Source organism: Streptomyces sp. NPDC060035, assembly GCF_042736635.1.
Lineage (GTDB): Bacteria > Actinomycetota > Actinomycetes > Streptomycetales > Streptomycetaceae > Streptomyces.
The window spans coordinates 170,607-228,277 of record NZ_JBHWVO010000009.1 but is presented as its reverse complement, the minus strand read 5'-3'; the positions used below and the strand labels follow the sequence as shown (position 1 = coordinate 228,277).

The following is a 57,671-nucleotide window of genomic DNA, read 5'->3' as shown; positions in this document are numbered from 1 at the left end:
CTCGCCGAGCAGCTTCTCGCGGCCCAGGTCGACCTTGGGCGGCATGCCGCCGAGGTGCTGGTGGATGACCTCGGACCAGGCCGAGCCGCCGAACTCCTCGGTCGTGTCGCCCAGCAGATACAGCAGCTGGCCCTCTTCGGCGAAGGCGACCGGCGTGCGCCGGTTGACATCGTCGATCACACCGAGCACGGCCACGACCGGCGTCGGGTGGATCGCCGTCTCACCGGTCTGGTTGTACAGCGACACGTTGCCGCCGGTGACCGGGGTGCCGAGCTCCAGGCAGCCGTCCGCGAGACCACGGGTGGCCTCGGCGAACTGCCACATGACGTCCGGGTCCTCCGGGGAGCCGAAGTTCAGGCAGTCCGAGATGGCGAGCGGCTTGGCGCCGGACGCGGCGACGTTGCGGTACGACTCGGCCAGCGCGAGCTGTGCGCCCGTGTAGGGGTCGAGCTTCGCGTACCGGCCGTTGCCGTCGGTCGCCATGGCCACGCCCAGGTTCGACTCCTCGTCGATCCGGACCATGCCTGCGTCCTCGGGCATCGCGAGCACGGTGTTGCCCTGCACGAAGCGGTCGTACTGGTCGGTGATCCAGGACTTGGAGGCCTGGTTCGGGGAGCCGACCAGCTTGAGGACCTGCTCGCGCAGCTCCGCGCCGTTCGCCGGACGGGCCAGCTTGCCGGCGTCGTCGGCCTGCAGCGCGTCCTGCCAGGAGGGGCGGGCGAAGGGGCGGTGGTACGTCGGGCCCTCGTGGGCGACGGACCGCGGCGGTACGTCCACGATCTGCTCGCCGTGCCAGAAGATCTCCAGCTGCGAGCCCTCGGTCACCTCACCGATGACGGTGGCGATGACGTCCCACTTCTCGCAGATCTCCATGAAGCGGTCCACGTGCTGCGGCTCGACGATCGCGCACATGCGCTCCTGCGACTCGCTCATGAGGATTTCCTCGGGCGAGAGGGAGGAGTCGCGCAGCGGCACGGTGTCCAGCTCGACGCGCATACCGCCGGAGCCCGCGGAGGCCAGCTCGCTCGTGGCACAGGAGAGCCCGGCGCCGCCGAGGTCCTGGATGCCCGCGACGAGCTTCTCCTTGAAGATCTCCAGGGTGCACTCGATGAGGAGCTTCTCCTGGAACGGGTCGCCGACCTGGACGGCGGGGCGCTTGGTGGGCTTGGTGTCGTCGAAGGTCTCCGAGGCCAGCACGGAAACGCCGCCGATGCCGTCGCCGCCGGTGCGGGCGCCGTAAAGGATCACCTTGTTGCCGGGACCGGAGGCCTGGGCGAGGTGGATGTCCTCGTGCTTCATCACACCGATGCAGCCGGCGTTGACGAGCGGGTTGCCCTGGTAGCAGGCGTCGAAGACGACCTCGCCGCCGATGTTCGGCAGGCCGAGACAGTTCCCGTAGCCGCCGATGCCCGCGACGATGCCCGGCAGGACCCGCCGGGTGTCGGGGTGGTCGGCCGCACCGAAGCGCAGCGGGTCGACGACCGCGATCGGACGGGCACCCATGGCGAGGATGTCGCGGACGATGCCGCCGACGCCGGTGGCCGCACCCTGGTAGGGCTCGATGTACGAGGGGTGGTTGTGCGACTCGACCTTGAAGGTGACCGCGTAACCCTGACCGACGTCGACCACACCGGCGTTCTCGCCGATGCCGACGAGCATCGCGTCGTTGTCGGGGACCTTCTCGCCGAACTGCTTGAGGTGGACCTTGCTGCTCTTGTAGGAGCAGTGCTCGGACCACATCACGGAGTACATGGCGAGCTCGGCGCCGGTGGGACGGCGGTCCAGGATCTCGCGGATCCTGGCGTACTCGTCCTCCTTGAGGCCGAGCTCCTTCCAGGGCTGTTCGGCGTCCGGGGTTTCGGCCGCGTGCTTGACCGTGTCCAGGCTCATGCGTTGACCAGCTTCTTGATGATCGAGGTGAAGAAACCGAGGCCGTCGATGCCACCGGTGCCGATCAGAGGCTCCACGGCGTGCTCCGGATGCGGCATCAGACCGACGACATTGCCCGCGGCATTGGTGATGCCGGCGATGTCGCGCAGCGAGCCGTTCGGGTTCAGGTCGGCGTAGCGGAACGCGACGCGGCCCTCGGCCTCCAGCTCGTCGAGCGTGTGCTCGTCGGCGGTGTACCGGCCGTCCACGTTCTTCAGAGGTACGGAGATCTCCTGGCCCGCGGTGTAGTCCGAGGTCCAGGCGGTCTCCGCGTTCTCCACCCGCAGCTTCTGGTCGCGGCAGATGAAGTGGAGGTGGTTGTTGCGCAGCATCGCGCCGGGCAGCAGGTGCGCCTCGGTCAGGATCTGGAAGCCGTTGCAGATGCCGAGGACCGGCATACCGGCCTTCGCCTGCTCGATGACGGTCTCCATCACCGGCGAGAAACGCGAGATGGCGCCGGCCCGCAGATAGTCGCCGTAACTGAATCCGCCCGCCAGGATGACCGCGTCGACCTGGTGGAGGTCCTTGTCACGGTGCCAGAGCGAGACGGGTTCGGCGCCCGCGATCCGGACGGCCCGCAGGCTGTCCCGGTCATCGAGCGTGCCGGGGAAAGTGACGACTCCGATACGAGCAGTCACTTCGGCTCCTCGGCCTTCTCGTCCGCCTCGATCTTGACGGTGAAGTCCTCGATGACGGTGTTGGCGAGGAAGGTCTCGGCCATCTCGTTAATACGGGCGAGGGCGGCATCGTCGACCGGCCCCTCGACCTCGAGTTCGAAACGCTTTCCCTGACGTACGTCCGCGATTCCTTCGAAGCCGAGACGGGGCAGTGCGCGCTGCACAGCCTGTCCCTGCGGGTCGAGGATCTCCGGCTTGAGCATGACGTCGACTACGACGCGTGCCACTGGCACTCCCGGTGGTGTGGTGCGGCTGTGTCTCCGAGGGGTTCCCCAGATCCCCGCGGGTCCACTCAGCGTACCTGGCCAGAAATTCTACGCGGGTAGATATCGGGTGGACCGGATCACGCCGAGATATCGACCGCGACAACATGCAGGGAAAGTCCTGGAAAAAAATCTTCACCCGGATTGCACGCGGACACGCGGATGTAATTGCCTGGGCTTCACAATGCTGCTCCTGCCGCTGTACAAATGATTACCGGGGAAAGCACCATTGCCCCGGAACAGTCGACACCAGTCGATCCGCATCCGCCTAGCAGCCGGAAGGCCGGCATCAGCGCATGTCAGAAGCGACGATGCCGTAGGAAAGGACCGATATCCGTGGCTCAGCGTGTAGTAGTTACGCTCTCCGACGACATCGACGGGGGAGAAGCGGCGGAAACGGTCACCTTCGCCCTGGACGGGAAGTCGTACGAGATCGACCTCAATCCCGTCAACGCAAAGAAACTGCGCAAGGCTCTGGCCCCGTACGTGACGGCCGGCCGAAAGCAGACAAATGCCAGCAAGCACGGCAAGACCCCGGTGTCGTACCGCCATACGTCCCTCGCGCCCGACCCGGCGGCCGTGCGCGCCTGGGCCCGCTCGCACCGGATGGAGGTGCCGGCCCGCGGCCGGATCCCCAAGAAGGTCTACGAGGCGTTCCACGCCGCCAGTTGAGAGGTACTTCCGGAACGTCCCGTTCCGGAACGATCTCCCCGGCTCCCCGGAAGAACACCCCGGGGAGCCGACTTGCACAACACCCCTGCAGGTCGGCTAGAGTCTGGAGCACGCCGAAGGGCAGGGCCGAAAAGCCCGGCCCCACGCAGCGTGCGGGTGTAGTTCAGTAGTAGAACATCCCCCTTCCAGGGGGAAGGCGCAGTGTGCAATTCCTGTCACCCGCTCTTCACTGCCTTGCCGGACCACTCCGGTGGATCAGGTAGAGTAGTGAGCGCTCCACCGGTGAAAGCCGAGTGGCAGCAATGCGGACGTAGCTCAGTTGGTAGAGCGCAACCTTGCCAAGGTTGAGGTCGCCAGTTCGAACCTGGTCGTCCGCTCGTGTTCAAAGGCCCCGGTCGATATCGACCGGGGCCTTTGTCGTACCCCCTTATCGACTCATGACGTTTGTCATGAGCAGTGATGACAGCGCGCACTGCGCGTGGCCGTGATCCGGCGGAAGTCTTGGGTCATGACCAGCGACGACTTTCTCCTCCCCGGCGCGGCCATCGAAGCGAGCGAGGTCCGGCGGCGTTACGCGGGCGGCTTCGAGGCCGTGAGCGGGATCTCCTTCTCCGTGGCCCGTGGCGAGCTCTTCGCCCTGCTCGGGACGAACGGCGCAGGAAAGACCTCCACCGTCGAACTGCTGGAGGGACTGGCCCGCCCGGACGGCGGCACCGTGCGCGTACTCGGCCACGATCCGTACCGTGAGCGCGCTGCCGTCCGGCCCCGGACCGGAGTGATGCTCCAGGAGGGTGGCTTCCCGTCCGACCTGACGGTCACCGAGACCCTGCGGATGTGGGCAGGCTGCACCAGCGGCGCGAGGCCACCTCGCGAGGTACTCGATCCGGTGGGCCTCGGTGACCGCGCCGGCGTCCGGGTCAAGCAGCTCTCCGGCGGGGAGCGCCGCCGCCTCGATCTGGCGCTGGCGCTGCTCGGACGCCCGGAGGTCCTCTTCCTTGACGAGCCGACGACGGGACTCGATGCCGAGGGCCGGCGCGACACCTGGCGTCTGGTGCGGGAGCTGCGGGAGGGCGGCACGACCGTCCTGCTGACCACGCACCACCTGGAGGAGGCCGAGGCGCTCGCCGACCGACTGGCGATCATGCACCAGGGGCGGATCGTCACCGCGGGCACGATCGCCGACGTGACGGCCGGGCGTCCGGCCCGGATCCGCTTCGAGCTCCCCGAGGGGGTGACAGCGGCGCAGCTCCCGCTGTCGCTGCGGGCGGCGGCCGAGGGCCGACGCATCGACATCCGTACCCACGGCCTCCAGGAGTCCCTCCACGAACTGCTCTGCTGGGCCCGGGAGTCCGGCGTACAGCTGCACGGGATCGATGCACGTTCCGCCTCGCTCGAAGAGGCGTTCCTGGATATCGCCGGTACGCACGTGCAGGCGGAGAGGGTGGCAGCGGCATGACGAGCACCACGGTGACGGGGCGGCTGGGCGCCCTCGGGCGGGCCGAGCTGACCCTGCTCGTACGCAACAGGACGGCGGTGTTCGTCGCGCTGCTGATGCCCCTGCTGATGATCTTCGCCATGAAGTCCTCGCTCGATCGGATGGATCTCGGCGGGACCGGACTGACTGTCGCCGGAGCCGCCCTGACCGGGGGCCTCGGCATGGTGCTGCTCCAGGTCGTCTACATGAACCTGGTCGCCACCTACGTGGCCCGTCGTGAGGAACTCGTCCTGAAGCGGCTGCGCACGGGAGAAGTCTCCGACCGCGAGATCCTCATCGGTACGGCGCTCCCGGCGGTGTCGCTGGCCTTCGCCCAATGCGTCCTGATGATCGCTGTGGGAGGACTCGCCTTCGGCCTGGGCGCACCGCAGCGGCCCGGGCTGCTGGTGCTGGGGCTGCTCCTGGGGGTGCTGTTGCTGTCGGCGCTGGCGGCGGTCACGTCCGTACTGACGCGCACGGTGCAGACCGCCCAGCTCACCACGCTGCCGGTCTTCTTCGTCTCGATACTGGGCTCCGGACTCTTCGTGCCGCTGGAGATCCTCCCGGACCGTGCCGCGTCACTGTGCGAACTGCTGCCGGTGACAGGCGTGATGACGCTCGTACGGGCCGGCTGGCTGGGCGGCGGGGACGGTTACGACCTGCTCGGGGCGGGGCTGACCGCACTGGTCTGGACGGCGTGCGGGGTGTTTGCTGTGCAGCGCTGGTTCCGCTGGGATCCGCGACGATGAGCCGGGAACGCGGGACACGGGCGGCGACACACGGGGACGGGAACACCATGACCAGGGAGAAGGCCGGCGAGGGCGGCGGGGACCGGTTGTGGGCGCGGCTGGCCGGACGGCAGGCGCTGCGGTCCGCCAGGACCGACACCGCGAAGGTCGAGCTCTACACCCGCTTCACGTTCCACGCGACGGCCGGTCTCGAAGCCGGTGCGCTCGCCTTTCCGCAGCTGTTCGCCGAACGGCAGCCGGCGGGCGTGTGGCTGTTCCTGCTCCTCCTCGCGCATTCGGTGGTGTGCGCCGCCCTCTGCTCCAGGGCCCTGGACTGGCGGCTGGGCCGCCGGGAGCGTCCCGTATCGCTGATGGTGGCCACCGCCGCACTGTCCGGTGCGGGCATCTTCGTCATTCTGCTGCTGCTCGACACCGGAGCGATCGGCAAGGAGGACGACTTCGGGCTGCTGGTGATGGGGATACCCGCCTTCGGCGTGGCAACGCTGGTGCTCGGCCTGCGGACGACGGAACACCGCGTGTACGCGGTGCTCGGCGCCCCGGCCGCGACAGCTGTCGCCACGGCTGCGCTGGGTCTGGGCCCGCAGCAGACGTGGCTGAACTTCGTCGGGGTCACCGCGGCCGGCTCGCTGCTCGCCCTCGCCTACGTCTTCTCGGCCTGGCTCGTCGGCGTCGTCCGCGAACTGGACGCCTCGCACGAACTGCGGACCCGTCTCGCGGTCGCGGAGGAACGGCTTCGGTTCGGGCGTGACATGCACGATGTGATGGGGCGCAATCTCGCGGTGATGGCGCTGAAGAGCGAGCTGGCTGTCCAACTGGCCGAGCGGGGAAGGCCGGAGGCCGTGTCGCAGATGGCTGAGGTTCAGCGGATCGCCCAGGAGTCGCAGCGCGAGGTCCGGGACGTCGTACGCGGCTACCGGGAAGCGGACCTGCGCATCGAGCTGGAGGGAGCACTGGGCGTGCTGAAGGCCGCGGGAATCGACTGCGTCATCCATGGGCTCGACGACGGGCCGATGACCCTCCCGCCGGACGTCCAGTCCGCGCTGGGGTGGGTGGTACGGGAGGCGACGACGAACGTGCTGCGGCACGGCGATCCACGGCAGTGCACGATCAGTCTCACCACGACGGAGCCGTCCGGGGGGAAGAGAGCGCCCGGAGGCCCGCGACACGGAGAGGTGATCCTGACGGTGCAGAACGACGGCTTGGCCGAGCCGGCCGGCGGCCCGCACGAGGGTGCGGACGAGGACGGTGCGGGCACCGGCTCCCGGCCGGCGCCGCCCCGGACCGCGGCCGGTTCGCCGGTGGGCTCCGGCCTGGTCGGCCTGCAGGAGCGGCTCGCCGCCCACGGCGGCACGCTGGAAGCGGGCCCGACGCGGAGCGACGGCTGCTTCCGGCTCACCGCACGGGTGCCCCTGCCCGCTCCGGGCACGGACCACGACCGCGACTCCTCCCCCCCTTCCTTCACCCCCTCCACGTCGGACGAGGTGGCCGCGTGATGCCCGGACAACGACCGGCTCCCATTCGGGTCCTGCTGGCCGAGGACGAGCACCTGATCCGCGGTGCGCTCGCCGCGCTGCTCGCCCTGGAGGACGACATCGTCCTGGTCGCCGAGGCGGCGACCGGCCCCGAGGCCCTCGCGATGGCCATGGCGCACCGGCCCGATGTCGCGGTCCTGGACCTGGAGATGCCGGGCGCCGACGGTGTGAAGGTCGCCACATCTCTGCGCACCGGACTGCCCGGCTGCCGGACCATGATCGTGACGAGCCACGGCAGACCCGGGCACCTGAAGCGGGCACTGGCGGCGGGCGTCCGGGCCTTCGTGCCGAAGACGGTCAGCGCGCGTCGGCTGGCCGAGATCATTCGTACCGTGCACGCGGGAAACCGCTACGTGGACCCCGAGTTGGCCGCCGACGCAATTTCCGCGGGGGACTCTCCGCTGACCGCGCGTGAGGCCGAGGTGCTGGAACTCGCGGCGGACGGGGCGCCGGTCGCGGAGATCGCGGAGCGGGCGTCGCTGTCCCACGGGACCGTGCGCAACTACCTGTCGTCGGCCGCTTCCAAACTCGGCGCGGAGAACCGTCATACGGCAGTGCGTCTCGCACGGGAGCGGGGTTGGGTATAGTTAGCAGCGCGCTTCGGCGCATGCGAACGTAGCTCAGCTGGTAGAGCGCAACCTTGCCAAGGTTGAGGTCGCGAGTTCGAACCTCGTCGTTCGCTCCATGCAAGAAGGCCCCGGTCCTCGTGACCGGGGCCTTCTGCTGTTACGACCAGCGGGTGCCGGTCAGGAGCTCGTACGCGTCCAGGTACTTCGCCCGGGTCGCGTCGACGATCCCCTGCGGCAGTGCCGGGGGCGGCTGCTCGCTGTGCCGGTCCCAGCCGGAAGCCGCCGACGTCAGCCAGTCACGTACGAACTGCTTGTCGTACGAGGGCTGCGCCTTGCCCGGCTTCCAGGTCGCGGCGGGCCAGAACCGCGAGGAGTCCGGGGTCAGCACCTCGTCCGCGATGATCAGTTCCTCGCCGCCGTCCGCGGTCGGTGCGAAGCCGAATTCGAACTTCGTGTCGGCGAGGATGATCCCGCGCTCGCGCGCGATGTCCCGGGCGCGCCCGTATACGGCGAGTGTCGTCTGCCGCAGTGCGGCAGCCGTCTCGGCGCCGACCTCGCGGGCGACCTCCTCGTACGACACGTTCTCGTCGTGGTCCCCGACCGCGGCCTTGGTGGCGGGCGTGAAGATCGGCGCCGGGAGCTCGGAGCCGTCGACGAGCCCCTCGGGAAGCGCGAGGCCGCAGACCGTACGCGTCGCGTTGTACTCGACCAGACCGGATCCGGTCAGATAGCCCCGGGCGACGCACTCGACCGGGACCATCCGCAGCGACCTGCAGATCAGCGTGCGGCCCGCCCAGTCGGCGGGGGCTCCGGCGGGGAGCTCCGCGGACAGGACGTGATTGGGCACGAGGTCGGCGAACTGGTCGAACCACCACAGCGACAGCTGGGTGAGTACCCGCCCCTTGTCCGGGATCTCGGTGGGCAGGACCCAGTCGTACGCGGACATACGGTCGCTGGCGACCATGACGAGGTCGCCCGCCTCGTTCCGGTACAGGTCGCGCACCTTGCCCGTATGCAGGTGGGTGAGCCCCGGTACCTGCACGGGCTCGGGCTTTTCTACGAAACCGGACACGCTGCCTCCGCGTAGGTTGATCCAGGAGTCGCTCCGATTGTCCCGCATGCGAACGGGCTACGACGCCACGGGTCCGCCACGGACCCGACCCGGGGCATGGCGCGGGTCCGCCACGGGCCCGTCCCGGGCCATGGCGAGGGCGGGGAGGTCACTCAGTCGCGCTTGCAGATCCGGTCGAGCAGGTTGGCCGTGGCCCGCTGGATGCGGGTGTCCACATGGCCCGGGCGGTCCAGCGCCGGTGACCAGGCGAAGGTGCCCGACGCGAAGACGAGCGCGCCGGACGGGGCCCGGTACAGCGAGGTCTCCTGATGCCGGGTGGCCCCGTCGCCGTCCCGGTAGGGGGAGTGCGCGAGCAGCATGCGGTTCTCGTGCTCGGGCAGCGACGTACGCGGGAAGTAGCGGTCGGCCTCGCCGGCGACCAGCCCGTCGATCTCGTCGCCCTCGGCCGCTCCGGTGGCCTCCCAGAGCCAGTGCTCGGCGTTGCGGACGACCAGGGGGTGGGCTTCGGGGACCCGGCCCGCGTACTGGATGCCGAGCAGCTGCTGTTCGGCACGGTCGACCTCGCGCCACAGCGCGGACTTGCCCGGGCCGCTGCGCTTGCGGCAGGTCAGGAGGCGGTCGGGGACGCCCGAGGGGGACGGGGAGAGGCCGACCTGCCAGTACATGGTGTTGGCGGAGAGAAAGACGAGGGAGGTGCCGGTGTCGCGGGCGCGCTCGGCGGTACGGCGCATGGGCACCGACCAGTACTCGTCGTGTCCTGGGAAGACGAGGCCCCGGTAGCGGCTGGGGTCGACGCGCCCGGCATGCAGATCGCGGGCGTCGGCGTACGCGAGGTCGTAGCCGTAGCGCTCGGCCCAGCGGATGAAGTCGTAGGCGTGGCCGACGTGCAGGGGGAGGCCCGCGCCCGCGTAGGGGCGGTCGAAGGAGATGGTGACAGCGGCGTCCTCCTCGCCCAGCAGCCTGCCCTGTTCGTCCCAGGCGTGATAGAGGCTGGCCCCCGTACGGCCGTCCTCCGGGTAGAGGTTGTACGCCTGCCAGGTGATGTCCGGGAGCAGGAGCAGCAGATCCGCGGGATGGTCGTCGCGGACCGTGAAAGGGATGTGGGAGCGGTAGCCGTCGGCGGTGGTGAGGACCGCGACGTACGCACCGACCGACCAGTAGCCGGGGATCTGCAGACGCCAGGACAGCCACCAGTGATGGCAGGAGACCGTGCGGTCGGCGGCGAGCGGGGGCGGCTGGACGATGCCGGACAGCCGGGGACTCGTGGTGATCTTGGCGGCGCCGTCCCCCGCGTAGTGGCCGATGCGGTAGATGTCGACGGAGAACTGCTGGGGCGGGTCCACCGTGATGTGGAAATCGATCGCCTCGCCGGGTGCCGCGGCGCCCGGTGACACGAAGCCCTTGATCTGGCGGTGCACATCGTCGGCCGTACGCGTGCCGCCACCGGCCCCGCCGCGGCCCAGGTCGGGGTCGGCGTACCAGGGGACGACCTGACCGGTGTCGTCGAAGTAGTTCTCGCTGCCTCGCAGCCACGGCAGCGGGCCCTGCCCGAAGGGGTCGCTCACCGCGTGCGCGAGGGCACCCGATTCCCATCGCCGGATCTGCTCGGCCCCCATACCGCTCCCCTGCCTCATCCCCCGGACAACACTGGTGCGCCGGATGTCAGCGCCGGTCCCCAGCACATCACATAACGCATGCACTCCGTCACCGTTCGTCGCGAATTGACGTGAACGGAACGCAATCTTCCGGATGTTGGAGGCGTGGGGGACGCAAGGGGCACAGGGTGTACGGGAATCCAGGGCGTACGGGGCCGTCCCACCACCCGGATCTCCGGCCGCCCCTCACACCAGCCGTACGGGCTTGTCGGTGCGGACGCCCACCCCGGAGAGCCAGGAACGCAGGGGCTCCGCATCGCCGTCCTCGACGAGGCTGAGGACGGGAGCACCCAGGTCCGACCTGCGTCCGCCGTCGACCAGCAGCGCCGGTCCGTCGAGCCAGTCGAGGCCGGGCGCCGCCCCCGCCGTGTCCACGGCGGCGCAGCAGACCATCGCCACGACATGATCGGCCAGCAGCTCGGTGCCCGTACGCGGCGGCTGGAGCGGGAAGAGCGGCAGGGGCACGGGGCCCCAGAGGTCGAGGGGGTCCTGATCCGCTCCGGGCTGCGCACCGTCCGCCGGGCCGCCGCCCCGGGCCGGCGCCGCCGCCCCGTCGCGGGCCACGGCGGCACTTATCCCGGCGGCGAGCTCCTCGGCATTTCCGCCAGGTGCTGCCAGATGGTCGATGACACGGGCCAGGGTGGGCACCGCGGTGCCGGCCGGCTCGGCGGCCGAGGCACGGTGCACCCCCACGGACACGCTCGTGGACACGCCCAAGGAGTCGAGCACACGGTGGAGCCGGGCCGCCTCGGTACGCCACTTCCGGTCGACGACCTCTTCCGGATACTGCTGCCAGTCGACCGGGGACCAGTCGGGGCCACTCTCTGCGGGGCCACCGTGGAAGAGCCGCGCGGCCAGCAGGGAAGCGGCTTCGTCGGCCACGCCCGGCTCCTCCAGGAGATCGCACGCAGGGCGCTCCCCGAGCCGGGAGGTGAAGCCCTCCGCCAGCCGGTCGCGCCGGGAGAGCTCGGTGAGCGCGGAGACGACACCGGCGTCGAGCCGGGAGGGCCAGCGGCCCATCCGCCAGGCGGGCAGAGCGACCCGGGTCAGCAGGCGGTCCCAGCCCGCGTAGGCGAGGCCGACCTGCTCCTGGGCGACGATCCGCAGTCCGTAGTCCACCCCCTGGGCGCGCACCGACGCGGCGACGGCGACGCAGCGCTCCATCTCGGCCGCATGACCGCGACAACCGCGCAACAGCATCCTGGCGATCCAGCCGACGAAGACGGCCGGCACCCTGCTCACGACCGCCTGGCCGGGTGCGGAGGCGTCGGCAACCGCGGCGTCCAGTCCGCGTACGAAACGGCGGGCAGCGGCTATGTCGGGGTGCGCGGACGGTCCGGTCCCCGCGACGACCGGCGCAAGCACCGCCCGCAGCTCGGCGACCCGCATCCACCACAGGAAGGGCGAACCGATCACCAGCACGGGCGCGGCAGGCACCCGCCGGCCGCGCCGGTCGGCCGACAGCCCCTTGGCCAGATCCGTCGCCCTCGGCTGGGCGGCGGGGTGCGTACGGTCCTCCAGCCAGCTGTCGCAGTCCGGCGTCAGCGCTATCGCGGAGGGCGCCGGGACGTCGAGCCGGTCGGCCAGGTCGCGGACCAGCCGGTAGAGATCGGGAGCCGCCTCCTCGGCGAGAGGAACCGTCGGGCTGACCGCGGGCCGCGCCCGCGCCACCGCGGCGGCAACCGCGACGGCGAGCAGCAGCACGACGACGGCGCAGGCCGTCACCCCCCAGCGCACCGTGTCCCACGCACCGCCGCTGATGCGGCCCTGGGCGCCCGCGACGAGCAGCACGACTGCCGCGGCCGCAGGCAGGATGGCCACGGCCACGGCTCTGCTGCGGATCCGCAGCAGAGCCAGGGCACGGGCACGCGCTGAGTGCGCACCCAGCTCCTCAACCGAACCGGTACCGGACACAGCCTTGCGTCACCCCCTCTGCCCCCGCGACGGTGTTGGTCACTCCCCCACTGTGGCACCCACCACTGACATCGCAATGCCGGTGGGCCAAGTGCCGGAACGCTTGCGCCGCACCCTAGTTGGGGCCCCGGCGGGCGTCATCCGGATGGCCCAGTCGTCACCCGATGGAATGGCTTTGGGCAAAGCTGCTGACGCGCCGGTGCACATGGGTCCGCTGTTACCGGTGGCGCGCTGCCGGACCGGTTTCGGCGCTCTGCCGGACCCGTCGAGCGCTCTTCGTGCCGGCGCCCGGCGCTCCGCAGGCGTGGCCGGACATGTCCGTGCCCGGCCACTCCGGGAAGTGGCCGGGCACGGACGGCGGCACGGAAGCACGTGGGACATGGGGAGCACGTGGAGACGGAGACTCCCGAAGCCGAAGGGCCTCAGGCCTCCTCGGCAGCCTTGCGGGCGATGTCCGTGCGGTGCTGGGAGCCGTCGAGCCGGATCCGGCCGAGGGCCGTGTAGGCGCGCTCACGGGCCAGCGAGAGGTCCGAGCCGGTCGCCGTGACGGAGAGCACGCGCCCCCCGGCGCTGACGACCGCGTCGCCGTCCTGCCGGGTACCGGCGTGCAGGACGAACGCGTGCGGTGCATCCTTCGCCGCCACATCCGCGAGACCCTCGATCGGGTCACCCGTGCGGGGTGTGCCCGGATAGTTGTGCGAGGCGATGACCACGGTGACGGCCGCGTCGTCGCGCCAGTTCAGCGGGGGTACGAGGTCCAGGGTGCCGTTCGCCGAACCGAGCAGGACACCTGCGAGCGGCGTCTTCAGCCGGGCCAGGACCACCTGGGTCTCCGGGTCCCCGAAGCGGGCGTTGAACTCGATGACCCGTACCCCGCGGGAGGTGATCGCGAGGCCCGCGTACAGCAGCCCGGAGAAGGGCGTACCGCGGCGGCGGAGCTCGTCGACGGTCGGCTGGAGGACGGTCTCCATGACCTCGTCGACCAGCTTCGGGTCGGCCCACGGAAGCGGGGAGTACGCGCCCATGCCACCGGTGTTCGGGCCCTCGTCGCCGTCCAGGGCGCGCTTGAAGTCCTGGGCGGGCTGCAGCGGCACAACCGTGGTGCCGTCGGTGATCGCGAAGAGGCTCACCTCGGGACCGTCGAGGAACTCCTCGATGACCACACGGTCGCAGGCGAGCGCGTGGGCGCGGGCCGCTTCGACGTCGTCGGTGACGACGACGCCCTTGCCGGCCGCGAGACCGTCGTCCTTGACGACGTACGGGGCTCCGAAGGCGTCGAGGGCCTCGTCGATCTCGGCAGACGTCGTGCAGACGTAGCTGAGGGCGGTCGGGACGTTGGCGCCGGCCATGACGTCCTTGGCGAACGCCTTGGAACCCTCCAGTCGGGCCGCCTCGCGCGAGGGGCCGAAGCAGGGGATGCCGGCCGCGCGCACTGCGTCGGCGACCCCGGCGACAAGCGGTGCCTCCGGGCCGACGACCACCAGCTCGGCGCCCAGCTCGGTGGCGAGGCGCGCGACGGCTTCGCCGTCGAGTGCGTCGACCGGGTGCAGTTCGGCCACCTCTGCGATTCCGGCGTTGCCGGGGGCGCAGTACAGAGCGGTGACATCGGGGTCGAGGGAGAGAGAGCGGCACAGGGCGTGTTCGCGGGCGCCGCCGCCGATGACGAGGACCTTCACGGGTGCAGCCTAACCGCCGGGGGCCGGACGCCATGACGGGCGCCGCTCCGTGGACACGGTCCGCGGCGCGGGCCCCTACTCGTTGGTGAACTCCTCGACGACCGTCGCTCCCAGCTCGCGGACGATCAGATCGTGCCCGGAGAGCGCGGAGTCGACCAGATCCGGATCGTCGGCCTCCGGGGTGTCGTCCTCGGGGGCGACCGAACGCGGCGGCTCGGGAGCGGCCCTGGAGTACGCCTGCTCGGGAGCTGGCCCTGAGTACGCCTGCTCGGACTGCCCGGACTGCTGAGACGGGGACGAGGGCTGCTGGGCGGGCGGCGGAGGCTGCTGGGCCGGGGCCGGCTCGTACGACTGCGTCTGCGGGGCGGCCGGGGGCTGGTAGGGAGCAGCCGGGGGGCGGCCACCGCCGCCACCGGTCTGCGGGGGCATGCCTCCGCCACCTCCGCCACCCGACGGGTCGACGACCGCCTCGACCCGCCACTGGGCGTTGAACCGCTCGGCAAGAGCCTGCTTCAGCACCTCTTCGCTGCCGCTGCTCGCGAAGTTGTCCCGGGCACCCGCGCTGAGGAAGCCGATCTGCAGCGTGGTGCCGTCGAAGCCGGTGACCTGGGCGTTCTGGCTGAGCAGGATCCAGGTGAACCGGCGGCGGTTCTTCACGGCCTCCAGGATGTCCGGCCACATGTTCCGTACCTGGCCTGCACCCTGCACCATGTCCTGCCCACCCGCCGCCGGCGCGGCGGAGGCAGCGGGGACGGGGGCGGCGGCGGAGGCCGGGGGGGCTGCCTGTGGAGGCGGTGTCTGACCGGGCGCGGACGCGGTCGGCCAGCCCCCGGGACGACGCGCCGCCTCCGCTCCGGCACCACCAGCTGTTCCCGCTCCTGCGGCGGCGGGCCAGGCCCCAGGCCGCTGACCGGCGGCCGGCGCTTCTGCGGGGGGTGCTTCCGCGGGGGCCTGCTGGACCTGCGGCGCGGCAGGCGAAGCCTCCGGGACGACGGGGGCGGCGACGGGGGCGGCTGCAGGGCCGCCGTCGGGCGCCTCGCCACGTACCGCCGCACGAGCTGGGGCGGGGCCGCCGGGCAGTCCGCCACCGGCCGGCGCATGCGCCTCCGGCCCGGGTACGTACCCCACGGCGGGGCCCGCGCCGGCCGTAGCAAAGGACACGCCGCGCTCCAACCGGTCCAGCCGGGCCTGGAGCGAGCGCTCGTCGTCGAAGGCTGCGGGCAGCAGCACCCGGGCGCAGATCAGCTCCACCTGAAGCCGCGGCGAGGTCGCCCCGCGCATTTCCGTGAGCCCCTCGTTGACCAGATCGGCGGCGCGGCTCAGCTCTGCGGCACCGAAGACGGACGCCTGGGCCTGCATCCGCTCGACCACGTCGGCAGGCGCGTCGATGAGCCCCTTGTCGCCCGCGTCCGGCACGGCGGCCAGGATCACCAGGTCGCGCAGCCGCTCCAGCAGATCGGCGACGAAGCGCCGCGGGTCGTTGCCGCCCTCGATCACCCGGTCCACGACCTCGAAGGCCGCCGCCCCGTCGCCCGCGGCGAAAGCGTCGACGACGGAGTCCAGCAGGGACCCGTCCGTGTAGCCGAGCAGCGAGGTCGCCATGGCGTATGTCACACCGTCATCGCCCGCGCCGGCCAGCAACTGGTCCATGACGGACATCGAGTCACGCACGGATCCCGCACCCGCACGCACGACGAGGGGCAGCACACCGTCCTCGACGAAGCTGTTCTCCTTGCCGCACACCTCGGCGAGATAGCCGCGCAGCGTCCCGGGCGGAACCAGCCGGAACGGGTAGTGGTGGGTACGCGACCGGATGGTGCCGATGACCTTCTCGGGCTCAGTGGTCGCAAAGATGAACTTGAGATGCTCCGGAGGCTCCTCGACCACCTTCAGCAGGGCGTTGAACCCTGCCGGGGTGACCATGTGCGCCTCGTCGATGATGTAGATCTTGTACCGGCTCGACGCGGGCCCGAAGAACGCCTTTTCTCGCAGGTCACGGGCGTCGTCCACGCCACCGTGGGAGGCGGCGTCGATCTCGATCACATCGATCGAACCCGGTCCGTTGCGCGCCAGGTCCTGGCAGGACTGGCACTCCCCGCACGGCGTCGGCGTCGGCCCCTGCTCGCAGTTCAGACAGCGGGCAAGGATGCGCGCACTCGTCGTCTTTCCACAGCCGCGCGGCCCGCTGAACAGGTACGCGTGATTGACCCGGTTGTTCCGCAGGGCCTGCTGCAGCGGGTCAGTGACATGCTCCTGACCGATGACCTCGGCGAAGGACTCGGGGCGATAGCGGCGGTACAGCGCAAGGGACGACACACATACGAGGTTATCGGGGCGGACTGACAACCGGCCCCGCTCCGGGCGCACGACCGGCGGGACACCACACCCCCGGACACGCAAGGGCCCCCCACGCACCCGCCAGAGCCAACCTACCCTTGCTGCCTTCCGGCCCTGGGGGAGTTCAGTCAGATAGCGCCACGTGAGGGGCTGACGCCCACCTTAACCGATCCCCGCCCCCCGAAGTCCACCCACCCGGCTCCCCAGGTCCGCTCCGGGAGCACTCGGAACGATCTCCGGGGGAACGTGTTCGCGAGCACTCCCCAACGTCTTGTATTGTTTGCGGCGGAGGATTCGCCTAGTGGCCTAGGGCGCACGCTTGGAAAGCGTGTTGGGGGCAACCCCTCACGAGTTCGAATCTCGTATCCTCCGCCATTGCTCTCACCGGGCAATACGTCGAAGGGCCCCATCGTTCGCGATGGGGCCCTTCGGCGTTGCCCGTCTCAGTTTCCGTCTCACTTCGGTTCTGCGGAGCTCGCTAGCTGCTCGGGCTCGACCACCCCGCTCCCCTGCTCCGAGTCGCCCCAGAGCGCGTCACCGACCTGCTCCGCGACGTTCTTCAGCATCGGACCGGTCACGTGCACGTACCGAGCGCGCATCCGAGCCGAACCGCCCGGCTCCCATCCCATGATGGCGTCCACGACCACATCGGGGCCCCCGAGCAGGAGCAGCACCGTCCCGGCGGTGTGCCGAGCGTCATGCAGCCGCCCGTCCCGTACACCGGCGTCCCCGAGTAGCTGCTTCCACCGGTGGTAGTTGGTGTGGGGATGAGCGGCCCACCGGTCGGCTGCGCGAAGACGTAGCCCTTCTCCTCCCACAGGTCTCCTGATCAGCGGCACCGGGAGCCCGATCGTCCGGCGGCGGCACGAGACTTGGTCTTCTTGAACTCCCGCCCGGTCTGCTTTCGCTTCGGGCAGCAACCGGGCTTCCGCTCGCATGTCTCGCCACACCCGTGAGCGCTGTTCCGGAGCTTCGACGCTTCCAGGAGGAGAATCTCCTCCGTCGTGTACGGCTCGATCTCCTCCTCATCGAGGCTCGGCGCCTTGGCGATCTCGGCGACGTTCTTCGTGATGCGCCCCCGACGTACCGCCTCGCTCAGTGCGACCCGGATCGTCCGGTGCGCGTGATGCGCAATACCGGCAGCTCTGCCGTTCTTCTCCACGCGCTCGTAGAAGTCTTCGTGGTGTTCCGGCTCCAGACGCTCCAGCTTGTGGGCACCGAGTCCGGGGCACGAGGTAGACCCTGATGTCCACCTCGTATCCGTCGAAGCTTTCCTCACGGAGTACTTCCTCGGGATCCTCTCTTGCCGCACTGCAGCGGGGCTGGCCTCGCTGCTCAGGCGGTACAGAGCCCTGAAGCGGTAGATGCCTCGCGTCCTGAGGCGTTCCCCGACGGTGCCAGAACGAGAGGGGAACAGGGGCAGCCGTCGTCATGGCAGCGCCTCTCCGCCGCACCGTAGGCTTCAGCGTCATCCTGCGGCGGGAAGGCGCCTTGGCAAGCTCGTAGGCGCCACGCTCAAAGCCGCCCTCTTGGAGTTGAGAGGGGTGCGGTCTTTACAGCCGGACGAAGACGACTTCCGTGTCCACCGGGGTTGCGAGGGTGAACCCAAGGGGTTCACCTGGCAGGACTATGCGACCTCATCGTGCGGACACAACCAGCTCGAAGCCCCCTCGCCCTGGTCTGGGACAACCCGCGTTCCCGCCTCATGCCGCAGGCGAAGGAGTTCATCGCCGCGAACGAGAGCTGGCTGACCGTCTTCCAATTCCCCGCCTGCGCACCCGACCTCACCCCGCGAGAGGGCATCTGGTCCCTGGTTCCGTCGGCACTGTGAGCCGTCGGTTCCGAAGGGCTGGTGTTCGGCCTTTCTGCCCCGGCACGGACCGGATCAGTCGACGCTCCGTAGGTGGGAAAATGCCGGGCCTGCACGGTGGCCCGGGTAGCATTCCATGCCATTGCGGTATGGACTGGAGTTCTGGCTGTTTGCTCGCCAATCGGATTGGATCACCGTACAAAGAGCTCCTCACCACAACCCCACAAGGAAAGCGAGCCCAGATGGAAAGTCAGCCGATTCTATTGTTTGACGGAGACTGCGGTTTTTGTGGCAGAACAATCGAGATGGCTAGACGTGTAATCCAACCGCGCGTCCAATTCGCCCCCTGGCAGTATGCCGACCTCGCCGCCCTGGGTGTCACCGAAGATAGAGCCGACCGCGAGGTCCTTTGGATCAGCCCGATCGGCGGCAAAGTGTACGGCGGACCGCGCGCCCTGTCCGCCATGCTGATGTCTGGACGAAAGCGCTGGAGGTGGCTCGGGATTGTTCTCAGGATGCCGCCCGTCAACTGGATGGCAGGTGGCGTCTACCGGGTTGTCGCAATGAACCGCCATCGCCTTCCGGGCGGCACAATCACCTGCTCCCTCCCGGCCCGTATGCGTCACGAGCCGGACAGACACATTTGATCGGCTGGCGAGCCCATCAAAGAGATGCGCCCTGTCAGGGGTCGCTGGTGGTCGTAGCGATCCCTGACACCAAACCCGGCCAGGAGGCTGGGCTTCAGTACTCCAGCTGCAGACCGTGATCTTCAAGTTGAGGATGCGGCTGTCGCCGGTAACGACTGGTCTGTGATCGTGCCTGATGGCGACGTCGCCAGTGGGACCAGCCGAGTCGGCTGGCCAGGCCGTGGAGAGGCTGGTCCGCGAGGATCGCCCCCACCCCGGAGCACAGTTGCGGTTCACCGACGCCGACGGGCTGAGGCTCACCGCGTTCGCCACCAGCACCATCGACCTTCCGATCGCCGCACTCGAACTGCGACACCGCCAACGCGCACGCGTCGAGGACCGCATCCGAAACGCCCGCGCCACCGGCCTGCGCAACCTGCCCCTGCACGAGACGGCGCAGAACCAGATCTGGCTGGAGATCGTGCAGATCGCTCTCGACCTGCTGGCCTGGATGCCCATGCTCGCCTTGTCCGGCGAAACCCGCAGGTGGGAACCTCGCCGACTGAGGCTTCGCCTCTTCTCCGCCGCCGCCCAGCTCGTCACGACCGCCCGCCGCCGGCACCTGAGATTCACCCGACACTGGCCCTGGACCGACGTGATCACCCACGCCCTGGCACGACTCGAAGCACTCCCCGCCCCCGGCTGACCAGCCAATCTCCGCCCCGGCGAACAGCACCACCCCGACCGGATCCGTGGAACCCGGCGCCCACCCGACGCGACAGCCGGACCGTCGGTCTGCCCACCACCGGGCCGAACAACCGAAACGGCCCGCCATAGAAACCGACGGGCCGTCACGAAAGATCGAGGCTGGAGATCATTTTCTCCTGATACTCGACACCTCATCAGTCACGAAGGGCAGTTTCTGACCCTCTTGTTTCTCATTGGGCCCTTACGTGGGTGCCGCTTCGGCGTGCGAGCGGGCTTGTTGGGATGAGACAGGAGCAAAGATGGTGAGCACGAAATTTCATCGCTTACTGCTGCCCCACGCGCCAAACATGCATCTTGCGCACCAGGCTCCACAGTTCGGCAGCGACCATCACAGGATGAAACCTGCTAAGGAGAAAAGCGACCTTTTAGTGAGCGCTTCCGTTCATCGCGGGGCCATGAGGAGCGACGGGCTCGGCCTGCGGGTTTGTTTCGCCGGCCGGACCGGGCTGGGACGGTACTGCGGCGGGCACTGTCCCTGGCGGGGCTCCCGCTCCCGTGGCACTGGTGCGCTTGACGGCGCGCCACCCCACCCGTCCCACGGCGCGGTAGAAGCGGTCCGGCAGGAACACGGCATCAGCGACGATCATCGCGCCACTGAAGAGCGGCAGTCCCATGAGCACCGCGATATTCACGTGCATGCCCAGCAGCAAGACTAGGACCGGGTATTTGAGCCTGCCGAACAGGACGAACGGAAAGGCAACCTGAACCAGCACCGTCAGATAGCCGACGACGGCAAGCAGCACCTGATGACCGTCGATCATCTGCGACAACTCAGGCCATGGCCGGAACAGGTCGATGTTCAGGATGTAGTGGAGGGCAGTGCCGTCGCCCCACTTGAGGCCCTGCACCTTGTACAGGCCTGCGCATCCGTAGAGGAAACAGACCTGGGCTGCGATGACGAACATGCCGCAGTTGTGCAGCACGGTGATCACGGTGGTGCGGGCGTTGCCGAGTTGGTGTCGGAGACCGCCGCCGTGCGGGCCTGCCATCTTGCCCACTGAAGCCTGGAGCCGGGTCCTGCGCGCGTCAAGGGACCAGCGTCGGCCGCACGCGGTGAAGATGAGGTAGACGGCCATGAGGACCATGAGATTGTCCCCGCCGTCCGCCATGAAGATCGCCTTGGCGTGGAACGACACCACCACGACCGCGAACAGCACGGACACCGCCCGAGTCCGCCAGCCCAGCACGAACAGCGCACACGTGACGAGAGCCACGGTGTAGCACGCCTCGAAGTACACCCGACTGTCGGACAGGGTGAGGACGCTGGCCCACCCACTCTGATCGAACATCTGTCTGGCTAGCTCGGGTGTCCACGGTGAACCGGGGCCCCACATCTCGTCGCGGTGTGGGTACTCGCGAAGCAGGAAGACGAGATAGAGCAGCCCGTACCCAATGCGCAGCATCGCCGCCGCGTAGAGGGAGACCGGCCGCTCGGTCAGGAGGACGAGGAACGCATGGATCCGGTCGAAGACGCGCTGCGGCACACGTACACCCGCCCGCTCGGTGGTGTTTCGGGACGCTGAGGGCGCCACGACCGACGCCTGCTCAGTCCGTTCCACGCGAGGCCACCTTCCACCAGGGCAGATACCGAGTTTGGCCCCGCTCCGGTGCCGCTGCGGCACGGAATCCGCCCGCTTCGCGTGGCGCCGCGATAGGCAGCGTGATCACCCGTAGCTGGATGGAGTCGAAGGTGCCGCCACGTTGGGCGGCGACGCGGTCCGCTGCGATGTTGCGCAGATACTTCTGAATCATCAAAGCCCGCTCCGTGCGCGGCTGGTCGTCGCTGCCGTGCGTTTTGAGGTAAGAATTCCAAGCTTGGCGCAGGATGTTCTGTGCTGTATGGCTCGGGAAGACGTTGTGCTTGACGGCGGAATCGTCTATGGCACTCAGACTGACCCAGTCGCTCACCTGTGTGGTGCCGTCAGGTGCTGTCTGCCTGGCCCTCGCCGAGATCTGCCGGTTGACCGACTGCGGATTCGGGGCGAAGAGCCGCCAGTTTTGCTCGAAGACGGGCCGGACCCACGCGTTGGTCTGTTGGCTGTACGCCTTCGAGATGGCGTTCGGGGGCGCCACGTACAGAAACACCAGAAGCACATGGACCAGGGTCGCTGCCAGACACAAGGCCACCGCGGCTCCCGTCACCGCGGTCAGCAGGCGCGGTGGCCCTGAAATGCCACGAGCCCCGCGTGACCCTCCGCCCCCGGCCTTCGCGGCCGGCTCAAGCCCGGTCCGTTGCGATTCCTTCATCTTCGTCGACTCAGCGCCGCCCAGCACGGCCCCACCCAGTCCTTCCCATCCCGACTGCTCGCACCTGCTTCTCCTGCTTCCGCGGGTGACGCGCGACGGCATCGACGACGATCCACCGCGCGCCACCCGTATTACTCGCGTGTCGGAGCGCACCCACCCATGCGCGCGCTCCGACTAAGGGACCTACGCGCGACTCACTGCTCCCAGCGAACCGCGAGGGAGGAATTCACTCTTAGGCAAAGTGGGGCAGCTTGGACTGCCACTTGTCGTTGCCCGGCAGCTCCCACTCGTCGTGGTGGCCGTCCTTCCCCTGCTTGCCGTGGTGGCCGTCCTTCCCCTGCTTGTCGTGGTGGCCGTTCCCCGGCTTGCCCGGCTTCCCCGGCTTGCCGTGGCAGTCGCAGTCTCCGTGTCCGCCCGTGGCATCGCCCGTCGCAGCATCGCCCGTCGCAGCATCGCCCGTCGCAGCATCGCCCGTCGCAGCATCGCCCGTCGCAGCATCGCCCGTCGCAGCATCGCCCGTCGCAGCGTCACCCGTCGTGGTGGTGTCGTCGTCACATGTCGGCCTGGTAATCACGTTGTCGTCCAGTGTCACGGCCCCGTTGCGGGCCAACGCTCGGCCCTGGATGGTCGCCCCATTGGTGACACTGATCGAAGTGAGCGCCATGAGGGTACCCACGAAGTTGGAGTCGGTTCCGAGGGTCGCTGATTCATCGGTCACCCAGAACACGTTGCACGCCTGGGCGAGGTTCTGAAGGACCACGCTGCTGGCGGATGCCGTCGTCAGGCCGGCAGGAACCTTGAACACCCACACGGCATCGGGATTGTTTTGTCCGTCCAGGGTCCAGGTCCCGTTGAGCAGGAGCCCGGACGTGACGGCGTAAGTGCCGGGACCTAGCGTAGGACTCACTGGCGCCGCGGAAAGGTTGAATTCCGTAGGCTGTCCGAAGGCGTTGTCATACGCAGTGGCCAGGTCGGCTTTCGCCTGCATCGCCACACCGTCCGCCACGTGGATTGTCCCGCCCGTCACCGTCCCGGGCGGGAATCCCGTAACGGCCGACCCAGGATGTACTCCGAGGTCTCCCGTGACTACGGAGGGGCCCTCGTTGGTGACCGTCGAACCGGCCAGCACCGCGAAGCTTTCTGCAGTACCCAGGGGTACAGCTGTTGCCGCAAGTGCCCGAATAGGCGTCACTGCCACAACGGCAACGGCGACCAGCAGGGTGAGTACCCCCGCGATCCAGGCGGTCATCGTGCGCCGATGCGGCGCATCGGGCATGTTCAGTGTCATCGAGAATCCAACTCCAGTGGGGGGTGGTGACGTCCGGCGTTCCGCGTAAAACGGAATCGCCTCTCCTGTCGGCGGGATATTACACAGATAACCCTTCATAGCTACGATTCACCGGCCGATGTCGCGGAATCCATCCATGTGCATCACGAAAATGTATGACGACCGTTGAGCCGACTGGCTGTCCCTCATCCGTGCGGCGATCCATCGGCGACGCAGTCCACTGACAGTCAATGGAAAAAAGGAGGAGCCGTAGCGCGCACCAGTAATGTTCCTCATCCGGATCGCGCCTAGCACGGAATTGGACGAGTAAGAAGCGAATATCCCCTGGATGGCGCAAGTCGAGAAGCGTCCGCCGAGCCGGGGCCGGATTCCGCTAATCACACATCCCTATCGCCGGGCCCGTTAGCGGGTACTGCGGTTTGCCAAGGTGCCGGGCGAGTGGCGGCCTATCCAGAACACCTTTGGAGGCGTGATTCCATGAGGAACGTGGGCCATGTGTGGGCCAGAGAGGAGATTGGCTACTGCGAGCGGCGCCTCTCTGCCCAGGTCGGAGCGCCACAGAGGCTTGAGACGCTGCGCTCTTGAAAACCGCCTCGTGCCCGTTCGCGCCTGCGGCGCGTCTCGACGGACGCGGGTCGCTCCCCCTGTGCAGCTCCGGATTGGCCTTCGGCCGGCCGCACACGTTCTCTCGATGCGCTGATCAGGGTGAACCGCTGCGGCTGGGACCGTCCGCTGCACGGCTCGGTGGCGCATACGCCAGGGCGCGCCATGCAAGGAGTATCTCCATGAGTTTGACGCCTCTGCAGCACCCTCTGTCAAGCACCCTGAAGGGGCCATGGACAGCGGTTGTGGTCATCGTGCTTGTCGTCTGGCGCGTACCGCCCGAGCTGGTTGTGACGGTGCTGCCGTTGCTGGCTGGGGTGGCAGCCCTGCTGTTGGGTCACGCCTCTGGCCGGGCGTTCAGTGGCGCGCGAGGTGCAACAACCTGAGCGGTGTGTCATTGAAGTGGTAGAGCTAGGAAGGACGGCCCGCAGCGGGCGCTGTCTGGGGAACCTTGTTCTCGAGCGGCACCCGCTGATCACGGGGATGCGCCATCCTTGAACCCGGCGCAGGACCGGCTCCGGCCCCGCTGCGGCGTTCCCTGGGCTGACGAGGTGCACCCCACATGAAGTCCCGATCAACGCTGGCGACCTGGCTAGGCAGCCTCGACAGCTCTCGACTGGCACGCGTGCTCGTGACACGGAAGGACATCGTGTCCCCTCCGGAGCCGCGCTCGATGGGGGAGTTGGCGGACCGTCTTCAGCGCCCGGGATCGGTGGCGCTGGCCCTGCCGCTGCTCGCGCTCCCCTACTTGCAGGCGGCCGAGGCGCTGGCGGCGCTCGGGGCACCCGCGTCCCGCGATGCCCTGGCGAAGCTGCTGGGAGCCACGGACGGCGTAGCCACTCGCGAGGTGAACGCTGCGCTGGAGGTGCTGGCCGATCATGCTCTGGTCTGGCCGGATGGCGCGGGGAAGCTCCACATGGCCGCTCCGCTGCAGCAGGCATGGGGCATGCCCCTGGGGCTCGACTCTCCGCTGGAAGAGCTGCTGGCGGGCATGACCTCCGACGAACTGCGCGGCATGCTTGCGGCACTGGGCATCAAGCCGCCCACCACCAAGCCGCAGCGACTGGCCTTCCTGATGGAACACCACAGCGATCCGGAGCTGATCACCGCAGTAGTCGCGAAGGCCCCTGCTGCTGCCCGGAAGCTACTCGAACGCCGAGCGGAGGCTGCGCCGGGCCAGCCGCAGTTGCCCGTGTTCGGCACTACTGGCCTGGGCCTCGAACCGGGTGCGCGATGGGCGCTGGACCGGGGTTTCCTGGTCCAGGACCGTCGCCGCTACGGCCCAGCCCGTATGCCTGCCGAGGTGACGCTCGCATTGCGCGGGCCCGGATGGCACGCCCCGTTCGAGCCCGTCCCGCCATTCGCGCGACTGGTGTCCGTCACCCCGGCGGAGGTGGATCGAGAAGCCTCAGCTGCGGCCACGACCTTCGCGGCCCGTGCCGTCTCGGTTCTTTCAGCCTGCTCGGCGACTGCGCCAACCCGGCTGAAGTCCGGCGGGATCGGGGCGCGTGAACTGGCCCGGATCGGAAAGGCCGCCCAGGCCGACGACGCGGTCGTACGCCTGACCCTGGAGACCTCGTACGCTGCCGGGCTGCTGGGCCGGGATGGCGATCGTGTAGCACCCACCGAGGCATACGACGCCTGGGCGGAACAGGAACCTTCGGAGCAGTTCGCTGTACTGCTCCAGGCATGGCGCAACCTGCCGCGCACCCCCACCCAGGCACGCGACGAGGACAACAAGGCGCTCCCCTCCCTTGCGGGAGCACCTCCTTGCAACGGCTGCGTGCAGGCCCGCCACGGGCTGCTGGCCGCAGCCGGACAGCTCCCGGCGGGGCAAGGCGTGACGGTCGCCTCGGATCTGGGACCCCTGATCGGCTGGCACCGCCCACTCGCCGATTGGTCGCCCCAGGACGGTGCACCATTCACCGCCGTGCTCCATGAGGCCGAACTCCTCGGCGTACTCTCTCGTGGCGTCCTGTCCCCCCTCGGCACCCAGCTGCTGACCGACGACACACAAGAGCTGAGCCCCATCTGCCGACGGCTGCTGCCTCCGGCCAGCGGAACAGCACGGATCGGCGCCGACCTCACCGCCGTCGTCACCGGGACACCGTCTGTGCGAATCGCAGCGCTCCTGGACTGCGTCGCCGACCGGGAAACCAGCGGCACGGCGTCGGTGTGGCGGTTCAGCGCCAGCAGCATCCGCCGGGCCCTGGACGCCGGCCGCGTCCCCGACGGCATCACCGCCGACCTGTCAGCTGCCGTCACCGGACCCCTGCCGCAGCCGCTGTCGTACCTGATCGCCGACACCGCGCGCAGCCACGGCCGTGTGCGCATCGCCCCTGCCGCCTGCGTCATCCACGGCGACGAGCCCGCGCTCCTGGCCGAGCTCGCCGCCCACCGCAAGCTCGCCAAGCTCGGACTACGACAGCTGGCGCCGACGGTGCTGGTCGGCCGCAGCCCGATCGACACGACTCTCGCCGCGCTCCGAGCCGAGGGATATGCCCCTGTCGCCGAGACGGTCGAGGGCACGGTACGCATCGACAGAACGCGGCCTCGGCGGGCCACCACTCCCGTTCCGGCCCCGCGCGGCACCGGCGGAAAGGACAGCCGCCGGATGGCCCTCGCAGCGAAGGCACCGGCCGCCGTCGACCCGAACACTTTGGCGACCCGACTACTGGCCGCCCCGCCGGGTCCCCCCGAACCCATGCCGTTCGACGGAGGACCCTTCGGCACGGACACCGAGGAGATCGTCGCAGGGTGGGCGAAACGACTGCCCTACAGCGATGTCCGCCAGCTCGCCCACGCCATCGACACCGGCCAGGCCATCACCGTCGAGTACGTCGCCACTGCGGGCAACCGGACCGTGCGCACCCTCAGCCGCCTCGCACTCGACCCGCCCTACGTCGAAGCCTGGTGCCACCTGCGGGACGCTGAACGCATCTTCACCCTCTCCCGCATTTACAGTGTCATGCTCGAACAAGAAGGAAGATGGTAGCGATGACGATAGTATCCCTTTCGATACTGTCGATCACAGGAGTATCCCATGCGTCGTTTCATCGGGCGAGACCGGGAACTGAACCTGCTCCGCAACACCTTCCAAGCGGTTCACGATGCCGCCGGGTCGGCGAAACCAGGCCAATGCATCCTCATGCGGGGTAGGCGCCGGGTCGGTAAGTCCAGCCTCGTCGAGGAGTTCCTCCAGCGCACCGAGACGCCCTACCTCTTCTTCACTGCGGCGGGTGGCACAGCAGAGGACGAACTGACAGAGCTGCTCGACGCCGTCGCAAGATCTACCCTGCCGGGGCGCGAACTGTTCTCGGAGGAGACCCCGGCGCAGTGGAATGCCGCGTTCAGGCTGCTTGCGGAGATCCTGCCGGACGACAGCCCGAGCGTGGTCGTCATCGATGAGGTTCCGTATCTCATGGACCGCATCGACGCATTCGAGGGCATGCTGCAGCGGGCATGGGACCGCCTGCTCAGCCGCAAGCCCGTACTCCTCCTCCTGGTCGGATCCGACCTGTCGATGATGGAGGCGCTGAACAGCTACGACCGCCCCTTCCATCAGCGGGGCCGGGAAATGGTCGTTGGGCCACTGAACCCGGCCGACATCGGCGAGATGCTCGACCTGTCGCCGGCCGCCGCCTTCGACGCAGCCCTGATCACGGGCGGTCTCCCGCTGATCTGTGCGGAGTGGCGGCCCGGAGCGAATGTCTGGGAGTTCCTCCACGACTCACTGGACAACCCGATCTCGGCACTGCTGGTCTCCGCCGAGCGCTCACTGGCCGCGGAGTTTCCGCCGCAGGCAATGAGCAGGGAAGTCCTGCGGGCCATCGGATCCGGAGAACGCACTTTCACCAACATCGCGCGCGCCGCCGGCGGCATCGCCCACACCACGCTCACCCGGGCCACGGACGTCCTGACCGAGAAGCGGGTCGTGGCAGCCGAACTGCCCCTCTCCCTGCGACCGTCGAAGGAACGCCGCTACCGAGTGGCCGACCCCTACCTGCGGTTCTGGCTCGCATTTCTGGATCCGCACATGGCGGAGATCGAGCGGATGCGAGGAGATCTCACTCTGAGCCGGATCAAGGAGCAGTGGACGAGCTGGCGGGGCCGCGCGATCGAGCCCCTGGTCCGGGAATCCCTCGCCCGACTCCTGCCGGACGGGCTTCTGCCCGCCACCCCGGCGATCGGCGGGTACTGGACCCGAAGCAACGATGTCGAGATCGACTTGGTGGGCGCCGACCGGCAACCGGTGGCACAGCAGTTGCTCTTCCTCGGCTCGGTCAAGTGGCTGGAGAACTCCACATTCAACAACCACGACCTGGCCGCGCTGCAGAAGCACCGGGCGGCCATCACCGACGAGCCGCTACCGCTCGTGGCGGTCTCCCGCAACGGGACCAGTTGTTCCGGGCTCCGGGCGGCGTACGGCCCCGAGGAACTGCTCAGCGCCTGGCGCCTGGCGTGAACAGGCACGAAGCCTGAGCGGTAGGCATCGCGGAGATTGCCGACGACGGTCCTGAACCAATCGATCAGCCGACGCCGTCGACTCCTGGCCGCAACCGGGAGCTGCGCCCTCGGAGGAACCCTGCTGACGACTGAGCCTCCTCCGCGCTCTGCCCCACGCACCTCGACGACTCCTGGGCCGTCAAGCCATGCCGAAGTGACGGGAGACTTCTTCGATCGTGAATCGGGCGCGGAGCTTGCAGGCGGAGTTCTGATTGGCGAAGAAGCCGGGTCGCCACAACGCCCTCTCGCGCGGCACAGCCTGCTCCCAGTCGACCGGGACGACCCACTCGCGACGATCCTCCCCGCCCTCTTCGTCCGCTGCACCACCGTGCGGTCGGTAGGAGCCTTTGAGCCCGAGGTCAGCCATCCGCCGGCTCTCGCCGGCAACGGTGAGAACGGCATCCTCGAAGGGCTGCGGCTCGCCTGACACCGTGCCCACGCCTACGTACCCCGCCTTGGGAATGTGGGTGAACACCCGCGCCCCCGGCGGTAGGGAACGGAGAGTGCGCGAGAACCAGTCCCCGCCACCGGCCGACACAAAGCCATGGTTCCGCGCGTCCTCCCAGCTCCGGCCGCCTGGCTCGTCACCGAAGGAGACATACCAGTCCGTGCCGTTCCACGGCTCCTGTTTCCCCCGCCCCTTCGTTCCCGATGGCGGCACCACATCCTCGGCTTCGTCCAGAAGCCAGGTGCGCGCCAGATAGGAGCGCCCATCGTCCTCGAAATAGCGGAAGAACATCACGTTGACGGGGACCCCGTAACCGGATGCCAGGTAGGTGACGATCCGCTCGGTTGCGGCGTCGATCTCGCCCGCGACGACGGTGAGGGTGTGGGTACTGTTCAGCACCTCCGGAGCGCTACCGCCGAAACGCAACGCGAACGCCTCGTCCAGTTCCGTCACCAGACCCTGGCCTCGGGCGTACGTCGCGTAGATCTCCCGCACTTGCTCGTTTCTCAGTTCCTGGACCCATGAGCCGTAGTCGAGGAGCTGCGCCACGACCTCCCGGGGAGTGCGGTCCCGCTTGAGCTCCAGGACATGCAGGCAGCCCTCGGCGTCCATGCCGAGCAAGTCGACGAACTTGCCGTGGTCCGTCTGCACCTGTCGGCCGATCAGCAGGATCGGCCTACCCAGGATTTCAGGATCGGCCTCTATGAGCTTTTCCAACCTCGACTCCAGAGGCATCGGCCGCGTAACCACTCGCACCGGCTTGTCGTCCACCCGCCACAGCCCGAACTCCAGAGGCACCCGGTGCTCCCCACTCGATCCGACAAACGGCATACCTGGACCAGTCAAGCATTCCCTCGAAGACAAGGAGGCCCTGATTGTCAGTACGAAAGGGGAAGGCAGCGGCAAGCGGACAGGACCGTCGGTGCAGTTCTGGTTGCATCCACCCACGTACAGCACCGTTCGGAACCGGGCCATACGTCGACGCCCGAAGTCTCCTTGGGGCTCTTCGGGGCGACTCGGCGGCGACCGCCCGAACCGGTACCGGCTCGACCGGCTTCATCAGGTCGACCAGCACCGGGCCGGGGAGAACGGGCGGGGCATCGGCCGGTGCGACCTCGGCAGGGGGTGGACTCGCGCAGGTCAGGGGTAGACCGATGCACGTTCGTCTCTGCGTTCCTTGATCGGCAATGGCCGTCGGTGTTCCTCGACCACCATCCGCACGACCCGAGACGCGTCACCCTGGTTTCGAGTCTCGCGCTGCCCCCGCCCCGATCAGGGACAGCGAGCCGATCAGTGCCGCTGCCATCACGACGGCGGTGCGTTTGTGGATGCGCAAGTGAACAAACCTCCTCGAACCGGGCGGCCGTTTTCGACCTCCCGGTAAAGGAGCGCTGAGCGGTGGACATGTGTCACTGGGAGGTCGCCGATGCTCCCGGTGTGACATCCGAGCCGGGCCGGGAAGGGGGCCACGGGGAACAGCAGTAGCCGGCAGTGGACACAGACCGCGTCCGTCCATGTCGTCCCGCCGCCGGTCGGAGCCCGACCCGCCCCACCTCGCCCCTGAAGCGGGTGTCGGCCTGCCTGGCTCGCCTCCAAGAGCGTTGCCCACAACTGGGCGTGGGCCATGTGTGGGGCCCCCGAGGCGTCATCGGAGGTCAGTCGCGGCGGATGTGCAGATCAGAGGATGGGACGTTCGCGGATGCAGGCGGTCTTGAAAGCCGTTCCTGTGGCGCCGGCGACCTCGCCCCTTGCCGTGTGCCCAGACTGATGTGTCCCCGTAGTACTGGTCAGCGGTGCATCACGGTGCTGTAGACGTACAGGGCGATCACACCGGCGACACAGGCGAGGATCACCCATGAACCGAAACTGGTGTGTTTCCCACTGGCTTTGGGCCGTGCGGCCTTCCCGGACCGATGGGACCGCCGCGACGCTGCCCGTCCCGGAGCGACCGGCGCCACATCGGCCGCCGCCTCGGCGAGCAGGCGCCGGCAGGTCGCGGCGAGCAAGCCTGTACCGGCGGAGAGGGGCACCACGGCCTCCGAACGCGCCGGAGCGGTGGTGCCGCCGTCCAGGATGCGCCCCGCGCGTACGAGGACCTCGTCCCGGCCGCCCGCCGGAGCGAGGCTGATCCAGCGCCGTACATGCTCACCCCGGATGACCACACCGCCGGACCGCTCCCGGTACACAGTGTGTTCCCGCCACAATATTTCCGCCAACTCCACGGCGGTGCTGCTCAGTTGTGCGCCCACAGCCCCTCCCCCTCCGCCTCGCGGCGAATCGAACAAGCATCGCACTCTAGTGGCAGGCGCAGAGCGGGGGGCCAGCAGCCCCCACCGAGACGGCCCCCTGCGCCGGCCAGGACCGCGCAGGTCCCGGCCCCACCCGGATCGCGACCGTACCGGGCCCGACCAGAACCATCCGGGAGCGCACATGCACCATGTCTCGACGTGAACCAGCTGCGGGTCCACGGCTGTCGGCCGAACGTGCCGGCAGTCTCATTCACCGCCGTTCGCGGCCGTTCAGTCGAAGGGCCCCATCGTTCGCGATGGGGCCCTTCGACGTTGTCCATCTCAGCCCACGGCCTGCCCTTCCGCTGCCGCCGTGACGGGTTCTTCCGGTGCCGATGGCAGGCCACGGAGTCGGCTCACGGGGGACAGGGCGAGCGCGATCAGCACGGCGGCGGATCCGATCGCCGCCACCGTCAACGCGTCCTGGGCGCCGATCCGGCCGGAGAGCAGGCCCGCGGACAGGCCGCCGAGTGCGCCGCCGCCGAACAGCAGGGTGCGGAAGACCGCCGTCATCCGGCCCATCATCGACTGCGGGGTACTGGCCTGACGCAGGCTGACGATGACGACGCCGGCGACGCCGAGCCCGAGGTAGGTGGTGAAGAAGGAGAGGACGAACATCCCCACCATCACCGGCCGGGGGCCGGCGGCCAGGGCGATGAGCGTCGGGCCGATGAGAAGGGCCGACTGGGCGACCAGGTAGACGAGACCGAGCCGGAAGCGCCGGATGACCTTCCGGGAGATCGCCGCGCCGATCAGTCCGCCCACGGAGGCAGTGGCGAAGATGCCGCCGAGGGTCGTCGAGTCCAGGTGCAGGTCGCGCGTTCCGTGCAGCAGGAACATGGTCCATACGGTGACCATGGAGAAGTTGCAGCAGAACCCGATGACCGCAAGGGACCGCAGGACCGGGTTCTTCAGCACCCAGTGCAGGCCGTCCCGGAGTTCGGTGGGCCAGTGCCGTCGTACGGCCGGAGGCTCGGGACGGGGCTCGGGGGTGCGGATGAGCAGCAGCGAGACCAGGGACACCAGATAGGAGAACGCGTCGGCGATCAGCGCCACGGGCGCGGTCAGTGCGCCGACCAGGACACCTGCGAGCCCGGGCCCTGCCACATCGGCCGCCGATGAGCTCACCCCCATCTTGGCGCCGGCTTCGACATAGTGCTCGGGGTCGCGTACGAGAGTGGGTACGTACGACATCCAGCTCACGTCGAACAGCACCGAGGCGACGCCGACGACGCAGGCGATCACCAGCAGCGAGACCATGCTGAGCGCGTCCGTCCAGTACAGGACGGGTACGAGCGCCAGCAGGATCATCCGGACGAGGTTGGCACCGAGCATGATCCGACGCCGCCGGGCCCGGTCCACCCACACCCCGAAGACCAGGGCGAGACCGAGGTACGGGACGAGTTGCAGGAAGCGCAGGACACCGACCTGTTCGTCGGTGGCGTTGAAGGCGGTGATCGCGGTCAGCGGCAGGGCGAGGTTCGTGACCTGGGTGCCGAGGAGCGAGAGCGTCTCCCCGAGCCAGAACCTGAGGAAGTCGCCGTTGTGCCAGAGGCTTTCCTCGGACGGTTCCACGGTGCGTGTCGGCGCGGCGGTCATCGCCGTCCCTGGCCGGCGAGGTCCGCGACCACGTCGGCGACGTGGTCGACCTCCTCCTCGGTGTTGTAGTAGTGCGGCGACAGACGCAGGCACCATTCGACGCCCTTGTTCCCGAAGTCGAACTGCGCGAACTCGCGGTAGCTGAGTGCCGAGTTGATGCCGCGGGCGTCCAGGGCCGCCTTGAACGGCTCCGGCTGCCGGCCCTCCACGCCGAAGGTGACGAGCGCGGCAAGACGCGGGCCGCGGTCGAGCAGGCGCACCCCGGGTATGGGTTCGAGCCGGTCGCGCAACCGGGCCGCGAGCGCCGGTGTGCGCCGCTCGATGGCCTCGATGCCGATCTTGCGCGCGTAGCGCGTCGCGGCGGCGCTGCCGAGGACCGTGGCGTAGGGGAACTCCCACTCCTCGAACCGGGCCGCAGTCCCTACGGGCTCGTAGCCGCCCGGCTCGGTCCAGCGGGCACCGTGCATGTCGATGAACAGCGGCTCGTAGCCCGCACGCAGGACGCGGTCGGAGACGTACAGGAATCCGGAGCCGCGCGGGCCGCGGAGGAATTTGCGGCAGGTGGCGGTGAGGAGGTCGCAGCCGATCTCTTCCACGTCGATGACGAACTGGCCCACCGACTGGCAGGCGTCGACCAGGTAGAGCAGGTCCAACTCCCGGCAGTGGCGGCCGATTTCGGCGACCGGCGAGACCAGACCCGAGTTGGTGGGGACATGGGTGGCGGACACCAGGCGCGGGCGGTGGGTACGCATCAGCGCGGCCATCGCCTCCACGTCGACCCCGCCCTCGGGCGTGTCCGGCGCGTGGACGATGCGTACGCCGAATCGCTTGCGCAAGGACAGGAAGGCAATCTGGTTGGAGACGAAGTCGTCGCGGGTGGTGAGGATGACGTCGTCGGCCTCGAACGGGATCGACGACAGGGCGTTGGCATAGGCGTGGGTGGCGCTGCCCGCGAAGGCGATGTTGTCGGGCGTGGTGTTGATGAGGGTCGCGATCTCCGTGTAGAACTCGCGGACTTCGGCGGCTCGGGCGGCCGACGCCTCGTAACCACCGATCCGCGCCTCGAGATGCAGATGGCCGACCATCGCGTCGAGGACCGGGGCTGCCAGCAGGCCACAGCCCGCGTTGTTGAAGTGGATGACCTGTCGGCACCCCGGGGTGTCGGCCCGTAGAGCGGCGACGTCCAGCTGAAGTGCTTCCCGACCGGAACCAGAAGCGCTACTGTTGTCTCTCATGAATGACGGTAGCACTTCTGGTGAGTTGGCCGACAGCCTTCGTACGCTGCTCTCCCGGCTTTCGCCCGGCGACCGGCTGCCGAGCAGCCGGGAGCTGATCAAGGAGTACCGGGTCGGCCCCGCGACCGTGGCGCGGGCCATCGCCGCGCTGGCCGCCGAGGGCGCGGTGGTGACCCGCCCGGGCAGCGGGACGTACGTGGCGCAGCGCACCCGGCTCCACGACGAAGCCTCTGCCACTGCCGCCGACATGGCCTGGCAGACGGTCGCCCTCACCGACCGCGCCGTCGACACCCACGTGATCACCGACCCGCTCGGACCGCCACCGGCCGGAACGATCACCATGGACGGCGGCTATGTGCACCGCTCGCTCCAGCCCACCCGGGCCCTGAGCGCGGCGCTGGCGCGGGCGGCACGCCGTCCGGACGCATGGGACCGCGCCCCGGCCGGCGGCCTGATGGCGCTGCGCACCGTGTTCGGCCGCATCATCGGCGGCAGTGTGGCACCGGAGGACGTGCTCGTCACCGCGGGCGGGCAGAGCGCGCTGTCGATCGCGTTCCGGGCCATCGCCGGGCCCGGCAGCCCGGTCCTGGTGGAGTCACCCACCTATCCCCGGGCTCTGGCCGCGGCCCGCGCCGCGGGGCTGCGGCCGGTGCCCGTGCCGCTCGACGCCGACGGGGTGCGGCCCGACCTGCTGGCCGACGCGTTCGCGATGACCGGCGCACGGCTGCTGTACTGCCAGCCGACCTACCAGAATCCGACCGGCACCGTGCTGGCCCCCGAACGACGCCGCCAGGTCCTCGATGTGGCGCGCGCTTCGGGCGCGTTCGTGATCGAGGACGATTTCGCGCGGCACCTGGGACACGGCGGCCCGGTGCCGCGGCCGCTGGTGGCCGACGACCGCGACGGCACGGTCGTGCACGTCACCTCACTCACCAAGCCCGCGGCACCGAGCCTGCGGATCGGGGCGCTGGTGGCCCGCGGTCCGGTGATGGAGCGCATGCGGGCGGTGCGCCTGGTCGACGACTTCTTCGTCACCCGCCCGCTCCAGGAGGCCGCGCTGGAGGTGCTCAGCTCCCCGTCCTGGGACCGGCACGTCCGGTCTCTCGGCGCGGCGCTCAGGGAACGGTGCGCCGTGCTGGCCACCGCGGTCGCCCAGGAGATCCCCGGCGCGACCTCGGCCGGGCTGCCAACGGGCGGACTGCACCTGTGGGTTCGCCTGCCGTCCGGCGTGGACGACGCCGCACTGACGAGCGCCGCCCGGCAACGCGGCGTCGCCGTGAGCGCGGGCAGCCGCTACTTCGCCACCGAGCCACCGGCGGCTCACCTGCGGATCGGGTTCGCCGCCACAGCCGACCTCGCCGAGCTGACCGAGGGGGTACGTCGGCTGGGAGCCGCGCTTGCGGATCTCGGCGTCAGGCAGGAGTGAGCCCGTGCAGTGCTGGGGCTGGCCATGTCCATGAGAACCGTCAACCCTGCAGAGCCGGCCCGACGGCCCGATGAGTCACGTCAGCAGTGGCAGTGGACCCGGACGAGGATCGCATCGCCGGGAAGGCCCGCGAGGTACGCCTCGCTGCCCGGCCATACGGCGGGCAGCGGAGGGTCGTGCAGGCACAGCTCAGGCTCGCAGAAGGCGTGGACGGCCTCCATGCCGTGCTCGTACACCTCCAGCCACCAGCCATCCAGAGTGAGTACATCCGTCTTCGCCGGTTCGGTCCACGTGTGATCTCGGATGTACGCGGCACGGGTTCCCTCGTAGCCGATGACGGGGTGCTCCGAAGGATCGCTGTCGCCCAGGAAACCCAGGTAGCCCAGGTCGAGGCTGAAGGGGTGGTCGAGGTACGCCCCGATCAGCGGCTGGGCCCGGTAGGCGAAGAACATCGCGTCTGCCCACCGGTCACCGGGGAATGCGGCGGGATCGTTTCGCCAGCGGTCCACGAAGTCCGCGAGGGGAACGGCCGCAGGGTGTACCGCGGACAGGCTGTGCCACAGATCCCACGAGGCGGCGGCAGCACGCTCGGAAGCAAGCTGCGGCTGGGAGAAATCGAGCAGTGCGCGCGGTCCTCCGGCGCAGACGCCCGGGGCACTGGGGCGGGGTGTGCCGTCGTATGCAGGGTCGTCATGGACGAGCCGGGGATCGTCTGCGTGTCCGGGGGCGACGGCGAAACCCCTGCCGTTGCTGCCGCCGCGGATGCGGCGGGAGTCCCACATGCCACGCTTGACAGGGTTGTCTCCCGAGTCGGAGTCGAAGGGCGCGAGGGCCTTCGCGAGCGCCCCTTCCACATCGTCCGCGGCCTCGGCCGGCAGACAGACCGTCACCGTTACGCCGGCCATCACCCCTCCTTGCCGTGTCGGCGAACAGCATGATCGCACGCGTTCTGATCGCGACACGGGCCAGGTCGACGGCTGCAAGCCGGCTGGGTACAGGGCCGGCGTCGCGGGCTCGCGAGGTACAACGTTCCCTACGTCATCAAGGCGGCTCGCTCCCGCTCGCCGCGCGCTCTCCGGCTCACCGCCGGGGGCGACGCTCCGTCTGCGCCCCGCTCCGCCGGTCGCGCGGCCAGTGCCTCTCCCGGCCCTCCGGGAGGGGCTCATTCGATGATGGCGTCACGTCACCACTCCCACCACCAGGGGACGGTGGAGCGCATTCGGGCGAGCTGGGCCGAGGGCAGGAGGCGGCCGGCCAGGAGCGCGCTGAAGAATGTGACGGGGCGGGGCCTTGCCCGGTCGAGGGCCGGACGGCCTGTACGCCGCGGCCGGCGGCCTGGCGATTACGGCCGTCCTCGTCGGGTCCGGTGACTGCACAAGCTGCGGTCTCAGGCTTCGGGGGGAGCACGGCGAGATCCCGCGTCCTGGTGCGCGGCCGCCTCGGCGAGCTGCACGCACAGGCGCTGAATCTCTTCGTGGGTGCGGTTCCGTTCGGAAACGACCGCTGTGAGGAGCAGGGCGGTGAGGGAGACGGTGCCGTTGAACGCCTGGAGGGTGACCATGTTGGTGAGGAGGTCGTGGTGGGCGAAGGGGCCGGTCATCCGACCGGAGGCGCGGATCGCGAGCGTGGAGACGGCCAGGGCGCATGGTGCGGCGCCTGCACGTTCGAAGCGGAACGAGGCCCAGATCAGAAAAGGGAAAACGAGGAAGAGCAGGGAAGAGCTGCCGGCGTTGGTCGCGAGGTAGGTCACGGTCAGGGTGCACGCCGTCAGTGCTGCCGCCTCGGCCCAGACCAGGAGGCCGACGGCGTGTGGCCACCGGGCCCACCGGGCCACGAGCAGGAAGGGGGTGACGATCAGCACGCCCATGGCGTCGCCCGTCCACCACACCGACCAGGTGGGCCAGAAGCCGCTGGCCGGGAGTGCCCCTGACAGGAAGAGGGTGCTGCTGCCGATGGTCGCACTGATCAGCATGGGACCCAGGGCGCCGAGGAAGACCAGGGCGAGTGCATCTTGCAAGCGGTCGAGGTCGTTGCGGAAACCGGCACGGCTCAGCAGCAGGTAGGAGCAGATCGGGGCGAGCGTGTTGCCGACGACGATCGCCAGCACGGACAGGGCCGTGGGGCCGATGGAGCTGTTGACTGCGAGGGCGCCGACGGCGATGCCGGGCCAGACCCGCACTGAGAACAGGAGCAGGGAGGCGACCGCAATACCGGTGGGAGGCCACAGGGGTGTGACTTGGCCGCGCACCAGTTGCTGGAGCAGCCCCAGGCGGGCGGTCGCGTAGTAGAGGGCGGCGACCGCCAGAATCGTCAAGGCAGTGGTTCTGTACCGCCTGAGTTGTGAGCTGTCCACCACATCAGCATCAGACACCACACCGAGCGGTCCGGGCCGGACGGACGCGCCGACACCACCGCACCGCCGACGGGCCGTACGTCGCTACCGGGCGTCCGGAGAACCGTCGTGGCGGACTACGAGAACGGCGGCATCGTCATTGTGTCCGGTGCGGTCCGCGACCCGGATCACCCGCGACGCCAGGACGTCGGGGCCGACACCACGTCCGGCGCCCACCAGCCTGGCCACCTCCGCCAGACCCTCCTCGATCGGGTAGGCCGGTCCCTCCACCACACCGTCGGTCAGCAGGACGAGGTAACCGGGCTGCGTCAGGCGTCGATGAACCACCGGGTAGCTCTGGTCGGGCAGAATCCCCAGAGGAACCCCGCCGGCGTCCAGGGACACACCCGAATCGCCCGTGTCGGTGCCCCACACCATCGGGACGTGACCGGCCCTGGCGATACCGAGATCGCCGCTCTGCGGTACGAAGCTCAGCAGGCAGCAGGTGGTGAAGAGGTCGCAGCCGAGCGAGATCAGCAAGTCGTTGGCGCAGGCCAGCACCTCCCCGGGGTCGACCGTGACACTGGCGAGGGCCCGCAGACTTGCACGAGCTTCTCCCATGAAGGCAGCGGCCTCCACTCCGTGACCCTGCACATCACCGATGGCCATCCCCGCCACCCCGTCCCTCATCGGGAAGGCGTCGTAGAAGTCACCGCCGACGGCCAGACCGTCCTGCGAGGGCGAGTACCGGGCTGCCAGTCGGACGCCCGGAAAATCGGGCAGTTCGGAAGGGAGCATGTGCCGTTGCAGCGCCATGCCGAGCTCCGCCCGGGCACGCTGGAGCCTGATGTTCTCCAATGCCTGATCGACAAGACGCCCAAGGGTGAGGAGGAGTTCCTGGGTGCTGTCCGGCGCTTTGCGGTGTCGGTACATGACATTCCTGCGGCTTCCGATTCGCCCCTGGTCAAACCCTAGCCCGGTCGCCGCCACCCGGCGCGGACGGCCGACACCCGCCCGGCCGCAGCGGGAGTGCGATCCACTCCGCCGTCATGGGCCTGCGCACCTGACCGGCCACCGCAGGCGCTGCGAAGGCGGAGACACCTGCCACCCCACCGTCACCAGGGGCGGCCAGGCAGCACCGGAGCGTGGCCCACGCCCCCAGCCATCATCACCAACTGCCCCACCATTGTTCGCCACGACCATCCTCACAGGGTGAGGGAAAGCCCTCTGGTCACCCGCTCCGCCGACGCCAGCAGCCTCTCCCGTACCTGGCTGGTCCGGTACATCCGGTCCGACCGGAAGGAGATTCCGAGCGAGCCGAGCTTGTCCCCGTTGTACACGGGCACCGCGATGCAGAGCGTGCCGAGGGAGTACTCCTCCCGGTCCATGACGACGGGAGCGGGCAGCGAGGATTCGAGCTGCCGCACGAGGTCCTCCCGTCGAGTGATCGTGCGGGGCGTGAGATCGGCCAGGTCGTGCCTGGAGAGATAGTCGCCGCGCGCCTCGTCGTCCAGTTCGCGCAATACACACTTTCCCAGCGCCGTGGCGTGTCCGGCGTCCTTGAATCCCACCCAGAGGTCGACCCGCGGTGCCGCCGGCCCGTCGACGATCTCCGCGATACGGATCTCGCCGTCCTCGTAGAAAGTCAGGTAGGCGGCGGCCGACACCTCGTCCCGCAGCGAGGCGAGTGTGGGGCGGATGCGCGTGAGCAGCCCGTCCGCACCGCTTTCCGAGCGCGGCTCGTACAGCTCGTCACCCATGACGAACCCGCCGTCGTCCAGCTTCCTCAGATAGCCGTCATGAGTGAGCGCGGGCAGCAGATCGTGGACGGTGGCCAACGGCAGCCCGGCCTCCCTCGCCAGCTGATCCGCGGGAACGCCGCCTTCGTGCGCTCCTGCCGCTTCCAGCAGGCGGAGGGCCTGCTGGACAGCCGCGACTGGCGTGGGGCCGACCTGATCACCCATTCCACAAGCTTGGACCCGGTTCTGCCGAGAGGCAATATGTACCGGATCCGCCCCTGCCGCGAACGCTGAGGCGGGCGCCTCAGTCCTCGCCCTCCAGGTTGCCTTCCGTCTCCAGGAAGACCTGGCGCAGCGCTTCGAGCACGGCCGGGTCGGGCTCGGCCCACATGCCGCGGGATTCGGCTTCCAGCAGGCGTTCCGCGATGCCGTGCAGCGCCCAGGGATTCGCCTTCTGGAGGAACTCGCGGTTCGTCGGATCCAGGACGTACGTCTCCGTGAGCTTGTCGTACATCCAGTCCGCGACCACGCCCGTCGTCGCGTCGTACCCGAACAGGTAGTCGACCGTCGCGGCGAGCTCGAAGGCGCCCTTGTAGCCGTGTCGGCGCATCGCCTCGATCCACTTCGGGTTGACCACCCGGGCGCGGAAGACCCGGGACGTCTCCTCGACCAGGGTGCGCGTGCGGACCGTCTCGGGGCGGGTCGAGTCGCCGATGTACGCCTCGGGTGCCGTGCCCTTCAGCGCGCGTACGGTCGCGACCATGCCGCCGTGGTACTGGAAGTAGTCGTCCGAGTCCGCGATGTCGTGCTCACGGGTGTCGGTGTTCTTCGCGGCGACCGCGATGCGCTTGTACGCGGTCTCCATCTCGTCCCGGGCCGGTCGCCCGTCGAGCTCACGGCCGTAGGCGTAGCCGCCCCACACCGTGTAGACCTCGGCGAGGTCGGCGTCGGTGCGCCAGTCGCGGGAGTCGATGAGCTGGAGCAGCCCGGCACCGTACGTCCCGGGGCGGGACCCGAAGATGCGGGTGGTGGCACGCCGCTCGTCGCCGTGTTCGGCCAGGTCGGCCTGGGTGTGGGCCCGTACGAAGTTCCGCTCGGCGGGCTCGTCGAGGGAGGCCGCCAGGCGTACGGCGTCATCGAGCAGGCCGATGGTGTGCGGGAAGGCATCCCGGAAGAAGCCGGAGATGCGCAGCGTGACGTCGATACGGGGGCGGCCCAGCTCCTCGTACGGGATCGGCTCCAGGCCCGTGACGCGGCGCGAGGCGTCGTCCCAGACGGGGCGGACACCGAGCAGGGCGAAGGCCTCGGCGATGTCGTCGCCCGCGGTGCGCATCGCGCTGGTGCCCCACAGGGACAGGCCGACGGAGGTGGGCCAGTCGCCGTTGTCGGCCCGGTAGCGCTCCAGGAGCGAGTCGGCGAGGGCCTGGCCGGTCTCCCAGGCGAGGCGGGACGGGACCGCTTTCGGGTCGACGGAGTAGAAGTTCCGGCCGGTCGGCAGGACGTTCACCAGACCGCGGAGCGGGGAACCGGACGGTCCCGCGGGCACGAAGCCGCCGTTCAGCGCGTGGACCGTGTGGTCGAGCTCATCGGTCGTGGCGGCGAGGCGGGGCACGACCTCCTTGGCAGCGAAGTCGAGGATGTCGGCGACGGCCTGCGGCTGCCCGGCAGCCACGCGGGCGACGGCGGCCGGGTCCCAGTCCGCGTCCTCCATCGCCTGGACGAGAGTGCGGGCCTGCTCCTCGATCTCGTCGGCGGCGGTGCGGGTGGCCGCGGACTCGTCGAGGCCGAGCGCCTCGCGCAGGCCGGGCAGCGACGTCGTACCGCCCCAGATCTGGCGGGCGCGCAGGACCGCGAGGACGAGGTTGACGCGGTCCTTGCCGGCCGGGGCGCCGCCCAGAACGTGCAGCCCGTCGCGGATCTGGACGTCCTTGATCTCACAGAGCCAGCCGTCGAGATGCATGATGAACTCGTCGAAGCCCTCGTCCTCGGGCCGGTCCTGAAGCCCCAGGTCGTGGTCGAGCTTCGCCGCCTGGATCAGGGTCCAGATCTGGGCGCGGACCGCCGGGAGCTTCGCCGGGTCCATCGCGGCGATCTGGGCGTGCTCGTCCAGGAGCTGTTCCAGGCGGGCGATGTCGCCGTAGCTCTCGGCGCGCGCCATCGGCGGCACGAGGTGGTCGACCAGGGTGGCGTGCACGCGGCGCTTGGCCTGGGTGCCCTCGCCCGGGTCGTTCACCAGGAACGGGTAGACCAGCGGCAGGTCGCCCAGCGCGGCGTCGGGGCCGCAGGCGGCGGACAGGCCGGCGTTCTTGCCGGGCAGCCACTCCAGGTTGCCGTGCTTGCCGAGATGGATCATCGCGTCGGCGCCGAAACCGTTGTCGTCGGCGGACGCGGCGATCCAGCGGTAGGCGGCCAGGTAATGGTGCGAGGGCGGCAGATCGGGGTCGTGGTAGATCGCGATCGGGTTCTCGCCGAAGCCGCGCGGCGGCTGGATGAGGATCAGCAGATTGCCGCGGCGCAGGGCCGCGAGCACGATGTCGCCCTCGGGGTTGCGGGACCGGTCGAGGAACATCTCACCGGGGGCCGGGCCCCAGTGCCGCTCGACGGCCTCGCGGAGGTCGGCCGGCAGGGTGGCGAACCAGCGGCGGTAGTCGGCGGCGGGAATCCGGACCGGGTTGCGGGCCAGCTGTTCCTCGGTGAGCCACTCCTGGTCGTGGCCGCCGGCCTCGATCAGCGCGTAGATCAGCTCGTCGCCGTCACCGGAGACCAGCCCGGGGATCTCTTCCTCGGGCCCGAAGTCGTAGCCCTCGGAGCGGAGTCGGCGCAGCAGGGCGACGGCGCTGGCGGGGGTGTCGAGACCGACCGCGTTGCCGATGCGGGAGTGCTTGGTCGGGTACGCGGACAGGACGAGGGCGATCCGCTTCTCGGCGGCCGGGATGTGGCGGAGCCGGGCGTGCCGTACGGCGATACCGGCGACCCGTGCCGCACGCTCGGTGTCGGCGACGTACGCGGGCAGGCCGTCCTCGTCGATCTCCTTGAAGGAGAACGGCACGGTGATCAGGCGGCCGTCGAACTCCGGCACCGCGATCTGGGTGGCGGCGTCCAGCGGGGACACGCCCTCGTCGTTCTCCTCCCAGGCGGCGCGCGGGCTCGTGAGGCAGAGCGCCTGGAGCACCGGTACGTCGAGGCCGGTGAGGGCGCCCGCGTCCCAGGACTCGTCGTCGCCGCCCGCGGACGCGGTGGCGGGCTTGGTGCCGCCCGCGGCGAGGACGGTGGTCACGATGGCGTCGGCGGCCCGGAGTTCGTCGATGAGTTCGGGCTCGGGGGTACGGAGCGAGGCGACGTACAGCGGGAGGACACGGGCTCCCGTGTCCTCCACGGCGGTGCACAAGGCCTCGATGAACGCCGTGTTCCCGCTCATGTGGTGGGCGCGGTAGTAGAGCACCGCGATGGTGGGCCCGGTGATGTCCTCCCGGGCCGTCCGCTCCAGCGGGCCCCATGCGGGGGCGGGGGCGGGCGGCTCGAAACCGTGGCCGGTGAGCAGCACGGTGTCGGACAGGAACCGGGCCAGCTGCTCCAGGTTGGCGGGGCCGCCGTGCGCGAGGTAGGCGTGCGCCTCGGCGGCGATTCCGATGGGGACGGTGGACGCGGCCATCAGCTGGGCGTCGGGGGCCTGTTCACCGGTCAGAACGACGACGGGGCGACCGGTCGCCAGCACCTGGTCGAGGCCGTCCTGCCATGCCCGTACGCCGCCGAGGAGGCGTACGACGACGAGGTCCGTGCCGTCCAGCAGCTCCGGGAGGTCCTCGACGGAGAGCCGGGAGGGGTTGGCGTAGCGGTAGTTGACCGGGCCTGCCGAGGCGCGGGCGCTGAGCAGGTCGGTGTCGGACGTCGACAGGAGCAGGATCATGCGGCGTCAGCCCTTCCTCGGGGTGTCCACGCCCCGGGCGGTGTCGGACGGCAGGAGTTCCTGACTCGCCCGGCCTTCGGCCGGGCTCACAGTGGCGGGACCGCGCCGGAATCTCACCGGGCTTCCTCCCATGTCGCCGTCTGGCGATGGCGGGCCGAACGGACCGCCGCTAGGCATAGTAGGCGGCAGGCCGGTGGGCGTGACGAGATGCCCCTGGTCGGGATGTGTCCTCGGGCGCCTCGACGGGCCGGTTTCCGCCCGGAGGCAGACTCGGCAGGGGCGTCGCTCGGGACACCTGGCCGGACGCGGACGCGGAACCGGACGCGGCCCGGGTTCCGGTCCGGGTTCCGGGGTCCGGTTCGGGTTCCGGTCCGGGTTCCGGGTCCGCGCCCGGGTTCCGGGTCCGCGCCCGGGTTCCGGGTCCGCCCCGGTGGGTGTCCTGCAGGTCACAGTGACCGTAGGGCTGTGCTGCGGTCACGGTCGGTATGCTCGCCGCCATGCCCCCATCCGCCGTCCCGCCCCGGTCTCCGGGCGGTGATGCCTGCCCCGGAACACTGCGTCTGCACCGGGCGGACGACGGTGCGCTGGCGCGGGTCCGCATACCCGGCGGGGTGCTGACCGTCGGGCGGGCGGACGCGCTTGGGGAAGCCGCCGGGCGACTCGGCGACGGTGAGTTGCATCTCACCTCGCGCGGCAATGTGCAGCTGCGCGGGCTCGCCCCGGACTGCGGTGCGGAGTTGGCCGGGCTGCTGAGCCGGGCCGGGCTGCTGCCCTCCGAACGCCACGAGCGGGTACGCAACATCGTCGCCTCCCCCTTGGCCGGGCTCGACGGTCTCGGGGCCGCGGACGTCGGACCGTGGCTGACCGGACTGGACCGGCTGCTGTGCGGAAGCGACCGTGCGGCCGCGCTCTCCGGCCGGTTCCTGTTCGCACTCGACGACGGCCGCGGTGACGTGGACGCCCTCGGCGCCGACCTCACTCTGCTGGCCCGTGACGACGGCGATGCGATGCTGCGCGTCGGGGACACGGACACCGTCCTGCGTGTCCCGGCCGCCGACGGGCCCCGCGCCGCACTCCTGGCCGCCGAAGCATTTCTGGACGCCGCCACGGAACCCGACGCCTGGCGGGTGAAGGACCTGCCGGACGGCGCCGCCGCACTGGCCGACGATGTCGTACGACGATTGCGGCAGACCGGTACCGCCGTGTCGACGGACCGTCACCCCCGCCCTCGCGCATCCCTCCGGCCGGCCCTCGGCCCCGTACACGGCCGCCACCGCGACGTCGCGCTGTCCGTCGGCGTACCGCTGGGACGCCTGGACCGGAATCACTGGCGGCTCCTGTCGAGCGCCGGCGAACTGCGGCTCACCCCGTGGCGCGGCGTCGTCGTCACCGGAGTCGCGCCGGATCACGCGGACGACCTGCTCGCCGGCCTCTCGGAGGCCGGTCTGATCACCGGGCCCGGATCGCCGTGGGCCGGTGTCGGGGCCTGTATCGGACGGCCCGGCTGTGCCAAGTCGCTGGCCGACGTGCGGGCCGAAGCGGGGGCCGCCGTCGGACCCGCGGGACGGCTGCCTGTGTACTGGTCCGGGTGCGAACGCCGGTGCGGCCATCCGCACGGGGAATGGATCGACGTGGTCGCCACCCCGGACGGACACCGGATCTCCCACGTGACGGGGGACCGGAGAGACGCCACGGCGACGGTCCGCAACAACCCTGCAGCGCTCGCCGCCGCGGTGGCAGCGGCGCGAAGCCCACGCACCTGACCGTGCATCACCCCGTTCACCTGTGTCTGGCCGCCGGCCACCAACCCGATGAAGAAAGCGACAGCACTGTGCATCAGTACGAGAAGGACGGACCGGCGATCTACCGCCAGTCCTTCGCCACCATCCGCGCGGAGGCGGATCTGGCAGGGCTGCCCGCCGATGTGAGCCAGGTCGCCGTCCGCATGATCCACGCCTGCGGCATGGTCGACCTCGTACGCGATCTCGCCTTCTCCCCGGACGCCGTGGCCGACGCCCGCGCGGCACTGCGGTCCGGTGCACCCATCCTGTGCGACGTGGCCATGGTCGCCAGCGGTGTCACCCGTAAGCGGCTGCCCGCGGCCAACGAGGTCGTGTGCACCCTGTCCGACCCGGCCGTTCCGGAGCTGGCCGCGAAGCTGGGCACCACCCGCAGCGCCGCCGCGCTGGAACTGTGGCGCGACCGGATGGAGGGGGCGGTCGTCGCCGTCGGCAACGCACCCACCGCGCTCTTCCGGCTCCTGGAGATGATCGAGGAGGGCGCCCCGCGCCCCGCCGCCGTCATCGGTGTGCCGGTCGGCTTCATCGGTGCCGCCGAGTCCAAGGATGCCCTGGCCGCCCACCCGTCCGGCCTCGAGCACCTGATCGTGCGCGGCCGGCGCGGCGGCAGCGCCATCGCGGCGGCCGCCATCAACGCGATCGCCAGCGAGGAAGAATGAGCGTGAGCGAGCACAGGAAGACCGGACGGCTGTACGGGGTCGGGCTCGGCCCCGGCGACCCGTCCCTGATGACCGTACGAGCCGTGCAGGTCATCGGTGAGGCCGATGTCGTGGCCTACCACTCCGCCCGGCACGGCCGGTCCATCGCCCGTTCCATCGCGGCGCAGCACATCCGCGCCGACCACATCGAAGAGGCGCTGGTCTACCCCGTCACGACGGAGACCACCGACCATCCGGGCGGCTACCGGGGCGCGCTGGACGAGTTCTACACCGAGGCCGCGGCCCGCCTCGCGGTGCATCTCGACGCGGGACGCACGGTCGCCGTGCTCGCCGAGGGCGACCCGCTGTTCTACGGCTCGTACCAGCACATGCACAAGCGGCTCGCAGACCGTTACGCCACCGAGGTCATCCCGGGTGTCACCTCGGTCAGCGCCGCCGCCGCCCGTCTAGGCACCCCGCTCGTCGAGGGCGAGGAGGTGCTGACGATCCTGCCGGGCACGTTGCCGGAGGAGGAACTGACGGCGCGTCTGGCGGCCACCGACTCCGCGGTGGTGATGAAACTGGGCCGCACGTTTCCCGCCGTGCGCCGTGCGTTCGAGGCGTCCGGGCGGCTGGCCGAGGCGCGTTACGTCGAGCGCGCCACGATGGCCGGGGAGCGCACCGGCGACCTGGCCGACACCGACGCGGACTCGGTGCCGTACTTCGCGGTCGCGGTGTTGCCGAGCCGGATCGACGCGCCCCGCCCCGAACGGGCAGCCGGTTCCGGCGAGGTCGTCGTGGTGGGTACCGGACCCGCCGGACCGTTGTGGCTGACACCCGAGACGCGCGGGGCACTGGCCGCCGCCGACGACGTCGTCGGCTACACGACCTACCTGGACCGGGTGCCTGTGCGTCCCGGACAGCAGCGGCACGGCTCCGACAACAAGGTCGAGTCGGAGCGGGCGGAGTTCGCTCTGGATCTGGCGCGGCGTGGGCGGCGGGTGGCCGTGGTGTCGGGCGGCGACCCGGGGGTCTTCGCCATGGCGACGGCCGTGCTGGAAGTGGCCTCGCAGGACGCGTACACGGACATCGCGGTACGGGTGCTGCCCGGGGTGACCGCGGCCAATGCCGCCGCCGCCCGAGCGGGGGCTCCGCTGGGCCACGACTACGCCACCCTCTCGCTCTCGGACCGGCTCAAGCCGTGGGAGGTCATCGCCGAGCGGCTGCGTGCGGCGGCCACGGCCGATCTGGTGATGGCGCTGTACAACCCCGGTTCACGCAGCCGGACCTGGCAGGTCGGCAAGGCCCGCGACCTGCTGCTGGAGCACCGCTCCCCGGACACGCCCGTGGTGCTCGGGCGCGATGTCGGCGGCCCCGCGGAGAGCGTGCGTACGGTGCGCCTGGCCGATCTCGACCCGGCCGAGGTCGACATGCGGACGATCCTGATCGTGGGTTCCTCGCAGACCCGGTGGGTGCGGCGGGGCGACGGCCGGCAGATCGTCTGGACGCCGAGGCGGTATCCGGAGAGCTGAACGAGGCCGCGGGGCTGAACCCGGCGGCGCCAGGCCCGGGCGGCGTGCGGACCTCGGCGGGGTCCGGGCCGCGGCGGGGTCCGGGCCGCGGCGGGGTCCGGGCCGCGGCGGGGTCCGGGCCGCGGCGGGGTCAGCGGTCCCGGACCCGGTCGGACAGCCTTCCGACGGACCGGGCCGACTCGGCCAGGCTGCGGGCCGCCTGCTCCAGTTCCGCGGCGAGGCCGGCCGCCGTCTCCCGCTCCGGCTCCGCGACGGAGTCCTCCGGAGCGGCGAGGGCCGTGCCCCGGTACCCGATGGGGCCCTCGTTGTACCGCTGGTAGTAGCCGCTGAAATCGTCGGCGGTGGTTCCGGCGAACCGCACACCGGAGAGCTGTATCTCGTCCGCGCCCCCGTTGCCGGTGATGTCGAGCCGTAGCGGGAGAAGGGGCCCTGGCCGGTGCCGCCGATCCGGAAGTTCCTGCTCTCGAAGCGTTCGGTGAAGCTCTGCCCGGTCCGGGAGTCCAGCTCCGTCCAGCACCTCGCGGAGGTCGAGCGGAACTGGTTCCGCCGGGTCCTGGCCCAGGAGGACGTGCCGCCGATGTTCACCCCCGGTGCCGACCCCGAAGCCACCGACGGCGGTTTCGACCTGGCCGACGGAGCGACGTACGAGGAGGCGCTGCCCGTATGGCAGGCCGAGATCGGCCGGGCGCGGGAGAACTGCGCAGCCCGCGCACTCGATGACACCAGCCCCTTCACGGGCGGGCAGGTCACCCTGCGCTGGATCTGCACGCACATGGTCGGCGAGTACGCCCGCCACTGCGGCGACGCCGATCTTGTACGCGAACGGATCGACGGCCGTACGGGCGTCTAGGACGCCGGTCCCGCTTGGCTGCGCAGCCAAGCGACGGCCTCCCCGGGGGTCCCGGCCACCGGCACGCCTCCCGGTACCGGTGGCCGCCGGACCACGACCACCGGGATGCCTGCCTCGCGGGCGGCGGTGAGCTTGGGGGCGGTCGCCTCGCCGCCGCTGTCCTTCGTGACGAGAACATCGATGCGATGGCGGCGGATCAGCTCCCGCTCCCTCTCCAGCGTGAACGGCCCCCGGTCCAGCAGCGTCTCCATCCGCGCCGGATACGGCGCATCGGGAGCGTCCACCGAACGCATCAGGAACCACAGCCCGTCCAGACCGGCGAATGCGGCGAGACCCATCCGGCCCGTTGTGAGAAAGATCCGCCGGCCCAGTCCCGGGAGAAGCCCGGCTGCCCCCGCCAGTGAGTCGGCCGAATGCCACCGGTCGCCCTCCGAGGGCACCCAGCCGGGCCGGCGAAGTGCCAGCAGGGGAACATGGACTGCGGCGGCGGCTGCGGCCGCGTTGAAACTGATCTTCCCGGCGAAAGGATGGGTGGCGTCGATGACCGCATCCACTCGATGCGCCCGGAGCCATGCGGCCATGCCGTCGGCTCCGCCGAATCCACCGATGCGCACCTCACCGGGCGGAAGTTTCGGACGGCCGACGCGACCCGCGAGCGAGCTGGTCACCCGGGCCCCGGCGGGCAGTCCGTCCGGGGCCACCAGGGATTCCGCGAGCAGGCGGGCCTCCGTCGTGCCGCCGAGGACGAGTACGTGCAGAGGCATCGGATCGGTCCATCCATGAGCAGTGAGGCGCAGGGCGGGCGCACCGCTCAACTCAAGCACACCGGTCTGCGGCCCGGATGGACGACCGGCGCCTGTGCGACCGCTGCGGCAACGGCCGCGTACACCGCCCTGCTGACCGGAGAATTCCCCGATCCCGTGACCATCACTCTGCCCAGGGGCCAGACCCCGGCCTTCGCGCTCGCGGTGGAGGAGCTCACCGACGGGCAGGCCACAGCGGGAGTGGTCAAGGATGCGGGTGACGACCCGGATGTGACGCACGGTGCACTGGTTCGGGCCACCGTGCGGCTGCTCCCGCCGGGGTCCGGGGTGGCGTTCCGGGCCGGGCCCGGCGTGGGGACGGTGACGCTCCCGGGGCTGCCGCTCGACGTCGGGGAGCCCGCGATCAACCCCGTGCCCCGGCAGATGATGCGGGACCACATGGCGCGGGTGGCGGCTGAGCACGGGGGCACGGGTGACGTCGAGATCACGGTCTCGGTGGACGACGGCGAGGAGATCGCACGTTTCACGTGGAACATTCGCCTGGGCATCCTGGGCGGGATCTCGATCCTGGGTACGACGGGCGTCGTGGTGCCGTACTCCTGCTCGGCCTGGATCGACTCGATCCGCCGCGGGGTGGACGTCGCACGGGCAGCCGGGCACACCCATGTGGCGGGGTGCACGGGCTCGACCTCGGAGAAGACGGTGGTGACCGAGTACGGGCTGCCGGAGATCGCCCTCCTGGACATGGGGGACTTCGCGGGGGCGGTGCTGAAGTACGTGCGCCGGCATCCGGTGGAGCGGCTGACGGTCTGCGGCGGGTTCGCCAAGCTGTCCAAGCTCGCCGCGGGTCACCTGGACCTGCACTCGGGCCGCTCCCAGGTCGACAAGCCCTTCCTGGCCGGGCTGGCACGGCAGGGCGGCGCGAGCGAGGAGCTTGCGGCGGAGATCGAGGTCGCCAACACCGGCCTTGCCGCGCTGCAGTTGTGCGCGGCGGCCGGTGTGCCGCTGGGCGACCTGGTGGCCGTGGCCGCGCGGGACCAGGCGCTGTCCGTGCTGCGGGGGGCACCCGTGGCGGTGGACGTGATCTGCATCGACCGCGCCGGGACGGTGGTGGGACGGAGCGAGGTGCGGTGACGTCGGGACCTCTGGTGCTCGCCGGACGGGCCTGAGGCGGCCCACGAGCGGGCGGGCGGGGCCCGGCGCGCGGTCAGCAGGTGTGGCGGTCCCGGGCCGGCGAGTAGAGGTGGCTGTCGCGGAACTGCTCCGCGCCCAGCGTCCGGCCCACCATGATCACCGCAGTGCGGATCACCCCCGCCGCCTTGACCTGCTCCGCGATGGAGTCCAGCGATCCGCGCAGGATGATCTCGTCCGGGCGCGAGGCCATGGCCACCACGGCGGCAGGACAGTCGGCCCCGTAGTGCGGCAGCAGCTCATCGACCACCCGGTCCACGTACCGCGCCGCGAGGTGCAGCACGATCAGCGCGCCGCTGCGGCCCAGCGTGGCCAGGTCCTCTCCCTCGGGCATCGCGGTCGCGCGCTGGGCGATCCGGGTGAGGATGACGGTCTGGCCGACCGTGGGCACCGTCAGCTCCCGCTTCAGCGCAGCCGCCGCCGCGGCGAACGCGGGCACCCCGGGCACGACGTCGTACGGCACGCCCGCCTCGTCGAGCCGCCGCATCTGCTCGTTGACCGCGCTGAAGACCGAGGGGTCGCCGGAGTGCAGCCGGGCGACGTCGTGACCGTCCGCGTGGGCACGGACCAGTTCGGCGGTGATCTGGTCGATGTCCAGGTCGGCGGTGTCCACGAGCCGGGCGTCCGGGGGGCATTCGGCGAGCAGCTCGCGCGGCACCAGGCTGCCCGCGTACAGGCAGACGGGACTGGCGGCGAGAATACGCGCGCCGCGCACCGTGATCAGGTCTGCGGCGCCGGGGCCCGCACCGATGAAGTGCACGGTCATCTGTTGTCTCCTGAGGCGTATGAGTCGGGGGAGGCTTTGCATACGGACCACTGTGTGACGGGCATCGCCTGGCGCCACCCCGTGAACCCGCCGACGGGCACCGCGTGGGCCACCGCAAGCCGCACCAGGTCGCCGCCGTGCACCCGGTACCGCTCGGCGAGCAGCGCCTCCGACTCCAGCGTGACCGTGTTGGCGACCAGCCGGCCGCCCGGAGGCAGCGCGTCCCAGCAGGCGTCGAGCAGGCCGGGCACGGTGAGCCCGCCGCCGATGAACACGGCGTCGGGTACGGGCAGTCCGGCCAGGGCGTCCGGTGCCCGGCCGGTGACCACGCGCAGGGCAGGGACGCCGAGCCGGTCCGCGTTACGGGCGATGCGCTGCGCCCGCACCGGGTCGCGCTCCACGGTCACCGCACGACAGGACGGGTGGGTCCGCAGCCATTCGACGGCGATCGATCCGGAGCCGCCACCGATGTCCCAGAGGAGTTCACCGGGCGCGGGCGCGAGTACGCCGAGCGTGGCGGCCCGTACGTGGCGCTTCGTGAGCTGGCCGTCGTGCTCGTACGCCTCGTCGGGCAGACCCGGTACCGCGCCGATGCGCAGGGCGTCCGGGGTGGAGCGGCACTCGACGGCGATGACGTTGAGGGGGTCTCCGGGCTCACGTGCCCAGGTGTCCGCGGTGCCTTCCACGCAGTCCTCGAGCTCACCGCCGAGCTGTTCGAGCACCCGCATCCGGCTGGGTCCGAAGCCGTGCTCCCGCAGCAGGGCGGCCACGGCGGCCGGAGTGTCGGCGTCGGCGCTGAGGACGAGCAGCCGACGCCCGTCGTACAGGGCTGCGGCCAGCCGGGCCGCGGGGCGGCCCACCAGGGTGACGACCTCGGTGTCCTCCAGCGGCCAGCCGAGCCGGGCGCAGGCGTAGGAGATCGACGACGGGTGCGGCAGGACATGCAGCGTCCCTGCGCCCAGTTCCTCGGTGAGGGCCCGGCCGATGCCGTAGAACATGGGATCACCGCTGGCCAGTACGGCGATCCTGTTCCCCCCATGGGCGGCGAGCAGGCCGCGTACGGCGGGCCGCAGCGGCGACGGCCAGGGCACGCGCCGGCCGCCGCAGTCGGGCGGGAGCAGCCGCAGTTGGCGCTCACCGCCGATCAGTACCTCGGCGTCCAGGAGCGCGGAGCGTGCCGTGTCCGGCAGGCCCGCCCATCCGTCGGCACCGATACCCACAACGCTCACGGCGGGCGCGAGCTGCGGGGCGGGCGGTTCGGATGGTGCGGGGGACACGGCCGGTACCTCGGTGTTCGGGGGGATGACGCTGCCGAACTCTACTGTCCGGCCCGGTCGGCAGCCCGGCCAGGTCGGGTGCCCGGCCGCCGCGGCCGGGCGCTCGGGGCCGGGCGCTCGGGGCCGGGCGCTCGGGGCCGGACGCTCGGGGCCGGACGCTCGGGGCCGGACGGCGTCCGCCACCAGTACTACCTCTCCTCCCCCCTGCAGATCGCCGCCGCCCCCTCCTATGCCTCGTGAACGTCTTCCTCACCCCGAAGCTCGTCCGCGCCCTGACGAACGTCGACCGCGCGACGGTGCGTTCGCTGCAGGGCCAGGGACTTTCGTCGCCACGGGCCGGATCCGCCGCGGCACGGCACACAGTCCGGCCGTCTGCTTGCCGGATCGCACCTGCTGGAGTGATTCCGGAAAACCTTCCGCGTGGTGTCGAGAACCCGCCCACGGCTCCGACGTCCCCTGTGAGAGTTGCCCGCAAGGGGGCAGCACAGCAGCCGAGGGAGCGAATCATGAAGTACCTCGTGATGGTGCAGGGATCGCAGGCCGACTACGAGGCGATGGGCGGCAAGGCGTCCGCGAACAGCCCGGCCTGGAACGAGAAGGACGTGAAGGCGATGTTCGCCTTCATGGAAGGCATCAACAACGACCTCGCCGAGTCCGGTGAGATGGTGGAGGCCAACGGACTGGTCGAGCCCGCGCAGACCCGTTTCGTGAGCGCGGGCGCCGACGGGCAGCCGGTGATCTCCGACGGTCCGTACGGGGAGACCAAGGAGCTGCTCGCCGGGTACTGGGTGCTCGACTGCGAGAGCCTGGAGCGGGTGACCGAGATCGCGGCACGCATCGCGCTCTGCCCCCAGCCCGAGGGCGCTCCCGATTACCCCGTGGTGATCCGTCCGATCGACTCGGGCGGCGGCGCCTGAGGAACCGCCTGGTCAGAGGTGACGAGTGACCCGTAGGACGACGGACATCGAGGACCTGCTGCGCCGGCACGCGCCGCAGGTCCTCGGTGCTCTCGTGCGCCGCTACGGACACTTCGACGCCGCCGAGGACTCCGTGCAGGAAGCACTTCTCGCAGCAGCACAGCAGTGGCCGGAGCAGGGGCTGCCCGACAACCCGCGCGGCTGGCTCATCAGGATCGCGTCCCGACGGCTGACCGACCAGCTGCGCAGCGACTCCGCCCGGCACCGGCGCGAGAAGACGGCGGCGGCGCTCACCCCGCGGGACGCGTTCACCGCCCCACAGCCCGGGGAGAGCCGGGCCCCGTCCGAGGACGACACCCTCACCCTGCTCTTCCTCTGCTGCCACCCGGAGCTGACTCCCGCCGCACAGATCGCGCTCACCCTGCGCGCCGTGGGCGGCCTCACCACGGCCGAGATCGCCCGGGCCCATCTGGTCCCCGAGGCGACGATGGCCCAGCGGATCAGCCGGGCCAAACAGAGGATCCGGGGCACGCCGTTCCGCCGGCCGGGCCCGGCCGACCGCGATCTACGGCTCGCCACCGTGCTCCAGGTGCTCTACCTGATCTTCAACGAGGGGTACACGGCGACCTCCGGCAGTGATCTGCACCGCGCCGACCTCGCCCGCGAGGCGATCCGGCTGACCCGTTCCGTACGGGGGCTCCTGCCCAGGGAGGGCCGGGTGACCGGCCTGCTGGCGCTGATGCTGCTCACCGAGGCCCGCAGTGCGGCCCGCAGCGGCCCGGACGGGGAACTGATCCCGCTCGACGAGCAGGACCGCACCCGTTGGGACCGTGCCGCGATCGCGGAGGGCGCCGCTCTGGTGGAGGAGGCGCTGTCCGAGGGTCCCGCCGGGGCCTACCAGCTGCAGGCGGCGATCGCGGCGCTGCACAGCGGGGCGGAACGCGCCGAGGACACCGACTGGCCGCAGATCCTCGCCCTGTACGACATCCTCGTGGACCGCGCCCCGGACCCCATGGCCGGGCTCGGCCGCGCGGTGGCCGTCGCCATGGTGCACGGCCCACGGGCCGGGCTGGTGGAAGTGGACGCGCTGAACGACCGGCTGGCCGGGAACCACCGGCTGGACGCTGTACGGGCCCATCTGCTGGAGAAGGCCGGAGACCGTGAAGGGGCGCGGGCCGCCTACCGGCTGGCGGCCGGCCGCACCCTCAGCGCACCAGAGGTCCGCTACCTGCAGATGCGCGCCGCCCGCCTGCTGCCCTGACACCCTGCTGCCCCTCGGCCCTCAGCCCCGGCGCTTGCGCTCCTGGAGCCAGGCCGCGAACGTCGTCGTGCCCGTCACGTCCGGCCGGTCCGTGATGAGTGCACCCGACCGCACAGCCCGGCCCGCCGCGCCCGGCAGCGCCAACGGCACCATCCGCGCGCGGCTGCCGGTGACCGAACGCCACTGCCGGGCGAGATCCCGGATATCGGTGGTCTCGGGCCCGGCCACCTCGATGCGGCCCCGGAGCGCGGGCCCCTCGGCGGCATCGGCCACCGCCACGGCCACCTCCGCGGACGCCACGGTCCGCAGGGGCATCCTGGGCAGGATCAGCACTCCGAAGCGGGCCATCGGCGTGAACACTCCGGCCACCAGTTCGTGGAACTGCGTCGCCCGCACCAGGGTCCAGCCCACCGGCCCCGCCTCCACCACCCGCTCCTGCGCGACCTTCGCCCTGTAGTACCCGAACGGAACGCGCTCGCAGCCGACGATGGAGACACAGACGTGGTGGCGGACCCCGGCGGCCTCCTCGGCGGCCAACAGGCGCCGCGAACCCTCGACGAGCGTCTGCGCCGCACTCCTCGGGGAGGTGCTGTTGCTCGCGTCGACCACGACGTCACAGCCGGCCAGCGCCCTGCCCAGCCCCTCTCCCGTGGTCAGGTCGACGCGGTACTCCTGCGACCGACGGCTGAGCACCCGCACCAGGTGGCCGCGCGAGCGCAGCGAGCCGGCGACTCCCCGGCCCAGCGTCCCGGTTCCACCGGCAACGGCAATGGTCAGCTTCTCGTTGGCGTTCATGCTTCGAAGAATGGACGGCACCCACGGGAATGTGACATCGCCACTCCGCGCATTCTCCGGACCACCCGCGCCGGAACGACCCTGCCCCGCCCGGCATCGCTGGACTCGCCGATCCCCGCCGCTCTCGCGATCATCGAAGATATGAGCAAGAGCAATGACGGCAAGGACGTCACGGTGCGGATCGCCCAGCAGTCCGACGCGGACGAGCTCCTCGGGCGCAGTCCGCTGGCAGCCCTCGTCGGCATGCTGCTGGACCAGCAGGTTCCTATGGAGTGGGCGTTCACCGGCCCGTTCACCCTGGCCGGGCGCATGGGCTCGGACGACCTGGACGCGCAGGAGATCGCCGCTTACGACCCGGAGGCGTTCACCGAGCTCTTCACCGCAAAACCCGCCCTGCACCGCTATCCCGGCTCCATGGCCACGCGGGTGCAGCAACTCTGCCAGTTCCTGGTGGCGGAGTACGGCGGAGAGGCGAGCGCCGTCTGGGAAGGCGCCGGGACGGGGGCGGAGCTACTGAAACGGCTCAACGCGCTGCCCGGGTTCGGCACCCAGAAGGCGCAGATCTTCCTGGCGCTGCTCGGCAAGCAGTTCGACGTCCGCCCGACGGGATGGCGGGAGGCCGCAGGACCGTACGGGGAGGCGGGCTCGCACCGCTCCGTCGCCGATATCACCGGACCCGACTCGCTCGCCGAGGTGCGTGCGTACAAGCAGGAAGCGAAGGCGGCGGCCAAAGCGGCGAAGGCGGCGGGACGGGCTAAGTGATCACGAACCAGCCACACCAGCGATCACGACCGGCGTCGGCGGTTCACAGATGCCGGACCACTCGCTAGCTTTCCTGCACATCCGTTCGCATCGGAAGGACTCCTGTGCACGCAACTCGTCGCAGAGCCATGGCGGTTGTGGCCGCCACCGCTTTGGCCACACCGTTCCTCCTCGCCGCGTCCCCGCACCATGGCCACGCGCCCCACGACCCGGCCGGGGATGCCGCCAAGCTGTCGCGGACCCTGGTCAAGAACTCGTCCGCGAAGGACGCCTACCGGCATCTGGAGCAGTTCCAGGCGATAGCCGACTCGGCGGACGGCCACCGCGCGGCCGGCTCCCTGGGACACGACGCCTCCGCCGCCCATGTCTACCGGCAGCTCCGGAAGGCCGGTTACCAGGTCGGCTACCAGGCCTTCGACTTCGTCTACACCGAGGCCCTGGCCGAGAAGCTCTCCGTGGTCTCGCCCACGCCCCGTGACATCTCCATCAGGGCGATGACGTACACGAAGTCCACGGAGGTGGGCGGAGTCCGAGCGGCTCTCGTCGCCGTTCCCGCCGACGACACCACCGGCTGCGAGGCGGCCGACTACGCCTCCGCGACCTTCACGGGCAAGATCGCGCTGATCAAGCGCGGCGGCTGCTCCTTCGCCGAGAAGCAGGCAGCGGCAGGCGTTGCGGGCGCGGTCGGCGCGGTGATCTACAACAACACCGAAGGCGTGCTCTCCGGCACTCTCGGGGGCGTCGAGTCGGGGAAGATCCCCACCGGCGGACTCGTCCGGGCGGAGGGCGAGAAGCTCGTCGCCGACCTGGCCAAGGGTGAGGTGACGGTCGACTTCGAGATCCGCGAGCTCCAGGAGGAGCGCACCACCCGCAACGTCGTCGCGGAGACCCGGCGCGGTAACCCGGCGAAGACCGTCATGCTCGGCGCACACCTCGACTCGGTCACCGACGGCCCCGGCATCAACGACAACGGATCCGGCTCGGCCGGCCTCCTCGAAGTCGCCCTGGAACTTGCCAAGTCCCACAAGCAGCCCGCCAACAAGGTGCGGTTCGCCTGGTGGTCGGCGGAGGAGAACGGTCTGCTGGGCTCGGAGGCATACGTCGCGAAGCTCTCCGAGGCGCAGCGCAAGCAGGTCGCGCTGTACCTCAACTTCGACATGATCGCCTCGCCGAACGGCGTGCAGTTCGTCTTCGACGGCGACGACTCCGACGGTGCGGGCGAGGGCCCCGGCCCCGAGGGCTCAGCCCAACTGGAGCGCGACATAAACGAGTTCCTGGACGGGAAGGCCAAACCCCACACCGGCACGGACTTCACCGGACGCTCCGACTACGGGCCGTTCATCGAGGCCGGCATCCCGTCCGGCGGTACGGACACGGGCGCCGAGGGCATCAAGACGGCCGACCAGGCAAAGGCGTTCGGCGGCACGGCCGGCATCGCGTACGACCCGTGCTACCACGCGGCCTGCGACGATCTGGACAACGTCGACATGGCGCACTTCGACACCAACATCGACGTGATCGCCAATGCCGTGGGCACCTACGCCTACGACCTGCGTTCCCTGACCCGCCCTGTCCCGTCCGCCCCCAGGACCGGTGAGCCGAGCAGCAGCGGCGGGCTGCGCGAGGGCCACGCGCACGGAGTCACCGGGTAACGGAACCCGGCACGTCACGCCGCAGGCGCAGGACCCCACTCACCGCCTGCGGCGTGACGTGCCGATGCGCGACCGCCAGATCTCCCGCCCTACCTGCGTCCCGACGGACCGGGCCAGGGACGTGAA

The 57,671-nt window shown here is 70.3% G+C and carries 44 protein-coding genes, 4 tRNA genes, 1 other RNA gene, 4 pseudogenes and 1 riboswitch (2 of these 54 cut by a window edge); of the genes and pseudogenes, 24 read left to right on the top strand and 29 right to left on the bottom strand.

Translation table 11 applies throughout. The annotated features are described in order from the left end of the window. The 3 genes in view from purL to purS are tightly spaced (each overlapping or abutting the next) and all read right to left on the bottom strand, a layout consistent with a single transcriptional unit that may run on beyond the window. Window positions 1–1,890, bottom strand: partial view of a phosphoribosylformylglycinamidine synthase subunit PurL gene (gene purL, locus ACFWBQ_RS17215; RefSeq protein WP_385489048.1) — the 5' portion only. The gene continues 360 nt to the left of window position 1, outside the view; 1,890 of the gene's 2,250 nt are visible here — the first part of the coding sequence; its start codon is at window positions 1,888–1,890; its stop codon lies beyond the left edge, outside the window. Further along, window positions 1,887–2,567 (bottom strand): phosphoribosylformylglycinamidine synthase subunit PurQ, encoded by a 681-nt coding sequence (purQ, locus tag ACFWBQ_RS17210; RefSeq protein WP_385489045.1) that lies wholly within the window; start codon window positions 2,565–2,567, stop codon window positions 1,887–1,889. Before purQ ends, purL begins: the two co-directional genes overlap by 4 nt. Continuing rightward, a complete protein-coding gene (purS, locus tag ACFWBQ_RS17205) occupies window positions 2,564–2,833 on the bottom strand; it encodes a phosphoribosylformylglycinamidine synthase subunit PurS (protein ID WP_329208849.1) in 270 nt (89 codons plus the stop codon). Before purS ends, purQ begins: the two co-directional genes overlap by 4 nt. 372 nt (window positions 2,834–3,205) lie before the next feature. Between purS and ACFWBQ_RS17200 the strand changes: the two genes are divergently transcribed. From ACFWBQ_RS17200 to ACFWBQ_RS17165, 8 genes are all read left to right on the top strand, one after another. After that, window positions 3,206–3,541, top strand: a complete 336-nt coding sequence (locus tag ACFWBQ_RS17200) for an Lsr2 family protein (protein WP_385489042.1) — start codon at window positions 3,206–3,208, stop codon at window positions 3,539–3,541. A 152-nt stretch (window positions 3,542–3,693) separates the two neighbouring features. Next, window positions 3,694–3,765: transfer RNA gene (locus ACFWBQ_RS17195), tRNA-Gly, on the top strand. Window positions 3,766–3,845: 80 nt separating this feature from the next. After that, window positions 3,846–3,918 (top strand) — tRNA-Gly (locus ACFWBQ_RS17190). 131 nt (window positions 3,919–4,049) lie between these two features. Further along, window positions 4,050–4,997 (top strand): ABC transporter ATP-binding protein, encoded by a 948-nt coding sequence (locus ACFWBQ_RS17185; protein ID WP_385489040.1) that lies wholly within the window; start codon window positions 4,050–4,052, stop codon window positions 4,995–4,997. Continuing rightward, window positions 4,994–5,764: an ABC transporter permease gene (locus ACFWBQ_RS17180; protein WP_385489037.1), complete on the top strand. Its 771-nt coding sequence runs from the start codon at window positions 4,994–4,996 to the stop codon at window positions 5,762–5,764. The genes ACFWBQ_RS17185 and ACFWBQ_RS17180 overlap by 4 nt, the downstream gene beginning before the upstream one ends. Window positions 5,765–5,811: 47 nt before the next feature. After that, a complete protein-coding gene (locus ACFWBQ_RS17175; protein WP_385489035.1) occupies window positions 5,812–7,257 on the top strand; it encodes a sensor histidine kinase in 1,446 nt (481 codons plus the stop codon). Continuing rightward, window positions 7,257–7,883: a response regulator gene (locus tag ACFWBQ_RS17170; protein WP_385489032.1), complete on the top strand. Its 627-nt coding sequence runs from the start codon at window positions 7,257–7,259 to the stop codon at window positions 7,881–7,883. Before ACFWBQ_RS17175 ends, ACFWBQ_RS17170 begins: the two co-directional genes overlap by 1 nt. 22 nt (window positions 7,884–7,905) lie before the next feature. Next, a tRNA-Gly gene (locus tag ACFWBQ_RS17165) sits at window positions 7,906–7,981 on the top strand. A gap of 41 nt (window positions 7,982–8,022) precedes the next feature. On the opposite strand, the gene ACFWBQ_RS17160 is transcribed toward ACFWBQ_RS17165, so the two are convergent. The 6 genes from ACFWBQ_RS17160 to ffs all read right to left on the bottom strand — a co-directional run bounded on the left by ACFWBQ_RS17160 (window position 8,023) and on the right by ffs (window position 16,674). After that, window positions 8,023–8,937, bottom strand: a complete 915-nt coding sequence (locus ACFWBQ_RS17160; protein ID WP_385489030.1) for a phosphoribosylaminoimidazolesuccinocarboxamide synthase — start codon at window positions 8,935–8,937, stop codon at window positions 8,023–8,025. Window positions 8,938–9,089: 152 nt separating this feature from the next. Then, window positions 9,090–10,553: a N,N-dimethylformamidase beta subunit family domain-containing protein gene (locus ACFWBQ_RS17155; RefSeq protein WP_385489028.1), complete on the bottom strand. Its 1,464-nt coding sequence runs from the start codon at window positions 10,551–10,553 to the stop codon at window positions 9,090–9,092. Between the two features lie 225 nt (window positions 10,554–10,778). Further along, on the bottom strand, window positions 10,779–12,506 hold the full coding sequence (locus tag ACFWBQ_RS17150; RefSeq protein WP_385489025.1) for a hypothetical protein: 1,728 nt from the start codon (window positions 12,504–12,506) through the stop codon (window positions 10,779–10,781). A 422-nt stretch (window positions 12,507–12,928) separates the two neighbouring features. Further along, window positions 12,929–14,182: a phosphoribosylamine--glycine ligase gene (purD, locus tag ACFWBQ_RS17145; protein WP_385489023.1), complete on the bottom strand. Its 1,254-nt coding sequence runs from the start codon at window positions 14,180–14,182 to the stop codon at window positions 12,929–12,931. 75 nt (window positions 14,183–14,257) lie between these two features. After that, window positions 14,258–16,498, bottom strand: coding sequence for a DNA polymerase III subunit gamma and tau (locus ACFWBQ_RS17140; RefSeq protein WP_385489020.1), 2,241 nt, complete (start codon window positions 16,496–16,498; stop codon window positions 14,258–14,260). A gap of 79 nt (window positions 16,499–16,577) precedes the next feature. Beyond that, window positions 16,578–16,674: signal recognition particle sRNA small type (gene ffs, locus ACFWBQ_RS17135), an RNA gene on the bottom strand. 132 nt (window positions 16,675–16,806) lie between these two features. Here ffs and ACFWBQ_RS17130 point away from each other — a divergent pair. Further along, window positions 16,807–16,894: transfer RNA gene (locus ACFWBQ_RS17130), tRNA-Ser, on the top strand. Window positions 16,895–16,974: 80 nt separating this feature from the next. Here ACFWBQ_RS17130 and ACFWBQ_RS17125 read toward each other — a convergent pair. Next, window positions 16,975–17,796: pseudogene (locus tag ACFWBQ_RS17125) on the bottom strand (tyrosine-type recombinase/integrase); the annotation flags it as partial. Window positions 17,797–18,161: 365 nt separating this feature from the next. Here ACFWBQ_RS17125 and ACFWBQ_RS17120 point away from each other — a divergent pair. The 3 genes and pseudogenes from ACFWBQ_RS17120 to ACFWBQ_RS17110 all read left to right on the top strand — a co-directional run. After that, on the top strand, window positions 18,162–18,350 hold the full coding sequence (locus tag ACFWBQ_RS17120) for a hypothetical protein (protein ID WP_385489017.1): 189 nt from the start codon (window positions 18,162–18,164) through the stop codon (window positions 18,348–18,350). 80 nt (window positions 18,351–18,430) lie between these two features. Beyond that, window positions 18,431–18,976, top strand: a complete 546-nt coding sequence (locus tag ACFWBQ_RS17115; protein ID WP_385489014.1) for a thiol-disulfide oxidoreductase DCC family protein — start codon at window positions 18,431–18,433, stop codon at window positions 18,974–18,976. Window positions 18,977–19,205: 229 nt separating this feature from the next. Next, window positions 19,206–19,661 (top strand): annotated as a pseudogene (locus ACFWBQ_RS17110) (transposase); the annotation flags it as partial. Between the two features lie 427 nt (window positions 19,662–20,088). Here the strand turns inward: ACFWBQ_RS17110 and ACFWBQ_RS17105 are convergent. The 4 genes and pseudogenes from ACFWBQ_RS17105 to ACFWBQ_RS17090 form a co-directional block, all read right to left on the bottom strand. Then, entirely contained in the window at window positions 20,089–21,126 is a 1,038-nt protein-coding gene (locus tag ACFWBQ_RS17105; RefSeq protein WP_385489185.1) for an HTTM domain-containing protein, read from the bottom strand. 142 nt (window positions 21,127–21,268) lie between these two features. Then, complete coding sequence (locus tag ACFWBQ_RS17100) at window positions 21,269–21,997, bottom strand: DUF5819 family protein (protein ID WP_385489012.1); 729 nt, start codon at window positions 21,995–21,997, stop codon at window positions 21,269–21,271. Between the two features lie 156 nt (window positions 21,998–22,153). Next, a complete protein-coding gene (locus ACFWBQ_RS17095; protein ID WP_385489182.1) occupies window positions 22,154–22,468 on the bottom strand; it encodes a hypothetical protein in 315 nt (104 codons plus the stop codon). Between the two features lie 79 nt (window positions 22,469–22,547). Further along, window positions 22,548–23,219: pseudogene (locus ACFWBQ_RS17090) on the bottom strand (ice-binding family protein); the annotation flags it as partial. 1,204 nt (window positions 23,220–24,423) lie between these two features. Here ACFWBQ_RS17090 and ACFWBQ_RS17085 point away from each other — a divergent pair. Both ACFWBQ_RS17085 and ACFWBQ_RS17080 read left to right on the top strand, forming a co-directional pair. Continuing rightward, window positions 24,424–26,856 carry a helicase C-terminal domain-containing protein gene (locus ACFWBQ_RS17085; protein WP_385489009.1) on the top strand — a complete coding sequence of 811 codons (2,433 nt, stop codon included), beginning with the start codon at window positions 24,424–24,426 and terminating at the stop codon, window positions 26,854–26,856. Between the two features lie 48 nt (window positions 26,857–26,904). Further along, the gene (locus tag ACFWBQ_RS17080; RefSeq protein WP_385489007.1) at window positions 26,905–28,326 is read left to right on the top strand and encodes an ATP-binding protein; all 1,422 of its coding nucleotides are present in this window, start codon (window positions 26,905–26,907) and stop codon (window positions 28,324–28,326) included. Between the two features lie 180 nt (window positions 28,327–28,506). Here the strand turns inward: ACFWBQ_RS17080 and ACFWBQ_RS17075 are convergent, their stop codons facing one another. From ACFWBQ_RS17075 to ACFWBQ_RS17060, 4 genes are all read right to left on the bottom strand, one after another. Next, window positions 28,507–29,586: an endonuclease NucS domain-containing protein gene (locus tag ACFWBQ_RS17075; protein ID WP_385489005.1), complete on the bottom strand. Its 1,080-nt coding sequence runs from the start codon at window positions 29,584–29,586 to the stop codon at window positions 28,507–28,509. A 1,016-nt stretch (window positions 29,587–30,602) separates the two neighbouring features. Next, window positions 30,603–31,064, bottom strand: a complete 462-nt coding sequence (locus ACFWBQ_RS17070) for a hypothetical protein (protein WP_385489002.1) — start codon at window positions 31,062–31,064, stop codon at window positions 30,603–30,605. Window positions 31,065–31,385: 321 nt separating this feature from the next. Beyond that, window positions 31,386–32,702 carry an MFS transporter gene (locus ACFWBQ_RS17065; protein WP_385489000.1) on the bottom strand — a complete coding sequence of 439 codons (1,317 nt, stop codon included), beginning with the start codon at window positions 32,700–32,702 and terminating at the stop codon, window positions 31,386–31,388. Further along, on the bottom strand, window positions 32,699–33,937 hold the full coding sequence (locus tag ACFWBQ_RS17060) for an aminotransferase class V-fold PLP-dependent enzyme (protein WP_385488997.1): 1,239 nt from the start codon (window positions 33,935–33,937) through the stop codon (window positions 32,699–32,701). Before ACFWBQ_RS17060 ends, ACFWBQ_RS17065 begins: the two co-directional genes overlap by 4 nt. Here ACFWBQ_RS17060 and ACFWBQ_RS17055 point away from each other — a divergent pair. Beyond that, on the top strand, window positions 33,936–35,363 hold the full coding sequence (locus ACFWBQ_RS17055; RefSeq protein ID WP_385488994.1) for a PLP-dependent aminotransferase family protein: 1,428 nt from the start codon (window positions 33,936–33,938) through the stop codon (window positions 35,361–35,363). The two genes, ACFWBQ_RS17060 and ACFWBQ_RS17055, sit on opposite strands and share 2 nt — an antisense overlap. Before the next feature lie 80 nt (window positions 35,364–35,443). On the opposite strand, the gene ACFWBQ_RS17050 is transcribed toward ACFWBQ_RS17055, so the two are convergent. The 5 genes from ACFWBQ_RS17050 to cobN all read right to left on the bottom strand — a co-directional run bounded on the left by ACFWBQ_RS17050 (window position 35,444) and on the right by cobN (window position 43,341). Continuing rightward, window positions 35,444–36,268 carry a hypothetical protein gene (locus tag ACFWBQ_RS17050; protein ID WP_385488991.1) on the bottom strand — a complete coding sequence of 275 codons (825 nt, stop codon included), beginning with the start codon at window positions 36,266–36,268 and terminating at the stop codon, window positions 35,444–35,446. Between the two features lie 482 nt (window positions 36,269–36,750). After that, window positions 36,751–37,677 (bottom strand): MASE1 domain-containing protein, encoded by a 927-nt coding sequence (locus ACFWBQ_RS17045; protein WP_385488988.1) that lies wholly within the window; start codon window positions 37,675–37,677, stop codon window positions 36,751–36,753. A 123-nt stretch (window positions 37,678–37,800) separates the two neighbouring features. After that, the gene (locus ACFWBQ_RS17040) at window positions 37,801–38,628 is read right to left on the bottom strand and encodes a PP2C family protein-serine/threonine phosphatase (RefSeq protein ID WP_385488985.1); all 828 of its coding nucleotides are present in this window, start codon (window positions 38,626–38,628) and stop codon (window positions 37,801–37,803) included. A 272-nt stretch (window positions 38,629–38,900) separates the two neighbouring features. Beyond that, complete coding sequence (locus tag ACFWBQ_RS17035) at window positions 38,901–39,659, bottom strand: IclR family transcriptional regulator (RefSeq protein WP_385488982.1); 759 nt, start codon at window positions 39,657–39,659, stop codon at window positions 38,901–38,903. Window positions 39,660–39,738: 79 nt separating this feature from the next. Beyond that, window positions 39,739–43,341 (bottom strand): cobaltochelatase subunit CobN, encoded by a 3,603-nt coding sequence (gene cobN / locus ACFWBQ_RS17030; RefSeq protein ID WP_385488979.1) that lies wholly within the window; start codon window positions 43,339–43,341, stop codon window positions 39,739–39,741. 31 nt (window positions 43,342–43,372) lie between these two features. Beyond that, window positions 43,373–43,524, bottom strand: a riboswitch (cobalamin riboswitch). Window positions 43,525–43,826: 302 nt separating this feature from the next. Between cobN and ACFWBQ_RS17025 the strand changes: the two genes are divergently transcribed. From ACFWBQ_RS17025 to ACFWBQ_RS17015, 3 genes are all read left to right on the top strand, one after another. Then, complete coding sequence (locus ACFWBQ_RS17025; protein WP_385488976.1) at window positions 43,827–45,104, top strand: cobalamin biosynthesis protein CobG; 1,278 nt, start codon at window positions 43,827–43,829, stop codon at window positions 45,102–45,104. A gap of 68 nt (window positions 45,105–45,172) precedes the next feature. After that, a complete protein-coding gene (locus tag ACFWBQ_RS17020; RefSeq protein WP_385488973.1) occupies window positions 45,173–45,799 on the top strand; it encodes a precorrin-8X methylmutase in 627 nt (208 codons plus the stop codon). Beyond that, the gene (locus ACFWBQ_RS17015; RefSeq protein WP_385488971.1) at window positions 45,796–47,310 is read left to right on the top strand and encodes a precorrin-2 C(20)-methyltransferase; all 1,515 of its coding nucleotides are present in this window, start codon (window positions 45,796–45,798) and stop codon (window positions 47,308–47,310) included. The genes ACFWBQ_RS17020 and ACFWBQ_RS17015 overlap by 4 nt, the downstream gene beginning before the upstream one ends. A 130-nt stretch (window positions 47,311–47,440) precedes the next feature. On the opposite strand, the gene ACFWBQ_RS17010 is transcribed toward ACFWBQ_RS17015, so the two are convergent. Next, on the bottom strand, window positions 47,441–47,671 hold the full coding sequence (locus ACFWBQ_RS17010) for a hypothetical protein (protein WP_385488968.1): 231 nt from the start codon (window positions 47,669–47,671) through the stop codon (window positions 47,441–47,443). Between the two features lie 96 nt (window positions 47,672–47,767). Here ACFWBQ_RS17010 and ACFWBQ_RS17005 point away from each other — a divergent pair, with 96 nt between their 5' ends. Further along, window positions 47,768–48,160 carry a DinB family protein gene (locus ACFWBQ_RS17005; RefSeq protein ID WP_385489179.1) on the top strand — a complete coding sequence of 131 codons (393 nt, stop codon included), beginning with the start codon at window positions 47,768–47,770 and terminating at the stop codon, window positions 48,158–48,160. Here the strand turns inward: ACFWBQ_RS17005 and ACFWBQ_RS17000 are convergent. Then, window positions 48,157–48,924 (bottom strand): cobalt-precorrin-6A reductase, encoded by a 768-nt coding sequence (locus ACFWBQ_RS17000; RefSeq protein ID WP_385488966.1) that lies wholly within the window; start codon window positions 48,922–48,924, stop codon window positions 48,157–48,159. The two genes, ACFWBQ_RS17005 and ACFWBQ_RS17000, sit on opposite strands and share 4 nt — an antisense overlap. 15 nt (window positions 48,925–48,939) lie before the next feature. Between ACFWBQ_RS17000 and ACFWBQ_RS16995 the strand changes: the two genes are divergently transcribed. Next, window positions 48,940–50,058, top strand: coding sequence for a cobalt-precorrin-5B (C(1))-methyltransferase (locus tag ACFWBQ_RS16995; protein WP_385488963.1), 1,119 nt, complete (start codon window positions 48,940–48,942; stop codon window positions 50,056–50,058). A 73-nt stretch (window positions 50,059–50,131) separates the two neighbouring features. On the opposite strand, the gene cobM is transcribed toward ACFWBQ_RS16995, so the two are convergent. Next, window positions 50,132–50,881 carry a precorrin-4 C(11)-methyltransferase gene (gene cobM / locus ACFWBQ_RS16990; protein ID WP_383183105.1) on the bottom strand — a complete coding sequence of 250 codons (750 nt, stop codon included), beginning with the start codon at window positions 50,879–50,881 and terminating at the stop codon, window positions 50,132–50,134. Further along, window positions 50,878–52,158, bottom strand: coding sequence for a precorrin-6y C5,15-methyltransferase (decarboxylating) subunit CbiE (cbiE, locus tag ACFWBQ_RS16985; protein ID WP_385488961.1), 1,281 nt, complete (start codon window positions 52,156–52,158; stop codon window positions 50,878–50,880). The genes cobM and cbiE overlap by 4 nt, the downstream gene beginning before the upstream one ends. 506 nt (window positions 52,159–52,664) lie before the next feature. Here cbiE and ACFWBQ_RS16980 point away from each other — a divergent pair. Together ACFWBQ_RS16980 and ACFWBQ_RS16975 are read left to right on the top strand one after the other, a co-directional pair. Next, window positions 52,665–53,075, top strand: a complete 411-nt coding sequence (locus ACFWBQ_RS16980) for a YciI family protein (protein WP_385488958.1) — start codon at window positions 52,665–52,667, stop codon at window positions 53,073–53,075. Between the two features lie 25 nt (window positions 53,076–53,100). Next, entirely contained in the window at window positions 53,101–54,336 is a 1,236-nt protein-coding gene (locus tag ACFWBQ_RS16975) for an RNA polymerase sigma factor (RefSeq protein ID WP_385488955.1), read from the top strand. A 21-nt stretch (window positions 54,337–54,357) separates the two neighbouring features. Here the strand turns inward: ACFWBQ_RS16975 and ACFWBQ_RS16970 are convergent, their stop codons facing one another. Further along, the gene (locus ACFWBQ_RS16970; protein ID WP_385488952.1) at window positions 54,358–55,131 is read right to left on the bottom strand and encodes an SDR family oxidoreductase; all 774 of its coding nucleotides are present in this window, start codon (window positions 55,129–55,131) and stop codon (window positions 54,358–54,360) included. A 141-nt stretch (window positions 55,132–55,272) separates the two neighbouring features. On the opposite strand from ACFWBQ_RS16970, the gene ACFWBQ_RS16965 reads away from it, so the two are divergent. Continuing rightward, entirely contained in the window at window positions 55,273–55,893 is a 621-nt protein-coding gene (locus tag ACFWBQ_RS16965; protein WP_385488948.1) for an HhH-GPD-type base excision DNA repair protein, read from the top strand. Between the two features lie 128 nt (window positions 55,894–56,021). After that, complete coding sequence (locus ACFWBQ_RS16960) at window positions 56,022–57,545, top strand: M20/M25/M40 family metallo-hydrolase (RefSeq protein ID WP_385489176.1); 1,524 nt, start codon at window positions 56,022–56,024, stop codon at window positions 57,543–57,545. 39 nt (window positions 57,546–57,584) lie between these two features. Here the strand turns inward: ACFWBQ_RS16960 and ACFWBQ_RS16955 are convergent. Next, window positions 57,585–57,671, bottom strand: a pseudogene (locus tag ACFWBQ_RS16955) (helicase HerA-like domain-containing protein); its annotated part runs 395 nt beyond the window's last position; the annotation flags it as partial.

Coding starts and splice junctions, on each gene's coding strand:
- ACFWBQ_RS17170 (WP_385489032.1), top strand. CDS start 7,257: ATGCCCGGACAACGACCGGCTCCCATTCGGGTCCTGCTGGCCGAGGAC.
- ACFWBQ_RS17175 (WP_385489035.1), top strand. CDS start 5,812: ATGACCAGGGAGAAGGCCGGCGAGGGCGGCGGGGACCGGTTGTGGGCG.
- ACFWBQ_RS17040 (WP_385488985.1), bottom strand. CDS start 38,628: ATGTACCGACACCGCAAAGCGCCGGACAGCACCCAGGAACTCCTCCTC.
- ACFWBQ_RS16960 (WP_385489176.1), top strand. CDS start 56,022: ATGGCGGTTGTGGCCGCCACCGCTTTGGCCACACCGTTCCTCCTCGCC.
- cobM (WP_383183105.1), bottom strand. CDS start 50,881: ATGACCGTGCACTTCATCGGTGCGGGCCCCGGCGCCGCAGACCTGATC.
- ACFWBQ_RS17035 (WP_385488982.1), bottom strand. CDS start 39,659: ATGGGTGATCAGGTCGGCCCCACGCCAGTCGCGGCTGTCCAGCAGGCC.
- ACFWBQ_RS16995 (WP_385488963.1), top strand. CDS start 48,940: ATGAGCAGTGAGGCGCAGGGCGGGCGCACCGCTCAACTCAAGCACACC.
- ACFWBQ_RS17050 (WP_385488991.1), bottom strand. CDS start 36,268: ATGGCCGGCGTAACGGTGACGGTCTGTCTGCCGGCCGAGGCCGCGGAC.
- ACFWBQ_RS17055 (WP_385488994.1), top strand. CDS start 33,936: ATGAATGACGGTAGCACTTCTGGTGAGTTGGCCGACAGCCTTCGTACG.
- ACFWBQ_RS17185 (WP_385489040.1), top strand. CDS start 4,050: ATGACCAGCGACGACTTTCTCCTCCCCGGCGCGGCCATCGAAGCGAGC.
- ACFWBQ_RS17065 (WP_385489000.1), bottom strand. CDS start 32,702: ATGACCGCCGCGCCGACACGCACCGTGGAACCGTCCGAGGAAAGCCTC.
- ACFWBQ_RS17000 (WP_385488966.1), bottom strand. CDS start 48,924: ATGCCTCTGCACGTACTCGTCCTCGGCGGCACGACGGAGGCCCGCCTG.
- ACFWBQ_RS16965 (WP_385488948.1), top strand. CDS start 55,273: ATGAGCAAGAGCAATGACGGCAAGGACGTCACGGTGCGGATCGCCCAG.
- ACFWBQ_RS17155 (WP_385489028.1), bottom strand. CDS start 10,553: ATGGGGGCCGAGCAGATCCGGCGATGGGAATCGGGTGCCCTCGCGCAC.
- ACFWBQ_RS16980 (WP_385488958.1), top strand. CDS start 52,665: ATGAAGTACCTCGTGATGGTGCAGGGATCGCAGGCCGACTACGAGGCG.
- ACFWBQ_RS17180 (WP_385489037.1), top strand. CDS start 4,994: ATGACGAGCACCACGGTGACGGGGCGGCTGGGCGCCCTCGGGCGGGCC.
- ACFWBQ_RS17105 (WP_385489185.1), bottom strand. CDS start 21,126: ATGCTGCGCATTGGGTACGGGCTGCTCTATCTCGTCTTCCTGCTTCGC.
- cobN (WP_385488979.1), bottom strand. CDS start 43,341: ATGATCCTGCTCCTGTCGACGTCCGACACCGACCTGCTCAGCGCCCGC.
- ACFWBQ_RS17025 (WP_385488976.1), top strand. CDS start 43,827: ATGCTCGCCGCCATGCCCCCATCCGCCGTCCCGCCCCGGTCTCCGGGC.
- ACFWBQ_RS16970 (WP_385488952.1), bottom strand. CDS start 55,131: ATGAACGCCAACGAGAAGCTGACCATTGCCGTTGCCGGTGGAACCGGG.
- ACFWBQ_RS17015 (WP_385488971.1), top strand. CDS start 45,796: ATGAGCGTGAGCGAGCACAGGAAGACCGGACGGCTGTACGGGGTCGGG.
- ACFWBQ_RS17095 (WP_385489182.1), bottom strand. CDS start 22,468: ATGCTGCGACGGGCGATGCTGCGACGGGCGATGCTGCGACGGGCGATG.
- ACFWBQ_RS17060 (WP_385488997.1), bottom strand. CDS start 33,937: ATGAGAGACAACAGTAGCGCTTCTGGTTCCGGTCGGGAAGCACTTCAG.
- ACFWBQ_RS17115 (WP_385489014.1), top strand. CDS start 18,431: ATGCCGGGCCTGCACGGTGGCCCGGGTAGCATTCCATGCCATTGCGGT.
- ACFWBQ_RS17085 (WP_385489009.1), top strand. CDS start 24,424: ATGAAGTCCCGATCAACGCTGGCGACCTGGCTAGGCAGCCTCGACAGC.
- ACFWBQ_RS17080 (WP_385489007.1), top strand. CDS start 26,905: ATGCGTCGTTTCATCGGGCGAGACCGGGAACTGAACCTGCTCCGCAAC.